The organism is Diaminobutyricimonas sp. LJ205 (genome assembly GCF_009755725.1).
In the GTDB taxonomy this organism is placed as follows: domain Bacteria; phylum Actinomycetota; class Actinomycetes; order Actinomycetales; family Microbacteriaceae; genus Ruicaihuangia.
Map to the genome: position 1 here is coordinate 1,428,614 of NZ_CP046619.1, position 57,671 is coordinate 1,486,284.

50 protein-coding genes and 2 pseudogenes (2 of these 52 running past the window's edge) are annotated in these 57,671 nt (G+C 66.4%); 35 read left to right on the plus strand and 17 right to left on the minus strand.

Annotated features, from left to right (window positions below):
• The 12 genes from uvrB to GO591_RS06855 all read left to right on the plus strand — a co-directional run.
• A protein-coding gene (gene uvrB, locus GO591_RS06800; RefSeq protein ID WP_157156125.1) for an excinuclease ABC subunit UvrB crosses the window boundary here: on the plus strand, nucleotides 1-1,859 show its 3' portion. The gene continues 208 nt to the left of window position 1, outside the view; the window shows 1,859 of its 2,067 coding nt (coding positions 209-2,067); its start codon lies beyond the left edge, outside the window; its stop codon occupies nucleotides 1,857-1,859.
• Nucleotides 1,860-1,952: 93 nt separating this feature from the next.
• Nucleotides 1,953-2,684, plus strand: coding sequence for a hemerythrin domain-containing protein (locus GO591_RS06805; protein WP_157156126.1), 732 nt, complete (start codon nucleotides 1,953-1,955; stop codon nucleotides 2,682-2,684).
• A gap of 28 nt (nucleotides 2,685-2,712) precedes the next feature.
• The gene (gene uvrA, locus GO591_RS06810; RefSeq protein ID WP_157156127.1) at nucleotides 2,713-5,604 is read left to right on the plus strand and encodes an excinuclease ABC subunit UvrA; all 2,892 of its coding nucleotides are present in this window, start codon (nucleotides 2,713-2,715) and stop codon (nucleotides 5,602-5,604) included.
• Nucleotides 5,605-5,617: 13 nt separating this feature from the next.
• The gene (gene uvrC / locus GO591_RS06815) at nucleotides 5,618-7,492 is read left to right on the plus strand and encodes an excinuclease ABC subunit UvrC (RefSeq protein ID WP_157156128.1); all 1,875 of its coding nucleotides are present in this window, start codon (nucleotides 5,618-5,620) and stop codon (nucleotides 7,490-7,492) included.
• Between the two features lie 54 nt (nucleotides 7,493-7,546).
• Nucleotides 7,547-8,422 carry an RNase adapter RapZ gene (rapZ, locus tag GO591_RS06820; protein ID WP_157156129.1) on the plus strand — a complete coding sequence of 292 codons (876 nt, stop codon included), beginning with the start codon at nucleotides 7,547-7,549 and terminating at the stop codon, nucleotides 8,420-8,422.
• A gap of 42 nt (nucleotides 8,423-8,464) precedes the next feature.
• Nucleotides 8,465-9,442 (plus strand): DNA-binding protein WhiA, encoded by a 978-nt coding sequence (whiA, locus tag GO591_RS06825; protein ID WP_157156130.1) that lies wholly within the window; start codon nucleotides 8,465-8,467, stop codon nucleotides 9,440-9,442.
• A gap of 104 nt (nucleotides 9,443-9,546) precedes the next feature.
• Complete coding sequence (locus tag GO591_RS06830) at nucleotides 9,547-10,173, plus strand: superoxide dismutase (RefSeq protein ID WP_157156131.1); 627 nt, start codon at nucleotides 9,547-9,549, stop codon at nucleotides 10,171-10,173.
• Between the two features lie 96 nt (nucleotides 10,174-10,269).
• A complete protein-coding gene (gap, locus tag GO591_RS06835; protein WP_157156132.1) occupies nucleotides 10,270-11,274 on the plus strand; it encodes a type I glyceraldehyde-3-phosphate dehydrogenase in 1,005 nt (334 codons plus the stop codon).
• Between the two features lie 12 nt (nucleotides 11,275-11,286).
• Nucleotides 11,287-12,501 (plus strand): phosphoglycerate kinase, encoded by a 1,215-nt coding sequence (locus GO591_RS06840; protein ID WP_157156133.1) that lies wholly within the window; start codon nucleotides 11,287-11,289, stop codon nucleotides 12,499-12,501.
• Nucleotides 12,492-13,298: a triose-phosphate isomerase gene (gene tpiA / locus GO591_RS06845; protein WP_157156134.1), complete on the plus strand. Its 807-nt coding sequence runs from the start codon at nucleotides 12,492-12,494 to the stop codon at nucleotides 13,296-13,298. The genes GO591_RS06840 and tpiA overlap by 10 nt, the downstream gene beginning before the upstream one ends.
• Nucleotides 13,299-13,330: 32 nt before the next feature.
• On the plus strand, nucleotides 13,331-13,582 hold the full coding sequence (secG, locus tag GO591_RS06850) for a preprotein translocase subunit SecG (RefSeq protein WP_157156135.1): 252 nt from the start codon (nucleotides 13,331-13,333) through the stop codon (nucleotides 13,580-13,582).
• Between the two features lie 8 nt (nucleotides 13,583-13,590).
• Nucleotides 13,591-13,953, plus strand: a complete 363-nt coding sequence (locus tag GO591_RS06855; protein ID WP_157156136.1) for an RNA polymerase-binding protein RbpA — start codon at nucleotides 13,591-13,593, stop codon at nucleotides 13,951-13,953.
• 87 nt (nucleotides 13,954-14,040) lie between these two features.
• Here the strand turns inward: GO591_RS06855 and pgl are convergent, their stop codons facing one another.
• The 6 genes from pgl to tkt are packed head-to-tail and all read right to left on the minus strand — an operon-like array spanning nucleotide 14,041 to nucleotide 22,177.
• Nucleotides 14,041-14,829, minus strand: a complete 789-nt coding sequence (pgl, locus tag GO591_RS06860; protein WP_157156137.1) for a 6-phosphogluconolactonase — start codon at nucleotides 14,827-14,829, stop codon at nucleotides 14,041-14,043.
• A 4-nt stretch (nucleotides 14,830-14,833) separates the two neighbouring features.
• Nucleotides 14,834-15,790 (minus strand): glucose-6-phosphate dehydrogenase assembly protein OpcA, encoded by a 957-nt coding sequence (locus tag GO591_RS06865; RefSeq protein ID WP_157156138.1) that lies wholly within the window; start codon nucleotides 15,788-15,790, stop codon nucleotides 14,834-14,836.
• Nucleotides 15,787-17,328 (minus strand): glucose-6-phosphate dehydrogenase, encoded by a 1,542-nt coding sequence (zwf, locus tag GO591_RS06870; RefSeq protein WP_157156139.1) that lies wholly within the window; start codon nucleotides 17,326-17,328, stop codon nucleotides 15,787-15,789. Before zwf ends, GO591_RS06865 begins: the two co-directional genes overlap by 4 nt.
• 27 nt (nucleotides 17,329-17,355) lie before the next feature.
• Nucleotides 17,356-18,948 carry a glucose-6-phosphate isomerase gene (locus GO591_RS06875; RefSeq protein WP_157156140.1) on the minus strand — a complete coding sequence of 531 codons (1,593 nt, stop codon included), beginning with the start codon at nucleotides 18,946-18,948 and terminating at the stop codon, nucleotides 17,356-17,358.
• Nucleotides 18,945-20,057: a transaldolase gene (gene tal, locus GO591_RS06880; RefSeq protein WP_157156141.1), complete on the minus strand. Its 1,113-nt coding sequence runs from the start codon at nucleotides 20,055-20,057 to the stop codon at nucleotides 18,945-18,947. Before tal ends, GO591_RS06875 begins: the two co-directional genes overlap by 4 nt.
• A 26-nt stretch (nucleotides 20,058-20,083) precedes the next feature.
• Nucleotides 20,084-22,177 (minus strand): transketolase, encoded by a 2,094-nt coding sequence (gene tkt / locus GO591_RS06885; RefSeq protein WP_157156142.1) that lies wholly within the window; start codon nucleotides 22,175-22,177, stop codon nucleotides 20,084-20,086.
• Between the two features lie 259 nt (nucleotides 22,178-22,436).
• Here tkt and GO591_RS06890 point away from each other — a divergent pair, with 259 nt between their 5' ends.
• Nucleotides 22,437-23,357, plus strand: coding sequence for a heme o synthase (locus GO591_RS06890; protein WP_157156143.1), 921 nt, complete (start codon nucleotides 22,437-22,439; stop codon nucleotides 23,355-23,357).
• A 148-nt stretch (nucleotides 23,358-23,505) separates the two neighbouring features.
• Here GO591_RS06890 and GO591_RS06895 read toward each other — a convergent pair whose 3' ends face one another.
• Complete coding sequence (locus GO591_RS06895) at nucleotides 23,506-24,435, minus strand: COX15/CtaA family protein (RefSeq protein ID WP_157157812.1); 930 nt, start codon at nucleotides 24,433-24,435, stop codon at nucleotides 23,506-23,508.
• 229 nt (nucleotides 24,436-24,664) lie between these two features.
• Between GO591_RS06895 and sufB the strand changes: the two are divergent.
• The 6 genes and pseudogenes from sufB to GO591_RS06925 all read left to right on the plus strand — a co-directional run bounded on the left by sufB (nucleotide 24,665) and on the right by GO591_RS06925 (nucleotide 30,439).
• Nucleotides 24,665-26,084 (plus strand): annotated as a pseudogene (gene sufB, locus GO591_RS06900) (Fe-S cluster assembly protein SufB).
• A pseudogene (gene sufD / locus GO591_RS06905) lies at nucleotides 26,085-27,268 on the plus strand (Fe-S cluster assembly protein SufD).
• Nucleotides 27,268-27,600: a non-heme iron oxygenase ferredoxin subunit gene (locus GO591_RS06910; protein WP_157156144.1), complete on the plus strand. Its 333-nt coding sequence runs from the start codon at nucleotides 27,268-27,270 to the stop codon at nucleotides 27,598-27,600. Before sufD ends, GO591_RS06910 begins: the two are co-directional and overlap by 1 nt.
• Before the next feature lie 14 nt (nucleotides 27,601-27,614).
• Entirely contained in the window at nucleotides 27,615-28,379 is a 765-nt protein-coding gene (gene sufC / locus GO591_RS06915) for a Fe-S cluster assembly ATPase SufC (protein ID WP_157156145.1), read from the plus strand.
• A gap of 4 nt (nucleotides 28,380-28,383) precedes the next feature.
• Nucleotides 28,384-28,713 (plus strand): metal-sulfur cluster assembly factor, encoded by a 330-nt coding sequence (locus GO591_RS06920; RefSeq protein WP_157156146.1) that lies wholly within the window; start codon nucleotides 28,384-28,386, stop codon nucleotides 28,711-28,713.
• A 127-nt stretch (nucleotides 28,714-28,840) separates the two neighbouring features.
• Nucleotides 28,841-30,439 (plus strand): ABC-F family ATP-binding cassette domain-containing protein, encoded by a 1,599-nt coding sequence (locus GO591_RS06925; protein ID WP_157156147.1) that lies wholly within the window; start codon nucleotides 28,841-28,843, stop codon nucleotides 30,437-30,439.
• Between the two features lie 156 nt (nucleotides 30,440-30,595).
• On the opposite strand, the gene GO591_RS06930 is transcribed toward GO591_RS06925, so the two are convergent.
• Genes GO591_RS06930 through GO591_RS06940 form a run of 3 tightly spaced genes read right to left on the minus strand, consistent with a single transcriptional unit; the run spans nucleotide 30,596 to nucleotide 31,961 of the window.
• Nucleotides 30,596-31,441, minus strand: coding sequence for an SURF1 family cytochrome oxidase biogenesis protein (locus tag GO591_RS06930; RefSeq protein ID WP_157156148.1), 846 nt, complete (start codon nucleotides 31,439-31,441; stop codon nucleotides 30,596-30,598).
• Nucleotides 31,438-31,686, minus strand: coding sequence for a hypothetical protein (locus GO591_RS06935; RefSeq protein ID WP_232466303.1), 249 nt, complete (start codon nucleotides 31,684-31,686; stop codon nucleotides 31,438-31,440). The genes GO591_RS06930 and GO591_RS06935 overlap by 4 nt, the downstream gene beginning before the upstream one ends.
• Nucleotides 31,683-31,961 (minus strand): DUF3099 domain-containing protein, encoded by a 279-nt coding sequence (locus GO591_RS06940; protein ID WP_157156149.1) that lies wholly within the window; start codon nucleotides 31,959-31,961, stop codon nucleotides 31,683-31,685. The genes GO591_RS06935 and GO591_RS06940 overlap by 4 nt, the downstream gene beginning before the upstream one ends.
• A 51-nt stretch (nucleotides 31,962-32,012) precedes the next feature.
• Between GO591_RS06940 and fabG the strand changes: the two genes are divergently transcribed.
• Complete coding sequence (gene fabG, locus GO591_RS06945) at nucleotides 32,013-32,723, plus strand: 3-oxoacyl-ACP reductase FabG (protein ID WP_157156150.1); 711 nt, start codon at nucleotides 32,013-32,015, stop codon at nucleotides 32,721-32,723.
• A gap of 41 nt (nucleotides 32,724-32,764) precedes the next feature.
• On the opposite strand, the gene serB is transcribed toward fabG, so the two are convergent.
• Nucleotides 32,765-33,403, minus strand: a complete 639-nt coding sequence (serB, locus tag GO591_RS06950; protein ID WP_157156151.1) for a phosphoserine phosphatase SerB — start codon at nucleotides 33,401-33,403, stop codon at nucleotides 32,765-32,767.
• Between the two features lie 35 nt (nucleotides 33,404-33,438).
• Nucleotides 33,439-34,674 carry a glucose-1-phosphate adenylyltransferase gene (glgC, locus tag GO591_RS06955; RefSeq protein WP_157156152.1) on the minus strand — a complete coding sequence of 412 codons (1,236 nt, stop codon included), beginning with the start codon at nucleotides 34,672-34,674 and terminating at the stop codon, nucleotides 33,439-33,441.
• 46 nt (nucleotides 34,675-34,720) lie between these two features.
• Here glgC and glgA point away from each other — a divergent pair, with 46 nt between their 5' ends.
• The 5 genes from glgA (at nucleotide 34,721) to GO591_RS06980 (ending at nucleotide 39,472) form a co-directional block, all read left to right on the plus strand.
• The gene (gene glgA, locus GO591_RS06960) at nucleotides 34,721-35,905 is read left to right on the plus strand and encodes a glycogen synthase (protein ID WP_157156153.1); all 1,185 of its coding nucleotides are present in this window, start codon (nucleotides 34,721-34,723) and stop codon (nucleotides 35,903-35,905) included.
• Nucleotides 35,906-35,998: 93 nt separating this feature from the next.
• Nucleotides 35,999-36,781 carry an ABC transporter ATP-binding protein gene (locus tag GO591_RS06965; protein WP_157156154.1) on the plus strand — a complete coding sequence of 261 codons (783 nt, stop codon included), beginning with the start codon at nucleotides 35,999-36,001 and terminating at the stop codon, nucleotides 36,779-36,781.
• An 89-nt stretch (nucleotides 36,782-36,870) separates the two neighbouring features.
• Nucleotides 36,871-37,119, plus strand: a complete 249-nt coding sequence (locus GO591_RS06970; RefSeq protein WP_157156155.1) for a type B 50S ribosomal protein L31 — start codon at nucleotides 36,871-36,873, stop codon at nucleotides 37,117-37,119.
• A 133-nt stretch (nucleotides 37,120-37,252) separates the two neighbouring features.
• Nucleotides 37,253-37,651: a hypothetical protein gene (locus tag GO591_RS06975; protein ID WP_157156156.1), complete on the plus strand. Its 399-nt coding sequence runs from the start codon at nucleotides 37,253-37,255 to the stop codon at nucleotides 37,649-37,651.
• Between the two features lie 615 nt (nucleotides 37,652-38,266).
• Nucleotides 38,267-39,472, plus strand: a complete 1,206-nt coding sequence (locus GO591_RS06980; RefSeq protein ID WP_157156157.1) for an MFS transporter — start codon at nucleotides 38,267-38,269, stop codon at nucleotides 39,470-39,472.
• Here GO591_RS06980 and GO591_RS06985 read toward each other — a convergent pair.
• Both GO591_RS06985 and GO591_RS06990 read right to left on the minus strand, forming a co-directional pair.
• Complete coding sequence (locus tag GO591_RS06985) at nucleotides 39,469-42,261, minus strand: FAD-binding and (Fe-S)-binding domain-containing protein (protein ID WP_157156158.1); 2,793 nt, start codon at nucleotides 42,259-42,261, stop codon at nucleotides 39,469-39,471. The genes GO591_RS06980 and GO591_RS06985 overlap by 4 nt on opposite strands.
• On the minus strand, nucleotides 42,258-43,163 hold the full coding sequence (locus tag GO591_RS06990; protein ID WP_232466305.1) for a MurR/RpiR family transcriptional regulator: 906 nt from the start codon (nucleotides 43,161-43,163) through the stop codon (nucleotides 42,258-42,260). The genes GO591_RS06985 and GO591_RS06990 overlap by 4 nt, the downstream gene beginning before the upstream one ends.
• A 198-nt stretch (nucleotides 43,164-43,361) precedes the next feature.
• Between GO591_RS06990 and GO591_RS06995 the strand changes: the two genes are divergently transcribed.
• From GO591_RS06995 to GO591_RS07030, 8 genes are all read left to right on the plus strand, one after another.
• Nucleotides 43,362-44,918 (plus strand): ABC transporter substrate-binding protein, encoded by a 1,557-nt coding sequence (locus GO591_RS06995; RefSeq protein ID WP_157156160.1) that lies wholly within the window; start codon nucleotides 43,362-43,364, stop codon nucleotides 44,916-44,918.
• 63 nt (nucleotides 44,919-44,981) lie between these two features.
• Nucleotides 44,982-45,953 (plus strand): ABC transporter permease, encoded by a 972-nt coding sequence (locus GO591_RS07000; protein ID WP_157156161.1) that lies wholly within the window; start codon nucleotides 44,982-44,984, stop codon nucleotides 45,951-45,953.
• Nucleotides 45,950-46,837 carry an ABC transporter permease gene (locus GO591_RS07005; RefSeq protein ID WP_157156162.1) on the plus strand — a complete coding sequence of 296 codons (888 nt, stop codon included), beginning with the start codon at nucleotides 45,950-45,952 and terminating at the stop codon, nucleotides 46,835-46,837. The genes GO591_RS07000 and GO591_RS07005 overlap by 4 nt, the downstream gene beginning before the upstream one ends.
• Nucleotides 46,834-47,760 carry an N-acetylmuramic acid 6-phosphate etherase gene (murQ, locus tag GO591_RS07010; RefSeq protein ID WP_157156163.1) on the plus strand — a complete coding sequence of 309 codons (927 nt, stop codon included), beginning with the start codon at nucleotides 46,834-46,836 and terminating at the stop codon, nucleotides 47,758-47,760. Before GO591_RS07005 ends, murQ begins: the two co-directional genes overlap by 4 nt.
• Nucleotides 47,757-48,917 carry an anhydro-N-acetylmuramic acid kinase gene (locus GO591_RS07015; protein WP_157156164.1) on the plus strand — a complete coding sequence of 387 codons (1,161 nt, stop codon included), beginning with the start codon at nucleotides 47,757-47,759 and terminating at the stop codon, nucleotides 48,915-48,917. The genes murQ and GO591_RS07015 overlap by 4 nt, the downstream gene beginning before the upstream one ends.
• Nucleotides 48,914-50,017, plus strand: a complete 1,104-nt coding sequence (locus GO591_RS07020; protein WP_157156165.1) for a dipeptide epimerase — start codon at nucleotides 48,914-48,916, stop codon at nucleotides 50,015-50,017. Before GO591_RS07015 ends, GO591_RS07020 begins: the two co-directional genes overlap by 4 nt.
• Complete coding sequence (locus GO591_RS07025) at nucleotides 50,010-51,152, plus strand: serine hydrolase domain-containing protein (RefSeq protein WP_157156166.1); 1,143 nt, start codon at nucleotides 50,010-50,012, stop codon at nucleotides 51,150-51,152. Before GO591_RS07020 ends, GO591_RS07025 begins: the two co-directional genes overlap by 8 nt.
• The gene (locus GO591_RS07030) at nucleotides 51,149-52,864 is read left to right on the plus strand and encodes an ABC transporter ATP-binding protein (RefSeq protein ID WP_198295581.1); all 1,716 of its coding nucleotides are present in this window, start codon (nucleotides 51,149-51,151) and stop codon (nucleotides 52,862-52,864) included. The genes GO591_RS07025 and GO591_RS07030 overlap by 4 nt, the downstream gene beginning before the upstream one ends.
• Nucleotides 52,865-52,868: 4 nt before the next feature.
• On the opposite strand, the gene GO591_RS07035 is transcribed toward GO591_RS07030, so the two are convergent.
• Both GO591_RS07035 and treS read right to left on the minus strand, forming a co-directional pair.
• Entirely contained in the window at nucleotides 52,869-53,558 is a 690-nt protein-coding gene (locus GO591_RS07035; RefSeq protein ID WP_157156167.1) for a 3'-5' exonuclease, read from the minus strand.
• Between the two features lie 9 nt (nucleotides 53,559-53,567).
• Entirely contained in the window at nucleotides 53,568-55,292 is a 1,725-nt protein-coding gene (gene treS / locus GO591_RS07040) for a maltose alpha-D-glucosyltransferase (protein ID WP_157156168.1), read from the minus strand.
• 61 nt (nucleotides 55,293-55,353) lie between these two features.
• Here treS and GO591_RS07045 point away from each other — a divergent pair, with 61 nt between their 5' ends.
• On the plus strand, nucleotides 55,354-56,253 hold the full coding sequence (locus GO591_RS07045) for an alpha/beta fold hydrolase (protein WP_157156169.1): 900 nt from the start codon (nucleotides 55,354-55,356) through the stop codon (nucleotides 56,251-56,253).
• Nucleotides 56,250-57,311 carry a glycosyltransferase family 4 protein gene (locus GO591_RS07050; RefSeq protein WP_157156170.1) on the plus strand — a complete coding sequence of 354 codons (1,062 nt, stop codon included), beginning with the start codon at nucleotides 56,250-56,252 and terminating at the stop codon, nucleotides 57,309-57,311. Before GO591_RS07045 ends, GO591_RS07050 begins: the two co-directional genes overlap by 4 nt.
• Nucleotides 57,312-57,487: 176 nt before the next feature.
• On the opposite strand, the gene GO591_RS07055 is transcribed toward GO591_RS07050, so the two are convergent.
• Nucleotides 57,488-57,671, minus strand: partial view of a Sir2 family NAD-dependent protein deacetylase gene (locus GO591_RS07055; RefSeq protein ID WP_370455342.1) — the final stretch only. The gene runs 653 nt beyond the window's last position; the window shows 184 of its 837 coding nt (coding positions 654-837); its start codon lies beyond the right edge, outside the window — the gene reads right to left on this strand; its stop codon occupies nucleotides 57,488-57,490.

Below are 57,671 nucleotides of genomic sequence, written 5' to 3' on the forward strand. Positions count from 1 at the left end.
ACAACAAGACTCTCGCCGCGCAGCTCGCCAACGAGTTCCGCGAGTTGATGCCGAACAACGCGGTCGAATACTTCGTCAGTTACTACGACTACTACCAGCCTGAGGCGTACGTCCCGCAGACCGACACCTTCATCGAGAAGGACAGTTCGGTGAACGCCGAGGTCGAACGGTTGCGTCACTCGACCACGAACTCGTTGCTCAGCAGACGCGACGTGATCGTGGTCTCCACGGTGTCGTGCATTTACGGTCTTGGCGCCGCCGAAGAGTACCTCGAGGCGATGGTGGCTTTGCAGGTCGGTCAGATGGTGCCCCGCGATCGGCTCATCCGTGACTTCGTGGCCATGCAGTACCAACGCAACGACGTCGACTTCTCCCGCGGCAAGTTCCGCGTGCGCGGCGACACCATCGAGATCATCCCGATGTACGAGGAACACGCGATCCGGATCGAAATGTTCGGAGACGAGATTGAGGCGCTCTACGAACTGCACCCGCTGACCGGTGACGTCATCCGTCGGATGGACGCCGTCTCGGTGTTTCCCGCGACCCACTATGCCGCGAGCGAAACCTCGATCAAACGCGCTATGGGCACCATCAAGGTCGAACTCGCGGAGCGGCTCGCCGAACTGGAACGGCAGGGCAAGCTGCTCGAGGCGCAGCGGCTGCGGATGCGCACCACCTTCGATCTCGAGATGTTGGAGCAGATCGGTTTCTGCAACGGCATCGAGAACTACTCACGCCACATCGACGGGCGCGCCCCGGGGGAGGCGCCGCACTGCCTGCTCGACTACTTCCCGGACGACTTCCTGGTCGTGATCGATGAGTCGCACGTGACCGTCCCGCAGATCGGTGCGATGTACGAGGGGGATGCCTCCCGGAAACGCACCCTAGTCGAGCACGGCTTCCGGCTGCCCAGCGCGATGGACAACCGGCCGCTGAAGTGGGAGGAGTTCCTCGACCGCGTCGGCCAGAAGGTGTACCTGTCGGCCACCCCGGGCAAGTACGAACTCGGCATCACCGACAGCATCGTCGAGCAGATCATCCGCCCGACCGGCCTGGTCGATCCCGAGATCGTGGTGAAGCCCTCGAAGGGGCAGATCGACGACCTGCTCGAAGAGATCCGGCTCCGGGTCGAGCGCGACGAACGCGTGCTGGTGACCACTCTCACCAAGAAGATGGCCGAGGAACTCACCGACTTCCTCGGCGAACACGGCGTCCGGGTGCGCTACCTGCACTCCGATGTCGACACCTTGCGCCGGGTGGAACTGCTGACCGAATTGCGGCAGGGGGTTTACGACGTGCTCGTCGGCATCAACCTGCTGCGTGAGGGTCTCGACCTGCCCGAAGTGTCGCTGGTGGCCATTTTGGACGCGGACAAGGAAGGCTTCCTGCGCAGCTCGACCTCGCTCATTCAGACCATCGGCCGAGCCGCGCGTAACGTCTCCGGCCAGGTGCACATGTACGCCGACGTGCTCACCGACTCGATGAAGCAGGCGATCGAGGAAACCACCCGTCGCCGCGAGCGGCAGGTCGAATACAACACCATCAACGGCATCGATCCGCAGCCCCTGCGCAAGCGGATCGCCGACATCACCGATGTGCTCGCCCGCGAAGAGGCCGACACCGCTGAGCTGCTCGCCGCCCGCGGTGGGCGCAAGCGGTCGCCGACGCCCGCCCTCAGCAAGGGCGGGTACGCAGAGTCCGGTTCCGCCCAACTGGAAAGCATCATCGCCGACCTCAACGACCAGATGCTGGCCGCTGCTGGCGAGCTCAAGTTCGAGCTGGCCGCCCGGTTGCGGGACGAACTTTCCGACCTGAAGAAGGATCTGCGCCAGATGCAGGAGGCCGGCCACGCGCGCTGAGGCGGCAGCGCTGCCTAGCGCCGGGCAGGGGTCTATCCCGCGACCGTGAGCGGCGAGTAGCATTCGGTGCACTTCCCGAACGGAGACGTGCGCATGGCTGCGACCCGACTGCCAAGTACCGGTAACGACGAGTTCCCCGACGGCGGTGAACCCGGCTGCAACACCGATGACCTCCGGATCGTCCACAGCCTGTTGCGCGAGCTGTATACCGAAGGCCCGCAACTGGTCCGTGCCGTCCCAGACGGCAACCTCGAACGCACGCGCTTCGTCGCCGACCACGTCGCCGACATCTCCAACGGACTGCACCTGCACCACGTCGGCGAGGACAAGGTGCTCTGGCGGCGCCTGGAGACCCGGGCACCGTCCTGCGCGGTGCACGTCGCCCAGATGCGAGAGCAGCATGCTGCGGTCGCCGACCTGCTCGAACGGCTGAACGAACAGCTGCCGCGCTGGCGGGCCAGCGGCTCGGCGGAGGATGCCGAACGGGTGGCGGACGCACTCGACGACGTCCGCACGGCGCTGCTGCCGCACCTCGGATTGGAGGAGGAGAAGATCGCCCCGGTGGCGGCAACCGCGCTGTCGCAACAGGAATGGAACCAGATGGCTGAGCACGGCATGGCCGCGCTCCCGAAGAACCGGCTGCTGCTGCAGCTCGGCGCCATCCTGAACAGTTTCCCGCCGGAAGAACGCGAACGCTGGTTCAAGGAAAGCGTGCCAACCCCGGCCAGGATGCTTTATCGATTGCTCGGCAGACGGCAGTATGACCGCTACCAGGAGGAGTTGCACCGCGATGTCGCCGGAGGCGGGACGTCGCGGTCAGATTAATGTCAGTGGCGACCCATACCATTGACTGGTGTCGATTTCGCCTGTCCAGAGTTTGTCCAAACTGAGCGTCCGCGGTGCGCGGGTGCACAACCTGCGCAACGTCGACCTTGAGATTCCGCGGGACTCGCTCGTCGTTTTCACCGGGCTGTCCGGGTCGGGTAAATCGTCGCTCGCGTTCGACACCATCTTCGCGGAGGGCCAGCGCCGCTACGTCGAGTCGCTGTCGGCGTATGCGCGCCAGTTCCTCGGCCAGGTCGACCGGCCCGACGTCGACTTCATCGAGGGCCTCAGTCCCGCGGTGTCCATCGACCAGAAGTCGACCAACCGCAACCCACGGTCGACGGTCGGCACCATCACCGAGATCTACGACTACATGCGTCTGCTGTGGGCGCGGATCGGTGTCCCGCACTGCCCTGACTGCGGCGCGAAGATCGCCCGGCAGAGCGTGCAGCAGATCGCCGACCAGCTGATGACCCTGGAGAAGGGCACCCGCTTCCAGGTGCTCAGCCCGGTGGTCGTGCAGAAGAAGGGCGAGTTCGTCGACCTGTTCAAGGAACTCTCCTCGAGCGGCTACTCGCGCGCCCTGGTCGACGGCGAACAGATCCAGCTCGCCGAGCCGCCGAAGCTGAAGAAGCAGCTCAAGCACGACATCGCCGTGGTCATCGACCGACTGGTAGCCGCACCCGACATGCTGTCGCGGCTCACGGACTCGCTCGAGACCGCTCTCGGCCTCACCGACGGCGTCGTCAGCATCAACTACGTCGACGAAGCGGGCGACGGCGCCTGGCAGTCGTTCAGCGAGAAGCTGTCCTGCCCGAACGGCCACCCGGTGCAGCTCACCGAGATCGAACCGCGGACATTCTCGTTCAACGCCCCGTTCGGCGCCTGCCCGGAGTGCTCCGGACTCGGCACCCGGATGTCGGTCGACTCCGACCTGCTCGTCGGAGACCCCTCCCTGAGTCTCGCCGAAGGCGTCATCCTGCCCTGGGCGCAACAGGGCAAGGGCATGTACAACTACTTCCAGAAGCTGCTCGAGGCGCTCTCGGCCGACCTGGACTTCTCGCTGGATGCCCCATGGAAGAGCCTGTCGAAGGATGTGCGGGAAGCCATCCTCGGCGGCAACGACTTCACCGTGAAGGTGCGCTGGAAGAACCGCTACGGCCGCGAGATCAAGTACACCACCGGCTTCGAGGGAGTCATCCCGTACATCGAGCGCAAGTTCGCCGAGGCCGAGACCGACGTGCAGCGCGCCCGCTTCGCCAGCTACCTGCGCGAGGTTCCCTGCATGGTCTGCGATGGCAAGCGGCTGAAGCCCGAAGTGCTCGCAGTGCTCGTCGACGAGCACAGCATCTCTGATGCCGCGTCGCTCAGCCTGGTCGATGCCTACGACATGATGCAGCGGATGGAGCTCACCGAGCGCGAGGCGAAGATCGCCGCGCAGGTGCTGCGGGAGATCCGCGTCCGGCTGGAGTTCCTGATCGAGGTGGGCCTCGGTTACCTCGACCTGGCCCGTGCGGCGGCCACCCTGTCCGGCGGTGAGGCGCAGCGCATCCGGCTGGCCACGCAGATCGGTTCCGGCCTGACCGGCGTGCTCTACGTGCTGGATGAGCCGTCGATCGGCCTGCACCAGCGCGACAACCGCCGCCTGATCGAGACCCTGGTCAAGCTCAAGAACCTCGGGAACACGCTGATCGTCGTCGAGCACGACGAGGACACCATCCGCACCGCCGACTGGATCGTCGACATCGGGCCTGGCGCTGGCGAGCACGGCGGCATGGTCGTGCACTCCGGTGACTACGAGACCCTGCTCGCGAATGAGTACTCGGTCACCGGCGACTACCTGAGCGGCCGCCGCGAGATCGAGACGCCCAGCACCCGCCGACCGATCGACCCGAAGCGCAAGCTCACCGTCACCGGCGCCCGCGAGAACAACCTGAAGAACGTCAGCGTCGACTTCCCGCTCGGCGTGTTCGTCGCGGTCACCGGGGTCAGCGGCTCGGGCAAGTCGTCGCTGGTGAACGACATCCTGTACAAGGTTCTCGCGAACGAACTCAACGGCGCCCGGCAGATCCCCGGCAAGCACACCCGGGTGACCGGACTGGACACCCTCGACAAGGTCGTGCACGTCGACCAGGCTCCGATCGGCCGCACCCCGCGGTCGAACCCAGCGACCTACACGGGCGTGTTCGACCGGATCCGCAACCTGTTCGCCGAGACCATCGAAGCGAAAGCCCGCGGCTACCTGCCCGGCCGGTTCAGCTTCAACGTCAAGGGCGGCCGTTGCGAGAACTGCAGCGGCGACGGCACCATCAAGATCGAGATGAACTTTTTGCCCGACGTCTACGTCGCGTGCGAGATCTGCGCGGGAGCCCGGTACAACCGCGACACCCTGTCGGTGCACTACAAGGGCAAGAACATCGCCGAGGTGCTCGACATGCCGATCAGCGAGGCGGCCGAGTTCTTCGAGCCGATCAAGATGATCCACCGCTACCTGCAGACCCTCGTGGATGTCGGCCTCGGCTACGTGCGGCTCGGCCAGAGCGCGACCACCCTGTCCGGCGGTGAGGCCCAGCGGGTCAAGCTCGCCACCGAACTGCAGAAGCGCCACAACGGCCGCACCGTCTACGTGCTTGACGAGCCGACCACTGGCCTGCACTTCGAGGATGTCCGCAAGCTGCTGCTGGTGCTGAACAGCCTCGTCGAGAAGGGCAACACGGTGATCGTGATCGAGCACAACCTCGACGTGATCAAGTCCGCCGACTGGGTGATCGACCTCGGCCCCGAGGGCGGCGCCGGCGGTGGCCAGGTCATCGCGACCGGCACACCCGAGAAGGTGGCCAGGTCCCGGTCCAGCCACACCGGACTGTATCTGCGCGAACTGCTGGCGGCGAACGCCGATCGGCAGAGCGTCGCGGGATAGTATTCCGCGAAGAATGGCAACCGTAAGTTACCGCCCGAAGGCGGGGGAGATCCCGACCGCGCCGGGGGTGTACCGCTTCCGTGACGCGAACCGTCGGGTGCTCTACGTCGGCAAGGCGAAGAACCTGCGGGCGCGCCTGTCGAACTACTTCGCGCCGCTGCCGACCCTGCACGAGCGGACCCGCCGGATGGTCACGACCGCGGCATCCGTCGAATGGACCGTCGTCGGCTCGGACATCGAAGCGCTGCAACTCGAATACACCTGGATCAAGGAATTCGAACCGCCGTTCAACATCAAGTTCCGGGACGACAAGACCTACCCGTACCTGGCGCTGACCATGGCCGACGAGGCCCCCCGGGTGATCGTCACCCGCAACCACAAGATCAAGGGGGCCCGCTACTTCGGCCCCTACCCCAAGGTCTGGGCGGTGCGCGAGACCATCGACCAGATGATCAAGGCGTTCCCAATCCGCACCTGCTCCGACTCCAGTTACAAGCGGGCGATGCAATCCGGCCGGCCCTGCTTTCCGGGGCAGATCGGCCGCTGCGGCGGACCCTGCTCCGGCAAGGTGACGATCGAGGAGCACCGCAAGATCGTCGACGAGTTCGCCGCGTTCATGGCCAGCCACGACCGCAGCGTGATCAACGGCTTCACCAAGGCGATGAGGATCGCGTCCGAGCAGCAGGACTACGAGCAGGCCGCGAAGCTCCGAGATCGCGTCCTCGCCCTGGAAGCGGTGCTGGAGAAGAGCGCCGTGGTGCTGCCCGAGAACGTCGACTGCGACCTGTTCGGCATGGAGCACGACGAACTCGCGGCGGCCGTGCAGCAATTCGTGGTCCGTCGCGGCCGGATCCGCGGTGTGCGCAGCTGGGTCGTCGACAAGGAGATCGATGTCGAGCTTGGCGAGCTGATCGACTCCGTGCTGCAGAGCGCCTACGGCGAGGACCGGCCGCCGCGCGAGGTGATCGTGCCCGAACTGCCCGAGGACACCAGCGAACTCGAACTCTGGCTGGCCGAGAAGCGCGGCACCGGCAAGGTGCACCTCAAGCGGGCGCTGCGCGGCGACAAGGCCGCCCTGATGCAGACCGCGACGCTGAACGCCAAGCACGCCCTGAACCTGTACAAGACCCGCCGCTCGGGCGACTTCGTTGCCCGCTCGCAGGCGCTCGCTGACATCCAGGACGCCCTGGGCCTCGCCGATGCGCCACTGCGGATGGAGTGCTACGACGTTTCCCACCTGTCCGGGACCAATATCGTCGCGTCGATGGTGGTCTTCGAAGACGGGCTGCCGCGCAAGAACCAGTACCGCCGATTCAGCATCCCCGAGTACGCCGACGACACCGAGGCGCTGTACCAGGTGCTGCGTCGGCGGCTCGCCTACCTCGAGGGCGATGAGGCGGAAGCCGAGGGGGAGGGTGAAACGGATGCCGCGCTCGGCGCCGCTCCGAAGAAATTCTCCTACCGGCCGAACCTGCTTGTCGTCGACGGTGGTGTCCCGCAGGTGCAAGCCGCCGCCCGCGCCCTCGCCGATTCGGGTGTGCAGGGCATCGAGATCTGCGGCATCGCGAAGCGGCTCGAAGAGATCTGGCTGCCCGATGGTGACTTCCCTGTCATCCTGCCGCGCAACAGCGAGGCGCTGTTCATGTTCCAGCGTCTGCGTGACGAGGCACACCGCTTCGCCATCACCTACCAGCGTCAGAAGCGCAGCCGCGACATCAATTCGGTGCTGTCCACCGTGCCCGGCCTGGGACCATCCCGGGTGAAGCAACTGCTCAAGCACTTCGGCTCGGTGAGCCGGCTGCGCGAGGCGGACGCCGAGGCGATCGCCGAGGTCAAGGGGATCGGTCCGTCGCTTGCGGCGAGCATTGTGACCACTCTGCGGGGCTAACCCGCCCTCGCCGGGCCGATAGGCTTGGGGGACGATCGGCAAGAACGAGGGAACATGACCGGCACGGGCGACCAGCAGGAGCTGCTGATCGTGACCGGCATGTCCGGAGCAGGACGATCGACGGTCGCCAACTCGCTCGAAGACCTCGGCTGGTACGTCGTTGACAACCTGCCGCCGATGATGCTGAAGCCCCTCACCGAGCTCGGTGAGAAGGCCAGCCGCGCGTTCCCGCGGATCGCCGCTGTCGTCGACGTGCGTGGTGGCCGACTGTTCAGCGACCTGCTCCACGCGGTGCGCAGCATGCGCGAATCCGCGAACGTGCGGATGGTGTTCCTCGAAGCCACCGACGCCGTGCTGGTGCGCCGATTCGAGCAGGTGCGCAGGCCGCACCCCTTGCAGGGCGACGGCACCCTGCTGGACGGCATCGCGGCCGAACGCGAGCTGCTGATCGAACTGCGCGCCAACAGCGACATCATCATCGACACTTCCGACCTGAACGTGCACCAGCTGGCAAGCGTCGTCCAGGAGAAGTTCGCGGCCGAGGAAACTCCCGGCGTGAGCGTCACCGTGCTCAGCTTCGGATTCAAGTACGGACTGCCGGCCGACGCCGACCTGGTCGCCGACGCACGCTTCCTGCCGAACCCGTTCTGGGTGCCCGAATTAAGGCCTCTGACCGGCCAATCTTCCGATGTCGCCGAGTACGTACTCGGACAGGACGGCGCAGAGGAATTCATCGCCCGCTACGCCTCAGCCCTCGAGCCGGTCCTCGCCGGCTACCAGCGCGAGAACAAGAGACACGCTACGATCGCCATTGGGTGCACGGGAGGTAAGCACCGCTCCGTGGCCATCGCCGAGGAACTGGCGACCGTGCTCCGCGGGCTCCCGGGTGTCGCCGTCAGTGTCAAGCACCGCGACCTCGGACGCGAGTAGTCCCGAAAGACTTACGAACCCGAACAAAGCAAAGGAATACCAGTGGCTCTAACCGCCGACGTTAAAGACGAACTCATCAAGGTCGAGGCGGGCAAGACCACGGTTCGGGCGGCGGAACTGGCGACTATCCTTCGGTTTTCCGGGGGGTTGCATGTGATCTCCGCCCGCATCGCGGTCGAATCCGAGCTCGACAGCGCACCGCTCGCGCGTCGGGTCCGCAAAGACCTGGCCGAGCTGTACGGGGTGCGCAGCGAACTGTCGGTGATCGCCGCATCCGGCCTCCGCCGCACCAGCAACTACCTGGTCCGGGTGCTCGACGGGGGAGAGACGCTCGCCAGGCAGACCGGGCTGCTGGATGCCCGTCGCCGGCCCATCCGCGGGCTGCCGAACAAGCTCACCACCGGTGGCCCCGAGGTTCTTGCGGCCATCTGGCGAGGCGCGTTCCTCGCGGGCGGCACGCTCACCGACCCGGGCCGTTCGGCCGCGTTGGAGATCACCTGTCCCGGCAGTGAGGCTGCGATGGCGCTGGTTGGCGCGGCCGGCCGGCTGAACGTCTCAGCCAAGGCGCGCGAGGTGCGCGGCGTGCACCGCGTCGTCGTGCGTGACGGCGAGGCCATCGGCACCATGCTCCGACTGATCGGCGCCAGCGCGAGCGTTGCCTCGTGGGAAGAGATGCGGCAGCGGCGCGAGGTCCGGGCAACCGCGAACCGTCTGGTCAACTTCGACGACGCGAACCTGCGCCGCTCCGCCCAGGCTGCCGTGGCCGCCTGCGCGCGCGTGGAGCGGGCGATGGAGATCCTCGGCGAGGACATCCCGGACCACCTGCGCTACGCGGGAGAGCTGCGGCTCAGGCACCGGGATGCCAGCCTCGATGAGCTCGGCCACAACGCGGAACCGCCGATGACGAAGGACGCGGTTGCCGGACGCATCCGCCGTCTGCTCGCGATGGCCGACAAGCGCGCGGCTGAAACCGGCGTTCCCGGCACCGACGCGGGCCTGCCCGGAGAACTTGAGAGCTGACTGGGAACATTCTGAACGCGCTGGGGTTGTCCTAAGTAGACTGAATCAGTCGCCCGGCGCAAGCTCCGATTGCGGCCGGGTCAAACCTCGCTAGGAGAAAACCAATGGCTGAATACACCCTGCCGGAGCTTGCCTACGATTACTCGGCTCTCGAGCCGAGCATCAGCGGCACCATCATGGAGTTGCACCACTCGAAGCACCACGCGACCTACGTCGCCGGCGCCAACACCGCTCTCGAGAAGCTTGCAGAAGCTCGTGACAAGAACGACTTCACGAACGTCAACAAGCTCGAGAAGGACCTCGCGTTCAACCTCGGTGGTCACGTGAACCACTCGATTTTCTGGACCAACATGTCCCCGAACGGTGGCGACAAGCCGACCGGCGAGCTGGCCTCGGCGATCGACGACCAGTTCGGCAGCTTCGATAAGTTCCAGGGCCACTTCACGGCGACCGCACTCGGTGTGCAGGGCTCCGGCTGGGCTGTCCTCGCGTGGGACGCCATCGGCCAGCGTCTGGTCGTTCTGCAGTTCTTCGACCAGCAGGCCAACTTCCCGGCCGGCACCATCCCGCTGCTGATGCTGGACGTCTGGGAGCACGCCTATTACCTCGACTACAAGAACGTCCGCGCCGACTACGTGAAGGCGTTCTGGAACATCGTCGACTGGGCGAACGTCCAGCAGCGCTTCAGCACGGCTCGTGAGAAGACGAACGGCCTGCTGATACTCTCGTAACGGCATCGCGGCTGGGCCGCGCATGCGACCCAGCCGCTCCGCTATTAGTTGCCCAACCACCCCTGCGCCTCGGCGCTTGAAGCAACAGGAGAATCAATGTCCGTCAAGATCGGCATTAACGGATTCGGCCGGATCGGCCGAAACTACTTCCGTGCCGCCCTGGCCAAGGGAAGCGACCTCGAGATCGTCGCCGTCAACGACCTCACCGACAACAAGGCGCTCGCTCACCTGCTCAAGTACGACTCCATCACCGGACGTCTCGACGCCACCGTCGAGCGAGAGGGTGACCAGATCATCGTCAACGGCAAGGCCATCAAGGTCCTCGAAGAGCGCGACCCTGCCGCTCTCGCCTGGGGCGACCTCGGTGTCGACATCGTCGTGGAGTCCACCGGCCGGTTCACCAAGGCCGACGACGCCCGCAAGCACATCCAGGCCGGCGCCAAGAAGGTCCTGATCTCGGCTCCCGCCACCGGCGAGGACGCCACCTTCGTGATGGGCGTGAACCACGAGTCGTACGACCCGGCCAGCCACCACATCATCTCCAACGCGTCCTGCACGACCAACTGCCTCGCGCCGCTAGCCAAGGTCTTCAACGACAACTTCGGTATCGAACGTGGCCTGATGACCACCGTGCACGCGTACACCGCAGACCAGAACCTGCAGGACGGCCCGCACAAGGACCTGCGCCGCGCACGCGCCGCCGCGATGAACATCGTCCCGACCTCCACCGGCGCAGCCAAGGCGATCGGCCTGGTCATGCCCGAGCTGGTCGGCAAGCTCGACGGCTTCGCGCTGCGCGTTCCGGTTCCCACCGGTTCGATCACCGACCTCACCGTGACCGCCTCGCGCCCGGTGACCGCCGACGAGATCAAGGCCGCCTACAAGGAAGCCGCCGAAGGCAAGTTGAAGGGTATCCTCAAGTACACCGAAGACGAGATCGTCTCCAGCGACATCGTCTCCGACCCGCACTCGTCGATCTTCGACTCCGGCCTGCTCCGCGTGATCGGAGACCAGGTCAAGCTGTCGAGCTGGTACGACAACGAGTGGGGATACTCCAACCGTCTCGTCGACCTGACCGAGTACGTCGCCGACCGTCTGTAAGGAAACCGCTCCGTGGCATTGCGCACGATCGAGAGCCTCGGCTCTTTGACCGGGAAGACCGTCCTGCTGCGATGCGACTTGAACGTTCCGCTGAACGACGGGGTCATCACCGATGACGGACGCATTCGTGCGTCCGTCCCCACGGTGACTGACCTCGTCCAGGCGGGCGCCAACGTCGTCATCGTCTCTCACCTCGGCCGCCCGGATGGTGCGCCCGACCCGAAGTACAGCCTCGCCCCGGTCGCGCAGCGACTCGGCGAGCTGCTGGACAGCCCGGTCGCCTTCGCCACTGATACTGTCGGCGCCGCTGCTCGCGCCGTGGTCGACGGCTTGACCGGCGGCCAGGTCGCCCTGCTGGAGAACCTGCGGTTCAATCCGGGGGAGACCAGCAAAGACGATGCGGAACGCCGCGCCTTCGCCGAACAACTCGCCGCATTCGGTGACGCGTTCGTCTCGGACGGCTTCGGTGTCGTCCACCGCAAGCAGGCGAGCGTCTACGAACTGGCGTCCCTGCTGCCGAGCGCTGCCGGGCGACTGATCGCATCGGAGCTCGAAGTGCTGGACCGGCTCACCGAGAACCCGGAACGGCCGTACGCGGTCGTCCTCGGCGGCTCCAAGGTGAGCGACAAGCTCGGCGTCATCGGGCACCTGCTGCCGCGGGTCGACTCGCTGCTGATCGGCGGCGGGATGCTCTTCACCTTCCTCGCCGCGCTCGGCCACAAGGTCGCCTCGAGCCTGCTCGAAGCCGACCAGATCGACACCGTCAAGGGATACATGGCCGAGGCCGAACGCCGCGGCGTCCAGCTCGTGCTGCCCACCGATGTCGTCGTGGCCTCGAAGTTCGGCGAGGACGCGGAGCACGTGATCGCCGCCGCGGATGCCATCGAGGACACTCCGTTCGGTTCCTCCGGTCTCGGGCTCGACATCGGCCCCGAGACATCCGCCCGCTTCGCCGACGTGATCCGTTCGTCGAAGACCGTGTTCTGGAACGGCCCGATGGGCGTTTTCGAACTCTCGCCGTTCGCGGCCGGTACCAAGACCATCGCCGCCGCGCTCACCGAGGTCGATGGTCTCGGTGTGGTTGGCGGGGGAGACTCCGCCGCCGCGGTGCGCGCACTCGGCTTCGCGGATGACCAGTTCGGTCACATCTCGACTGGCGGCGGTGCCAGCCTCGAGTTCCTTGAAGGTAAGAAACTTCCCGGACTGGAGGTCCTCGGATGGCAGTGAACAGCCGTGTCCCGCTCATCGCGGGCAACTGGAAAATGAATCTCGACCACCTGCAAGCGATCGCATTCGTGCAGAAGCTCGCCTGGAGTCTCAAGGACGCCCGTCACGACTTCGGCGCTGTCGAGGTCGCGGTGTTCCCGCCGTTCACCGACCTGCGCAGCGTGCAGACTCTGATCTCGGCCGACAAGCTCAAGCTGGGCTTCGGTGCGCAGGATGTCAGCCAGCACGACTCCGGCGCCTACACCGGTGAGGTGGCAGCATCCTTCCTCAAGGCGTTGCAGGCCGACTACGTGATCATCGGACACTCCGAGCGGCGCCAGTACCACGCCGAGACCGACGAGGTCGTGGCAGCGAAGACCGCCGCAGCGTTGAAGAACGGCGTCACCCCGGTGATCTGCGTCGGCGAGACCGCCGAAGACCTGGAACAGCACGGCCCGAGCGCGGTCCCGGTCGCCCAGTTGCGCGGCGCGCTCGCGCAGGCTGGAAAGGCGACCGACATCGTCGTCGCCTACGAGCCGGTCTGGGCGATCGGCTCCGGCCAGGCAGCCACGCCGGAGCAGGCCCAGCAGGTCTGCCAGGCGCTGCGTGCGGTCGTAGCGGAGGTGCTCGGTGACGAGGTTGCCGAGGCTACCCGCATCCTGTACGGCGGCTCCGTCAAGGCGTCCAACATCGCCGGTTTCATGCGGCAGCCGGACGTCGATGGTGCTCTCGTCGGCGGTGCGAGCCTGGATGTTACGGAGTTCACGAGTATCGTTCGTTTCAAGCAGCACGTCGGGCTGTACGCCCGCTTATACTAGTTGGCGGTTCACAACCGTCTGAAAGGCAACCCGTGGAAATTCTTCAGGTCGTGCTGCAGGTCATCCTGGGCATTACAAGCCTCCTGCTCACCCTGCTGATCCTGCTGCACCGCGGCCGTGGTGGAGGCCTGTCCGACATGTTCGGCGGAGGCGTCACCTCGAACCTCGGTGCGTCCGGGGTTGCGGAACGAAATCTGAACCGCATCACCGTCATCTTGGCGCTGGTCTGGCTGACGTCCATCGTCGTGCTGGGACTCATCACCAAGTTCGACACCGGAATTTAGGGGAAGTCATGGCGTCTGGAGGAAGTGCCATTCGTGGCTCGCGCGTTGGTGCGGGCCCGATGGGGGAGCAGGATCACGGGTTCCACGCGGAGCGTGTTGCCGTGTCGTACTGGGATGAGGCCGGCAACGAGACCGTCCGCTACTTCGCGGCGAACCTGCCAGCCGAAGAGATCCCCGAAGTCATCGACAGCCCGTCGACGGGTCTGCCAGCCGGGCGCGACAAGGACAACCCGCCCAAAGTTGCCAAGCTCGAGCCGTACAAGACGCACCTCGCCTATGTGAAGGAGCGTCGCTCGGAGGAAGAGGCCGAGTCCCTCCTCGAGGAAGCCTTGCAGCAGCTGCGCACGCGTCGCGGCACCGTCGCCAGCTGACACTGTCATAACGAAGGGCGGGCACATCGTGAGGATGTGCCCGCCCTTCGTGGTTGCAGCGTGTGGTCAGCTGTCCGCGGCGGTGGTCTACTCGTCCGCGGCGGTCCAGTAACGGTTAGCCGCGACCAGGTCGTCGGGCACCTCGGCGGTGGCCTCCCGATCGACGAAGAAGACGGTGCGCTTGCGACCCTGCACCCCGGCCGCGGGAACATCGGTGGTGTTCGCGCCAGCCATTGTCAGCGCGAGCGCTGACGCCTTGTCTGCTCCGGCGAGCACCAGCCAGATCCGCTCCGAGGCGTTGATCACCGGCAGGGTCAGGCTGAGCCGCTCCGGCGGGGGCTTCGGCGAGTTCCGCACGGCGATGACCGAGCGCTCGGTTTCGCGGACGCCCTGGAGCCCCGGGAACAGCGACGCCACGTGCCCGTCCGGACCGACACCGAGGAAGGTGACCGCCATCCGTGGGTAGTCACCCTCGGATGCCGCTGCCTTCAGCTCCGCGGCATACGCGTCAGCCGCCGCATCGAGGTCGGCGAACTCGTCGGGGGAGCCGAAGGTGTGCACCTTCGACTCATCGACCGCCACGTGCGACAGCAGGGCATCAAAGGCCTGCTGGTCGTTCCGGTCGGCGTGACCTCGCGGTACCCAGCGCTCGTCGCCCCACCAGAAGTGCAGGCGCGACCAATCCACGGTGTCCCGGGCGGGCGAGGAGTTGATGGCGGCGAGCACTCCGATGCCCATCGAGCCGCCGGTCAGGGCGATGTGCGCCTCGGGTTCGGTCTCGAGCACGTCGATCATCTTGGTGATGAAACGTGCCGCAGCCGACCCTGCCAGGGATACCTTGTCCGGGTGCACCAGCACCCGCCGCTCATTCGTCACTGGACTACTTGCCTCTGCCTGTCTGCGCCGGTGTCGCCACTTGATGGGCGACCAGGGCCATTCCCTGCCGGATCACTCGTCCAAACAAATCATCCGGATCCAATCGGCGCAACTCTTCGGCGAGGCAGTCGCGCAGGCTGCGTCGCGGCAGGGAGATGTCCTGGCTCGGCTGACCGGGCTGGGTGAGGGTCGCGATGTTGGGAATCGGGCGCTCGAGGGCGATGGTCCCGGAGGCGCGGTGCAGTTTCACGCCGTGGATGCCGGACGGGGATTCGTCGCTGGTCATCTCCAGTCGCACCGGCGCGTCCAGTTGCATGGTCAGCCACGCCGCGAGCAGCATGGTCGACGGCGAGTCATACGATCCGGAGACATCGACCGCGGTGATCGGCTCGTACGGCGGCTGGTCCAGTACCGCAGCGAGCTGGGCACGCCACAGGGTGAGTCGCGTCCAGGCGAAGTCGGTGTCACCCGGGGCGTACGAGAGCGAGCGGAGCGAGATTGCCGCGCCGGGGTCGACGACGGCCGCGGCATCCGTGATCCGGCGCTGCGCGATCCGGCCGAGCGGAGACGCGCTCGGGTTCGCCGGGGCGTCGTGCGGCCACCAGGCCACGACCGGCGCGTCCGGCAGGAGCAGCGCCATGACCAGGCCCTCCTCGTCGCCGGCGATCTCGCCATAGGCGCGCAGCACGATGACCTCGCTGGCGCCGGCGTCGCCGCCGACGCGGATCTCGGCATCCAGCCGGGTCTGCCGTGAGCGGTCCGTCGAGATCACGATCACCCGCATCGGGTGCTCGCGGGAGGCGTCGTTCGCGGCCTCGATCGCCTCTTCCTCCTCGCCGACCGGCACGGAGATGACGAGGGTCAGTACCCGGCCGAGGGCGACGACGCCGCCCTCCTCGCGGATGCTGACGAGCCGTTTCGAGACGGCACTGGTGGTGGTGTCGGGCAGTTCGACGATCATGGACGCCTCCAGGTGCGGCCATCACGGGCCATCAATTCATCGGCGGAGCCGGGGCCCCAGGAGCCGGGCTTGTACTGTTCCGGCTGACCCTGAGTGGCCCAGAACTCCTCGATCGGGTCGAGGATCTTCCAGCTCAGTTCAACCTCTTCGTGACGCGGGAACAACGGCGGTTCGCCGAGCAGCACGTCGAGGATCAGCCGTTCGTACGCTTCCGGGCTGGCCTCGGTGAAGGCGTGACCGTAGCCGAAGTCCATGGTGACGTCGCGGATCTGCATCTTGCCTCCGGGCACCTTGGAACCGAACCGGATGGTGACGCCCTCGTCCGGCTGTACGCGGATGACGATCGCGTTCTCGCCGAGCTCGGAGGTCTGGCTCTCTTCGAACAGGTACTGCGGGGCACGCTTGAAGACCACCGCGATCTCGGTCACCCGTCGGCCAAGGCGCTTGCCTGCGCGCAGGTAGAACGGCACACCGGCCCAGCGGCGGGTGCCGATGTCCAGGCGCATCGCCGCGTAGGTCTCGGTCGTGGACTGCGGGTTCATGCCCTCCTCAGCGAGGAAGCCGAGCACCTTCTCGCCACCCTGCCAACCGCCGGCGTACTGGCCGCGGGCGGTGGAGGCGGCGAGGTTCTCGGGCAACCGCACCGCGGCGAGCACCTTCTCCTTCTCTGCCCGCAGATCGCTGGCGTCGAACGAGTTGGGCTCCTCCATGGCGGTGAGCGCGAGCAGCTGCAGCAGGTGGTTCTGGATGACGTCGCGGGCCGCGCCGATGCCGTCGTAGTAGCCCGCGCGGCCACCGACGCCGATGTCCTCGGCCATGGTGATCTGCACGTGGTCGACGTAGTTGGCGTTCCAGATCGGTTCCCAGAGCTGGTTCGCGAAGCGCAGCGCCAGGATGTTCTGCACCGTCTCCTTGCCCAGATAGTGGTCGATGCGGAACACCGACTCGGCCGGGAACACCGACTCGACGACGTCATTCAGCTGCCGGGCGGTGCGCAGGTCGCTGCCGAACGGCTTCTCAATGACCACTCGTCGCCAGGACTCCCCGTGCGGCTCGGCGAGCCCGGCATTGCGGAGCTGCTCGGTGACCAGCGGGAACGCCTTCGGCGGAATGGAGAGGTAGAACGCATGGTTGCCCATGGTCCCGCGGTTCTCGTCCAGTTCCTCGAGCGTCTCCTTGAGCCGTGCGAACGCGTCCGGGTCGTCGAACTCGCCCTGCACGAAACGGATCCCCTGGCTAAGCTGCCGCCACACGTCCTCGTCGAAGGGGGTACGCGCGTACTGGGCTACAGCATCGTGCACCTCCTTCTCGAAGTCCTGGGTCTCCCAATCCCGCCGGGCGAACCCGACGAGGGCGAACCCGGCGGGCAGCAACCCGCGGTTGGCGAGGTCGTACACCGCTGGCATCAGCTTCTTGCGGGACAGGTCACCGGTCACTCCGAAGATGATCAGTGCACTGGGTCCCGCGATGCGGTTCAGCCGGCGGTCGGTGGGCAGGCGCAGCGGGTTCTGCCCGGGCGCGATCTGCACGGGAGGCATAAAGCTCCTTGTTGCGTTACGGAAAACTCAGCCGAGCGCGCGCGTAAGCGTCGCGACTGCTGCGGCCGGGTCGGCGAGGGTGAGCGAGAGCACAGGACGGCCGTGCTCAGCGAGAACGGTGGCGTCTCCGTTTGCCTGCGCCTGGATCAGCTCACCGAAGGTGAACGGACGACCCGGGATGGCGACATCCGAAGTCGTGGTCTCCAACAGTTGCAGGAAAACGCCGACCGCCGGGCCACCCTTGTGGAACTGACCGGTGGAGTGCAGGAAGCGCGGGCCCCAGCCGAAGGTGACCGGGCGACCGGTCTTCTCGGCGAACAGGTTGCGCAGCTTCTCGAGATCCGGATGCGTGACACGGTCGACGTACGCCTGGATCGAGAGGTAACCGGTCTCGCCGATCTGCGCCAGCAGGGCGCCGATCGCGGCCTCGAGCGTCGCGGTGCCTTCGGCGATCCTGCCGCGCACCTCGATGCCGCCGGCGTTGAACGCCGGTTCGGTCGGTTCGGGGCGCGCGTCGAGCATGCCACGGGCGGCGACCTTGGCGGACTCCACATCGGGCTGGTCGAACGGGTTGATGCCGAGGATGCGTCCGGCCACGGCCGTCGCGTACTCCCAGGTCAACAGCTGCGCACCGAGCGTGCCGGTGATCTCGATCTCGCCGTTCGCGACATTCTGAGTGTCGTGCCAGTCGCCGACCAGCCGAACCACCTGCAGGTCGGGCAGGTCGAGAGCCAGCTCAGGCGCGCTCGTCGGCAGCACGACCGGCAGCAGGCCGCGGCCCATCTTGCCGGTCGACTCGGCGATGAGCTGCTCAGCCCAGTCCGCGAAGCCGACGATGTGGGTGCCGTCGGCGACGATCCCGAGCTTGTCCTTGAGCGGACGGGTGCCAGCGATCGCGGCGCCGAGCACCAGCCCGGGGTTGGATGCCTCGTCCTGGGCCAGCTCGAGCGAGACCGCTTCGGCCTCGTCGAGCAGGCGGGCGATGTCGACCCCGGCAAGCCCGGACGGGACCAGCCCGAACGCGGTCAGCGCCGAATACCGGCCGCCGACGTTCGGGTCCGCGTTGAACACGCGGTAGCCCGCCTCACGAGCCGAGACGTCGAGCGGGGAACCGGGGTCGGTGACGACGATGATCCGGTCGATCGGGTCGATGCCCGCCTCACGGAACGCTTCCTCGTACACGCGCTTCTGGCTGTCGGTCTCGACGGTGCCGCCCGACTTGGACGAGATCACCACCGCGGTGGTGGTGAGCCGGTCCTCGAGGGCGGCGCGCACCTGGCCGGGGGCGGTGGAGTCGAGCACGGTGAGCTCGGCACCCTCGGTGCGGGTGATCACCTCGGGAGCCAGCGACGAACCGCCCATGCCACCGAGCACGATGTGGTCGATGCCGGATGCCCGGAGCTTGTGCCGCAGCGCGATGATGTCATCCACCAGCGGCCGCGAGACGACGATCGACTCGGTCCAGCCGAGCCGTTTCGCGGCTTCTTCCTCGGCTTCGGGACCCCACAGGGTCTCGTCGAGGTTGGTGAGCCGGCTCGCAACCAGGTCGTTGACCAGTTGCGGAACGACCCGGTCGACCGCCGCCTGTGCGGCGCCGCTCAGCCCGATCTTGATGCTCACTTGGCACCTTCGAGTGCGGCGGTGATGGTCTCGAGCAGTTCGTCCCACGAGACCTTGAACTTCTCGACACCCTCCTTCTCCAGCAACGCGGTGACGTCGTCGTAGGAGACGCCGACCGCGGCGACCTTGTCCATGACCTGGTTCGCCTCGGCGTAGGAACCGGTGACCGCGTCGCCTTCGATCACACCGTGGTCGTAGGTGGCCTCGAGGGTCTTCTCCGGCATGGTGTTCACGGTCTCGCGCACGGCGAGCTCGGTGACGTACATGGTGTCGGGCAGGTTCGGGTCCTTGACGCCGGTGGAGGCCCACAGCGGGCGCTGCTTGTTGGCGCCGGCATCCAGCAGCATCTTGGCGCGCTCGGTGGCGAAGGCCTGCTCGTAGACCTCGTAGGCCAGACGGGCGTTCGCGACGCCGGCCTTGCCCTTGAGCGCCTTGGCCTCGTCGGTGCCGATCGCCTCGAGGCGCTTGTCGATCTCGGTGTCGACACGCGACACGAAGAAGGAGGCGACCGAGTGGATCGTGGAGAGGTCGTGGCCGTTTGCCTTGGCCTGCTCGAGTCCGGTGAGGTAGGCGTTGATGACCTCGCGGTAGCGCTGCAGGCTGAAGATCAGGGTCACGTTGACGCTGATGCCCTCGGCGATCGTCGCGGTGATGGCCTCCAAGCCCTCAACCGTGGCGGGGATCTTGATCATTACGTTCGGACGGTCGACCTTTGCCCACAGGGTCTTCGCCTCGGCGATGGTGCCCGCGGCGTCGTGCGCGACTGCCGGCTCCACCTCAATGGAGACACGGCCGTCGAAGCCGCCGGAGGCGTCGTAAACCGGGCGCATGATGTCGCACGCGGTGGCCACGTCGTGGGTGGTGATCTCGAACACCGCGTCGGTGACGGATGCGCCGGACTTGGCGAGCACGGCGACCTGATCGTCGTAGGTCTGGCCGTTCTTCAACGCGGCGGCGAAGATCGTCGGGTTGGTGGTGACACCAACCACGTTGCGGTCTTCGATGAGCTGAGCCAGGCCACCCGAGACGATGCGGTCGCGGGAGAGGTCGTCAAGCCAAATGCTGACGCCAAGGTCGGAAAGCTGGGCGGTAGGAGTGTTGTTCGTCATTTCTCTTCTTCCTCGTTGCCGGGCGCCTAGAGGGCTGCCAGCGTTTCCTTGGCGGCCGAGACGACAGCCTCGGTGGTGATGCCGAACTTGCTGAACAGGGTCTTGTAGTCGGCGGAAGCACCGAAGTGCTCAATCGACACGCTACGCCCGGCGTCGCCGACGTACCGCTGCCAGGTCAGATCGAGACCGGCCTCGACCGAGACGCGAGCGGTGACCGACTTCGGCAGGACCGACTCCTTGTATTCGGGGGTCTGCTCCTCGAACCACTCGACGGAGGGCATCGACACGACGCGCGCGTTCACGCCATCGGCCTTGAGTGCCTCGCGGGCGTTGACCGCGAGCTGCACCTCGGAGCCGGTGGCGATCAGGATCACGTCCGGGGTGCCGTTCGGCGCCTCAGCCAGCACGTAGCCGCCCTTGGCGACGTTCTTCGCCGAGGCGAACACGTCACCGGATGCGTCGCCGTCGCCGCGCTCGAACACCGGGATGTTCTGACGGGTCAGGGCGATGCCAGCGGGGCCTTCACGACGCTCGAGGATCGTCTTCCAAGCCCAGGCCACCTCGTTGGCGTCGCCGGGGCGGACGATGTCCAGACCGGGGATGGCGCGCAGGGTGGCGAGCTGCTCGATCGGCTGGTGGGTCGGGCCGTCCTCGCCGAGCGCGACGGAGTCGTGCGTCCAGACGAAGATCGACGGCGACTTCATGAGCGCGGCCAGACGCACCGCGGGGCGCATGTAGTCGCTGAAGATCAGGAAGGTGCCGCCGAACGCGCGCGTCTTGCCGTGCAGGACGATGCCGTTCAGGATGGCGCCCATCGCGTGCTCGCGGATGCCGAAGTGCAGCACGCGGCCGTACTTGTCGCCCTTCCACGCGGCGGTGGAGTACTGCTCGGGCACGAACGACTTCGCACCTTCGATAGTGGTGTTGTTCGACTCGGCGAGATCGGCGGAGCCGCCCCACAGTTCGGGGATGACCGGGCCGAGTGCGTTGAGTACCTTGCCGGATGCGGCGCGGGTGGAGACATCCTTACCCGCTTCGAACACGGGCAGTGCCGCCTCGACGCCTTCGGGCAGTTCGCCGGTCTCGAGCCGGTCGAGCAGCTGCTTCCGCTCCGGGTTGGCGGCGGCCCAGGCGTCGAAGCCCTTCTGCCACTCGGCGCGCTTCTCGGCGCCGCGCTCGACGGCCTTGCGGGTGTGCGCGATGACCTCATCGGAGACGACGAAGTTCTTCGCGGGGTCGAAGCCGAGCACCTCCTTGACGGCGGCGAGCTCGTCGGCGCCCAGGGCGGATCCGTGGATCTTGCCGGTGTTCTGCTTCTTCGGGCTGGGCCAGCCGATGATGGTCTTCAGGATGATCAGGCTCGGCTTCGTGGTCTCGGCCTTGGCCGCCTCGATCGCGTCGTGGAGGGCGTGGATGTCCTCGACGTACTCGCCGGTCTTCTTCCAGTCGACGACCTGGACCTGCCAACCGTAGGAGTCGTAGCGCTTGGCGACGTCCTCGGTGAAGGCGATGTTGGTGTCATCCTCGATCGAGATCTGGTTGGAGTCGTAGATCGCGATCAGGTTGCCGAGGTGCTGGTGGCCGGCGAGCGAACCGGCTTCGCTGGTGACGCCCTCCTGCAGGTCGCCGTCACCGGCGATGACGTAGATGTGGTGGTCGAACGGGCTGGTGCCCTCGGCGGCCTCCGGGTCGAGCAGTCCGCGCTCGTAGCGGGCGGCGTAGGCGAAGCCGACGGCCGACGCGAGGCCCTGTCCGAGCGGGCCGGTGGTGATCTCGACACCGTCGGTGTGGCCGTACTCGGGGTGACCGGGAGTCTTCGAACCCCAGGTGCGCAGGTGCTTGAGGTCGTCGAGCTCGAGTCCATACCCACCGAGGTAGAGCTGCACATACTGCGTGAGCGAGCTGTGGCCGGCGGACAGGATGAACCGGTCGCGTCCCAGCCAGTGCTGGTCGGCCGGGTCGTGGCGCATGACCTTCTGGAAGAGCAGGTACGCAGCGGGAGCGAGGCTCATGGCCGTTCCCGGGTGCCCGTTTCCGACCTTTTCAACGGCGTCTGCCGCGAGGAGTCGTGCGGTGTCTACTGCCTTGCTGTCAATGGAATCCCATTGGAATGCTGCCACTTGACTGTGACCCTTTCGTTGCGGCGTGGGGGGAACACGCTCGGGAATTACCGCCTGCCGCAGGCATCGTTGGCTGGGAGACGGCCGTCCCGATCAAGAACTCGGGAGCTTGCGCCATCTCCGGCAAGCACCCCCAAGTATAGGGAACCGGCTGCTGATGACGACGAATGAGGTTCTGAGCGGCGCTGAGCGGCACGGCGGCTCGTGATGACTGATCGACTAGACTTGCGACTTGATTCTTAGGCACTTACGAGGAGCGATGAACGTAGCCGTAGCCCACCCTGTCGACGATCGTCGTATCGGATTCCGGCGCACCCTCAAGGCCTATATCTCCCTGACCAAGCCGCGTGTCACCGAGTTGCTGCTGGTGACGACGGCTCCGGTGATGATCCTGGCCCAGGGCGGCATCCCGAACCTGTGGTTGCTGGTCGCCACCCTCATCGGTGGTTCGATGAGCGCCGGTGCAGCGAGCGCGTTCAACTGTTACATCGACCGCGATATCGACCGGCTGATGCACCGCACCGAGAATCGTCCGCTGGTGACGGGGGAGATCTCCGACCGGTCGGCGCTGATCTTCGCCTGGGTGCTCACCGTGGTCTCGACCGTGTGGCTGCTGGTGTTCACCAACTGGCTGGCCGCGAGCCTGTCGGTCGCCGCGATCTTCTTCTACGTGGTGGTCTACACGCTGATTCTCAAGCGCCGCACCGAGCAGAACATCGTCTGGGGCGGAATTGCCGGATGTTTCCCGGTGATGATCGGCTGGGCCGCCGTCACCGAGTCGGTCAGCTGGGAAGCGCTCATCCTGTTCATGGTGGTGTTCCTGTGGACACCGCCGCACTACTGGCCGCTGTCGATGAAGTACCGCGACGACTACGAGAACGCCGGCGTGCCGATGCTCGCCGTCGTGCGCGGTCGCGCCGAGGTCGGCCTGCAGACGATCCTGTACGCGTGGGCCACGGTGGTCTGCTCGCTGCTGCTGATCCCGGTCGCGCCGATGGGGCTCGTGTACTCGGGCGTGGCGCTGATCTCGGGCGGCTGGTTCATCTACGAGACCCACCGCCTGTACGGGCAGGCAATCCGGGGCGAGAAGATGCAGCCGATGCTGGTCTTCCGCGCGAGCATCACCTACCTGACGCTGCTGTTCCTGGCGGTCGCGGTCGACCCGCTGCTGCCGTTCTAGACCCAGCACTCCGCCCCCCACTTCGGAGTGCAGTAGTGCCAATTTGCTGTGTCACTTCAGAGTGACATTGCAAAAACGGAGGGTCGTCGTCCTGGATGCCAAATCCCGCCTTGCTGGTCGAGTCGGGACGGGCCGGCAACCTGAGTAGTTACGCGACCGGACGCTTCTGCGCGAGCAGCACCACGGTCATCACGGCTGCGAGCAGGGCAGCGAGCACCATGTGCACGCCCACTGCGAGTTCGGGCAGGCCATTGCGGGCCTGGTAGATGCCGACGGCGACCTGCACCAGTTCGACCACGAGCAGCCCGATCGTCCACGACCGAAGCCGCGGCATCCGCCATGCCCCGATTATCAGCACGATCGTGAGCGCGAACAGCGCGTAGGCCGGCCATGCGTGGATGTGCTGCAGAAGCTCGGCGTTGAACCCGTTGCGCCCCGCCGCGGCGTCGCCCGAGTGCGGACCCGCGCCGGTCGTCAGCACGCCGAACGCGATGGTCACCGCAAGCAGCAGCGTCGAAACGTGCGAAACAATCGCATACCAGCGCGGCACTATCCGCTCGCGACGGCCAGCGGGGGAGTACACCCGATAGACCAGAGCCGCAGCCACGCAGACCAGGCCGAGCGACACGACGTAGTGGAAGCCGACGATCACCGGGTTCAGCCCGGTCCAGACGGTCACGCCGCCGACGATCGCCTGCGCGAGGATGCCGCCGAGCAGCACGATCGCGAGGCTGAACAGATCACGACGCTCAGCCCGGATGCGCCAGAGCAGCACGAGCATGATCACGGCGACGATACTGAGCACCCCGGTCATGGTGCGGTTGCCGAACTCGATGACGCCGTGAATGCCCATCTCCGCCGTCGGGATCAGGGAATCCGGCGTGCAGGTCGGCCACGTCGGGCAGCCGAGCCCGGAGCCGGTGAGGCGAACCGCGCCACCGGTGCCGATGATCGCCAGCTCGGTGAAGAACGACAACCAGGCGAAGACTTTGATCCGCCGATCGATCGCCTCAGGCAGCCAGGTGTAGAAGCGATTCCGGCGAACCGGGGCAGCAGTGGGGGAGCTCGTCAAGGGGATTCTCGTCCTTCGTTACTTTTCAGGTGACTCCCTGTAGAATTGACAGGTTCTACGAACAGCCATGCCGGGAAGTCAGTGTTGACGACGGGGTCACCGCTCCCCGTGTCCTGGATCAGTCTAAGCAGCCACTAATTGTGCGTTCGCGTTGATCCGCTTCCCGCTGTGCTGAAGCCGTAAGGAATGCTGAACCAGCCACACTGGTTAGGTCCAGTAGGAAATGAGGTAGCCCATGTCAGACGTCCTGATCGACCGACCCGAGCTTGAAGGCCTTGGCCAGTACGAGTTCGGCTGGTCCGACCCCGACGCCGCGGGCGCATCCGCGCGGCGTGGCCTCTCAGAAGAGGTGGTCACCGATATCTCTCGTCTCAAGGACGAGCCCGAGTGGATGCTCAAGAACCGACTCAAGGCACTCAAGCTGTTCGGCATGAAGCCCATGCCGAACTGGGGTGCTGACCTCTCGGGCATTGACTTCGACAACATCAAGTACTTCGTGCGCTCCACCGAACGTCAGGCAGCCACTTGGGAAGAGCTGCCCGAAGACATCAAGAACACCTACGAGAAGCTCGGCATCCCCGAGGCTGAGCGTCAGCGCCTGGTCGCCGGCGTCGCCGCGCAGTACGAGTCCGAGGTCGTCTACCACCAGATCAACGAAGAGCTCGAAGCTCAGGGCGTGATCTTCATGGACACCGACACGGCGCTGCGTGAGCACCCCGAGTTCTTCGAGGAGTACTTCGGCACCGTCATCCCGTCCGGCGACAACAAGTTCGCCGCACTGAACTCGTCCGTCTGGTCAGGCGGGTCCTTCGTCTACGTGCCGCCGGGCGTGCACGTCTCGATCCCGCTGCAGGCTTACTTCCGGATCAACACCGAGAACATGGGCCAGTTCGAGCGCACGCTGATCATTGCCGACGAGGGCAGCTACGTGCACTACATCGAGGGCTGCACCGCCCCGATCTACAAGTCCGACTCGCTGCACTCGGCCGTGGTCGAGATCATCGTGAAGAAGAACGCTCGCGTTCGCTACACGACGATCCAGAACTGGTCGAACAACGTCTACAACCTGGTCACCAAGCGTGCGATCGCCCACGAGGGTGCCACCATGGAGTGGATCGACGGCAACATCGGTTCCAAGGTGACCATGAAGTACCCGTCGATCTACCTGATGGGTGAGCACGCCAAGGGTGAGACCCTGTCGGTCGCCTTCGCCGGCCCCGGTCAGCATCAGGATGCCGGCGCCAAGATGATCCACATGGCACCGCACACCACGTCATCGATCGTCTCCAAGTCGATCGCCCGTGGCGGTGGTCGCGCCGGCTACCGCGGCGAAGTGCGGGTGGATGCGAACGCGCATCACTCCGCGAACACGGTTCGCTGTGACGCGCTGCTGGTGGATACCATCTCGCGCTCCGACACCTACCCGGCTATCGACATCCGCGTCGACGATGTGCAGCTCGGCCACGAGGCGACCGTGTCGCGCGTGAGCGAGGAACAGCTGTTCTACCTGCAGTCCCCGCGGCATGCCCGAAGACGAAGCCATGGCCATGATCGTGCGCGGGTTCATCGAGCCCATCGCGCGCGAACTGCCCATGGAATACGCGCTTGAACTCAACAAGCTCATCGAGATGAGCATGGAAGGATCCGTCGGCTAAATGTCGGAAGCTAGCACGCTCACTCCTGAACAGCACGGACTGAAAGAACACAGCCACAGCTTTGCGGATGTCCCGGTCCAGACTCGTTCGGAGCGGTTCTCCTCTGTCAACCATGCCGACTTCCCGGCCGTCACCGGCCGCGAGGCGGAATGGAAGCTCACCCCGGTGGACCTCGTCCGTCCGCTGATCGACGACCAGCTCGACGGCAGCCCCTACCAGGTGGAACACCCCGAGACATCCGGTGTGTCACCGTCGAATGGATCGACCGCACCGACGCGCGCATCGGCCTGGCCGGCGCCGCCGAGGAACGCGCCGCCGCAAACGCGTGGTCCTCGTTCGAGAAGTCGCTCGCGATCACCGTTACCTCGGAGGAGGGCGCCACCGTCACCCTCAAGCGCTCCGCACTCGGCGACACCCTGCGCGCTGCGCACACCGTGATCACCGCGAAGGCGAACAGCACCGGCACGGTCGTTCTGCTGTCGACCGGCGACGCCCGCCTGTCCGAGAACGTCGAGGTGGTCGTCGAGGATGGCGCCCGCCTCACCGTCGTCTCGGTGCAGGAGTGGGATGACAACGCCCTGCACCTGGCCAGCCACTTCGCGCGCATCGGCCGCGACGGCACACTCAAGCACATCGTCGTCTCGCTCGGCGGCAAGGTGGTTCGGGTCAACCCGTCCGCGCACCTTGCGGAGCAGGGAGCCGACGGCGAGCTCTTCGGCGTGTACTTCGCCGACGCCGGCCAGCACCTCGAGCAGCGCGTCTACGTCAACCACGACGCACCGAACACGCGCAGCCGGGTCAACTACAAGGGCGCACTGAACGGTGAAGGCGCCCGTACCGTCTGGGTCGGTGACGTGCTCATCGGCCGCGACGCCCCCGGCACCGACAGCTACGAGCAGAACCGCAACCTCGTGCTCAGCGACGGCACCCGCGCCGACTCGATCCCGAACCTTGAGATCGAGACCGGCGACATCGCCGGCGCCGGCCACGCCAGCGCGACCGGTCGTTTCGACGACGAGCACCTGTTCTACCTGCGCGCCCGCGGCATCACCGAGGACGAAGCGCGACGGTTGGTCGTGCTCGGCTTCCTCTCCGAGATCGTGCAGAAGATCGGCGAACCCACGCTCGAGGCTCGCCTGCAGACGGCACTGGAGGCGGAACTCGCCCGGGTAGGGGCTGAGTAATGGCAGCATCCCGAGCCTGCTCCGTCGAGGAGATCGCCGTCGGCGCTGCCAAACGCGTCGTCATCGACGGCGTGCCGATCGCGGTGGTCAAGGACTCCGCGGGCGACATCCACGCCATCGGCGACACCTGCACCCACGGTGACATCTCGCTGTCGGAGGGCTTCGTCGAGGACGACACCCTCGAATGCTGGGCCCACGGCTCCCGCTTCTCGCTGACCACCGGTCGGCCGCTCACCCTTCCGGCCTTCGAGCCGGTCCCGGTCTACGTCGTGACCGTCACGGACGGCGACGTCTACATCGATCCCAGCGACACGGTCGCTGCCGACGCATAGGAATCAACGAAAACATGTCTGTACTTGAAATCAAGGGCCTCCAGGTCACCATCGACTCCGACCAGGGCACCAAGGAGATCCTGAAGGGCGTCGACCTCACCATCCGTGAGGGCGAGATCCACGCGATCATGGGCCCCAACGGGTCCGGCAAGTCGACGCTCGCCTACACGATCGCCGGACACCCGCGCTACAACGTCACCGGCGGAACCATCACGCTTGATGGCAAGGACGTGCTCGCGATGAGCATCGACGAGCGCGCCCGCGCCGGCCTTTTCCTGGCCATGCAGTACCCGGTGGAGATCCCCGGCGTCACGGTCGACAACTTCCTGCGCACCGCGAAGACCGCGCTCGACGGCGAAGCCCCGGCGCTGCGCCCGTGGCTGAAGGAAGTCCGTACGTCGATGGGCAACCTGCGGATGGACTCCGCGTTCGCGGCCCGCAACGTCAACGAGGGCTTCTCGGGCGGCGAGAAGAAGCGCCACGAGATCCTGCAGCTCGAGCTGCTAAAGCCGAAGTTCGCGGTGCTCGACGAGACCGATTCCGGCCTCGACGTCGATGCGCTGAAGGTCGTCTCCGAGGGTGTCAACCGCGCCATGGAGAACACCGGCCTCGGCATCATGCTGATCACCCACTACACGCGAATCCTGCGCTACATCAAGCCGGACTTCGTGCACGTGTTCGTCGACGGCAAGGTCGCTGAGGAAGGTGGCCCCGAGCTGGCCGAGCGCCTCGAGAACGAGGGCTACGATCGCTACCTCAACGCGTCGAGCGTAGGCTAACCATATGGCTACGGCACTGGCACCGGCGCTCTTCGACCAGGTCGAAGAGGCGCTGAAAGACGTAATGGATCCCGAACTCGGGGTGAACGTCGTCGACCTCGGCCTGATCTATGACCTGACCTGGGACGACGAGAACGACGCCCTGATCATCAGCATGACGCTCACCTCGGCTGGCTGCCCGCTCACCGACGTGCTCGAGGAGCAGACGGGGCAGTCGCTGGACGGCATCGTCGAGCGATTCCGCATCAACTGGGTGTGGATGCCGCCGTGGGGTCCGGAACGGATTACCGACGATGGCCGCGACATGATGCGAGCCCTCGGCTTCAGTATCTGACTGGGCCCGTCACCCCGCGTCCCGCCGATGGATGGACGCGGGGTGTTCTATGAGCCGAACTGAACTGTTCGGCTGATTCCGAAGCAACCGCACGCCCGCGCGTGCGAACAAGAAATGGACGCCGACTGTGCTGAATGTTCACGACCTCGAGATTCGGGTGGGCGCGCGCCTGCTCATGGAGGGTGTGAGCTTCCGCGTCGACAAGGGCGACAAGGTCGGCCTGGTCGGGCGCAACGGCGCCGGCAAGACCACGCTGACGAAGACCCTGGCGGGGGAGACCCAGCCGAGCGGTGGCAGCATCAGCCGCAACGGCGAGGTCGGCTACCTGCCGCAGGATCCGCGTTCGGGTGACCCCGAGGAACTGGCGCGTACGCGCATCCTCGACGCGCGCGGATTGGGCAGCCTGGTGCTCGGCATGCGGCAGGCCACCGAGGACATGGCATCGACGGATGCCGCGATCGCCGACGCCGCGATGAAGAAGTACGGGCGCCTGACCGATCGTTTCGATGCGCTGGGCGGGTATGCCGCGGAGGCCGAAGCGGCCTCGATCGCGTCGAACCTGAACCTGCCCGACCGGATCTTGGACCAGCCGCTGAAGACGCTGTCCGGTGGCCAGCGGCGCCGCATCGAACTCGCGCGCATCCTGTTCTCGGACGCGCAGACGCTGATCCTCGACGAGCCGACCAACCACCTCGACGCTGACTCGGTGGTCTGGTTGCGGGAGTTCCTGAAGAACTACTCCGGCGGCTTCATCGTGATCAGCCACGACATCGAACTGGTCGGCGAAACCGTCAACAAGGTCTTCTACCTGGACGCCAACCGTCAGGTGATCGATATCTACAACATGGGCTGGAAGCACTACCTGCGCCAGCGCGAGTCCGACGAGGAGCGCCGCAAGAAGGAGCGCGCCAACGCCGAGAAGAAGGCGACGACGCTGCAGCTGCAGGCCGCGCGGTTCGGCGCCAAGGCGTCCAAGGCCGCCGCAGCGCACCAGATGGTGGCGCGTGCCGAGAAGCTGCTCGCCGGTCTCGACGAGGTGCGTGCGGTCGATCGGGTCGCCAAGTTGCGCTTCCCCGACCCGGCGCCGTGCGGTCGCACCCCGCTGATGGCGTCGAACCTGAGCAAGAGCTACGGGTCGCTGGAGATCTTCACCGCCGTCGACCTCGCGATCGACCGTGGTTCCAAGGTCGTCGTCCTCGGCTTGAACGGTGCGGGCAAGACGACGCTGCTCCGGATGCTTGCCGGCGTGGACAAGCCCGACACCGGGCAGATCGAACCCGGTCACGGACTCCGCGTGGGCTACTACGCGCAGGAGCACGAGACCATCGACGTGAAGCGCTCGGTGCTCGAGAACATGGTGTCCTCCTCGCCACAGTTGACCGAGACCGAGGCCCGGCGGGTGCTCGGCTCGTTCCTGTTCACCGGTGACGACGCCACCAAGCCCGCAGGTGTGCTCTCCGGTGGCGAGAAGACCCGGCTCGCGTTGGCGATGATCGTGGTCTCCGGTGCGAACGTGCTGCTGCTCGACGAACCGACCAACAACCTCGACCCGGCCAGCCGCGAAGAGATTCTCGGCGCCCTGGCCAGCTATGCCGGCGCAGTGGTGCTGGTCAGCCACGACGCCGGAGCGGTCGAGGCACTCAACCCGGAGCGGGTGCTGATCCTGCCCGACGGCGTCGAGGACCACTGGAACAAGGACTACGCGGAGCTAATCGAGCTCGCGTAGGACTCGCGGGACCGTTCCCCACGCGGTGGTCGATGCGTTCGTGCCCGTCCGGAACGTCTGTGCCCGCTCGAACGGGCACGGATGTACCAAACCGGCACACACACACAGCGCACACTGCGGCTCGCGCGGAGCGGATGCACCCGCCGCGGTGGCCTGTCAGCGGGGAGTGCTGTCCAGCAGTTCGTCCTCGATGTCGCTGTCGGTGGGTTTGCGTGCGGCCCGCTTGCGTTCCCGCTCGGCCGCACGGCGCTTCTCGGCGGGGTCCTCGGCGTTCGCGATCCGATACTCGGTGCGCACTGCCCAGCCGAGACCGATGAACGCCATCAGCCCGAAGGCGATCCACTGCATTGCATAGGACAGGTGCGGGCCCTCGTCCTCGGGCGGCTTCGGCGCCGCGATCGGGCTTTCCGCTGGGGCGGGCGTCTCGCTGTCCAGTAATCCATACGCGTTGACGTAGGTCGGGGCATCCGTCAACTCGGCGATCGTCGGCAGGTGCACTGTCGCCACCTGGCCTTCCGGCGCGGACCGGTTCGGCAGAGTCGGCTCGCCAGCCTTCAGCCGCGCGACCACTGTGACCTCTCCGCTGGGCGGCGCAGGCACCACGTCGGGGTAGTCCTGATCCGACCCGGTGGGCACCCAGCCACGGTCGACGACGAACACGCTGCCGTCGTCGAGCAGCAGCGGAGTGAGCACGTCGAACCCGGGCTGCCCGTTCAGTGGACGGTTTCGCACCAGCACCTGGTCCTCGACCTCGTAGGTGCCGGTCATCTGCACTGGCGTCCACTTGTCGGCGTCGTCCCATTCGGTCCGGTCTGACAGCACCGCATCGAGCGCGACGGGCTGGGCATCCCAGTTCGCCGCGACCTTCGCGTTCTCGGCCTGGACTTCGTCCAGTCTCGCCCACTGCCACCGGCTGAGCGCGACGCAGGCGAGCGCGAAGAGGAGGGTGATTCCGAGATATCCGGCCCAGCGTCGATTCAGAACGAACCGCCAGCCGCTCACTCGGTGGCCTCTCGGTCCGGCAGCGAGCCGACGGTCACGCCGAGCGGCGTGATCGCGACCGGGAAGGCGCGCGCATCCAGGTAGTCGTACAGCCAGTCGCGATGCTCATCGCACGCGAGCCACACCTTGACGCGATCCTGGCTGTGGATGCGCGGATTGCGCCAGTTGATCGTCCACGTGGCATCGTTCTTGCAGCCGGCTCGTGAACAGATCTGAAGGGTGGGATTCCTCCCGGGGTCGATCAAGAATCCTCTTCCTTTCGGGGACTGGGCAACAGCGCACCCGGCCCCACAACGGCGGCCTGAGTGGCTTTCGCATGCACATTCGCCAGTACGACGGCGATGTACGGCAACACGACCGCACCGATCGCCGGCACCAGCAGCCACCAGCCCTGCACCCAGAAGCACGCGAAAATGCACACCAGTCTGATCCCCATGGTGATCGAATATTTCACCATGCGGGCACGCCGCTCCTGCTCTGGGGCAGGAGGCAGCGAAGTGATGGTTGCAGGATGCTTCATGGCTGTAGCCCCAGCCTACGCCGCCCAGCGCCCCCAGTAGGCTGGGGAATCATGACAACTTCCCGCACAGTTCTGGTCACTGGAGGAAACCGCGGTATCGGTTTCGCAATCGCCGAAGAGTTCATCGCCGCCGGACATCGAGTCGCGGTCACCGCTCGTTCCGGCGAAGGTCCTGAAGGAAGTGTCACGGTCCGTGCGGATGTCACGGATGCCGCATCCGTCGATGCGGCGTTCACCCAGATCGAAGCCGAGTTGGGCCCGGTCGAGGTCGTCGTCGCCAACGCGGGAATCACCCGCGACACGCTGCTGCTGCGGATGAGCGATGAGGATTTCACCGACGTCATCGACACCAACCTGAGCGGCGCCTTCCGGGTGGTCAAGCGCGCGTCGAAGGGGATGCTGAAGGCCAAGTTCGGTCGCGTCATCCTGGTCTCCAGCGTGGTCGGTTTGTACGGCTCCGCCGGTCAGATCAACTACGCCGCCTCCAAGAGCGGCCTGATCGGAATCGCCCGGTCGCTGACGCGCGAGCTCGGCAGCCGCGGCATCACCGCCAACGTCGTCGCCCCGGGGTTCATCGAAACCGAGATGACCGCGGTGCTGCCCGAAGACACCCAGGCCGAGTACAAGCGCAACATCCCGGCCGGTCGCTTCGCCACGCCGTCCGAGGTGGCCCGGGTGATCACCTGGCTCGCCGGCGATGACGCCGCCTACGTGTCGGGCGCGGTCATTCCAGTCGACGGCGGACTCGGGATGGGGCACTAGGCCCAGCCCAAGCGGCCCAGCCCACGGCCTACCGGGCGGAGTCAGCCGCGCAGGCCGAGCAGCGGCAGAAGCTGGGTGAGGTCGCGCGCATCCATGATCACGTGGGCCTCATCCCGAACCGGCGCCTTGGCGTCGAAACCGACCGCTAGTCCGGTGATTGCCATCATCCGCAGGTCGTTGGCACCGTCGCCGACAGCGACGGTCCGGCTGAGCGGGATGCCGAAATCCTCCGCCCATTCGCGAAGGGTTGAGGCCTTCGCCTCGGCGTCGATGATCGGACCGGACAGCCCTCCGGTGAGGACGCCGTCGGTGACCTCGAGCCGGTTGGCGCGCCAGTAGTTGAGGCCGAGCTGTTCGGCGATCGGGTCCACGATCTCGTGGAAGCCTCCCGAGACAACCCCGACCCGGCCGCCGGCGGCTTGCACGGCAGCGATCATCTCCGGCACCCCCGAGGTGACGGTGACGCGGTCACCCGCGGTCTGGAACACCGATTTCGGCAGCCCCTTGAGGGTCGACACCCGGGCGCGCAGGCTCGCCTCGAAGTCGAGTTCACCGTTCATGGCGCGTTCGGTGATCTGCGCGACTTCGGCGAGGGAGCCCGCCTCTTCGGCGAGCAACTCGATCACCTCGTTTTCGATGAGGGTGGAGTCGACATCGAGCACAACGAGGAATCGAGCCATGAACTTCGAGAGAACCTTCCGGGGATGCGTGCGGATTACTCGATCCGCGCACCCTTGCCAACGACGGTGATGCCGGAATCTGTGACGGTGAAGCCCCGGGAGCGATCGACGACGGAATCGACACCGATGGATGCACCGGGGGCGACGACGACGTCTTTGTCAAGGATAGCCCGGCGCACGATGGCGTCCGCGCCGATATAGGCCCGCTCGAAGAGCACCGAATCGGTGACCTTGGCACCGGATTCCAGGGTCACCCACGGCCCCATGACCGAGCGTTCGACGTGGGCACCGGAGATCACCGAACCCAGGGAAACCGCTGAGTCGATCATGGTTCCCACCGCATTGTTCGCGTCGCGCACGAACTTGGCCGGGGGCGAGTTCAACTGCTGGCTGAAGATCGGCCAGCGACTGTTGTAGAGGTTGAACACCGGCAGCGCGGAAATCAGGTCCTGGTGGGCTTCGAAGAACGAGTCGATGGTTCCGACATCCCGCCAGTAATAGCGGTCGCGATCCGTCGACCCGGGGACCTGATTGCGCTTGAAGTCGTACACGCCCGCTTCGCCCCGGGAGACGAAGTCCGGGACGATGTCGCCACCCATGTCGTGACTCGAGTCGGGCCGCGCGCCGTCGCGCGTCACCGCGTCCATCAGCACATCCGCGTTGAACACGTAGTTGCCCATCGACGCGAGCACCTCGTGTGGAGCGTCGGCCAGGCCCTGGGGGTGCTCGGGCTTCTCATGGAACGCCTTGATCCGGGTCGGGTCATCGGCGGTGGTCTCGATCACGCCGAACTGGTTCGCCAGGGAGATCGGCTGCCGGATCGCCGCCACGGTGACGCCGGCGCCGGATTCGATGTGCGCGTCGACCATCTGGCTGAAGTTCATGCGGTAGACGTGGTCGGCACCGACCACGACCACGATGTCCGGCTTCTCATCGCGCAGCAGGTTCAGGCTCTGCAGGATCGCGTCCGCCGAACCGCTGAACCAGCGCTTGCCGAGGCGTTGCTGGGCCGGGACGGATGCCACGTAAGCGTTCAGCATCCCGGTCAGCCGCCAGGTCTGCGAGATATGACGGTCGAGACTGTGTGACTTGTACTGGGTCAGCACGACGATCTGAGTGAGCCCCGAGTTGATCAGATTCGACAGTGCGAAATCGATCAAACGGTAGCCGCCGGCGAACGGCACAGCCGGTTTGGCCCGGTCCGCGGTCAGGGGCATCAGCCGCTTTCCTTCGCCACCTGCGAGCACGATACCGAAGACTTTTGGCGCCATTCACCCACAGTATTGCCGTCAGGCTCGATGTACTAGCGTTCCGGATATGCGAGTAGACGTGATCAGCCGTGAATATCCGCCGGAGGTCTACGGGGGAGCCGGGGTTCACGTCGCGGAACTCGTCCGTGCACTGCGGGCGACAACGGACGTTCAGGTGCGCTGCTTCGGGATGCCTCGGGACGAACCCGAGGTGCACAGCTACCTCGTGCCCTCGCAGCTGGCCTCCGCCAACCCGGCACTCGCGACCCTCGGGGTAGACCTGCAGATCGCCGGTGACGTCGCCGGGGCAGACATCGTGCACTCGCACACCTGGTACGCGAACGGCGCCGGTCATATGGCGAAGTTGCTGCACGACATCCCGCACATCGTGACCGCGCACAGCCTCGAGCCGCTGCGGCCGTGGAAGGCCGAGCAACTCGGCGGCGGCTACCGGGTGTCCAGCTGGATCGAGCGCACGGCGTTCGAGTCAGCGGATGCCGTGATCGCCGTGAGCGAGGGCATGCGCCGTGACATCCTGCGCAGCTACCCGAGCCTTGACGAGCAGCAGGTGCCGGTCGTGCACAACGGCATCGACCTGGATCGCTGGGTGCCGGTGACGGACCCCGAGCTGGTGCGCTCGCTCGGAGTTGACCCGGATCGCCCGTCGGTGGTCTTCGTCGGCCGGATCACCCGGCAGAAGGGGCTGCCGTACCTGCTCAAGGCGGCCGCCTACCTGCCCGCGGACGTGCAGCTTGTGCTCTGCGCCGGGGCGCCGGACACGCAGGACATCCTGGCCGAGGTGCACTCGGGGGTGGCGGCGCTGCAATTGCAGCGCTCCGGCGTGGTCTGGCTGGACCGGCTGCTGTCGCAGGCCGAGCTCAGCGCGCTGCTCAGCGCGGCCACCACGTTCGTCTGCCCGTCGGTGTACGAGCCGCTCGGCATCGTGAATCTCGAGGCGATGGCCTGCGGGGCACCCGTCGTGGGCACCGCAACCGGCGGCATCCCCGAGGTGGTCGAAGATGGCGTCACCGGTCGGTTGGTTCCGATCGCGCAGGTCGATGATGGCTCCGGGACGCCGATCGATCCGGAGCGGTTCATCGCCGATCTGGCCAACGCGCTCATTGAGGTGGTCTCCGACCCCGCGGCGGCAAGGAAGATGGGCGCCGCCGGACGCGCCCGCGTCGAGGCGGAGTTCGGCTGGGACCGCATCGCCGTGCGCACCCGGGAGATTTACGACAGCGTGCTCGGCTGAGTGAGCTGAGCCCAGCGGCGGGGGCTCGCCGGATGACCCGCGGGGTGGCCTGCGCCGGTTGTGCTTCCGTCAGCACCTAAACTTGGAGCCATCATGGCTAGCGTTCTGGAACTCACTGATGTCTCCGTCGTTCGGGATGGCAACACGATCCTCGACTCTCTGACCTGGCGAGTCGACGACGACCAGCGGTGGGTGATTCTCGGGCCGAACGGCGCCGGGAAGACCACGCTGCTGCAGGTCGCGTCGGCGTCGATGCATCCGTCCGCGGGGCACGCCACAGTGCTCGGCGAGACGCTCGGGTCGGTCGACGTGTTCGAACTGCGCCCGCGGATCGGTTTCGCCTCGACCGCGATGGCCCGGCGTATCCCGCAGGATGAAACGGTGCTGAACTCGGTGATGACCGCCGCGTACTCGGTGACCGGCCGCTGGCACGAGGAGTACGACGGCATCGACGAGCGGCGCGCGCGTCGGGTGCTCGCCGAATGGCAGCTCAGCGCATTCGAGAACCGCCGGTTCGGCGACCTCAGCGATGGCGAACAGAAGCGGGTGCAGATCGCCCGCGCGGTGATGACCGACCCGGAGATGCTGCTGCTCGATGAGCCGGCGGCCAGCCTGGACCTTGGTGCCCGCGAGGAGCTGCTGCAGCTGCTCGGCGGCTACGCGAGCGCACCAGAGGCTCCCGCGATCGTCATGGTCACCCACCACGTCGAGGAGATCCCGGCCGGCTTCACGCACGCGCTGCTGCTCTCCGAGGGCACGATCACCGCGCAGGGTCCGGTCGAAGAAGTGATCACCGCCGACCTGCTTGGCGAGACCTTCGGCCTCGACCTGGTCGTGAACCGCGAAGAAGGCCGATTCAGCGCCCGCGCGGCCTGACATCTGGTAACGTAGTCTGCTGGCCGGTGTGCGAGTAGACACGCGCCTCAGACTTTTCCTTTCGACAGCCGACATCCAAGGATCCACCAATGAAGACCGACATCCACCCGACCTACGCTCCGGTTGTGTTCCGCGACCTCGCTTCGGGCGCTACCTTCCTCACCCGTTCGACGGTGAGCAGCGACAAGACCATCGAGCTGGACGGCGCGACCTACCCGGTCATCGACGTGGAAATCTCCTCGGAGTCGCACCCGTTCTACACCGGTAAGCAGCGCATCATGGACTCGGCCGGTCGCGTCGAGAAGTTCAACCAGCGCTTCAAGAACTTCGGCAAGTAAGGCTTCTTGCCCAACGGCCCCGCACCTTGTGAGCGGGGCCGTTTTGTTTTGCCTGGGATCGCTCGGGCGCATACCTGACTTGGGTCCCACATTCTCGGCCGGGTCGGCGACGGAGCATCACTAGAGTCTGTGCATGACTGAGAAGGCACCGCGCGTTATCGCGGTACGGCAAGGGGTAGTGCAACCGACCGGATCCTGGCTGTACGTGTGGATCGACACCGCTAACTCGGCGGTCGCATACGTTGGTGCCACCGGGTTGGACCCTGAGCTGCGCGCCCACCTCCACCTCACAAGCGACAACCCCGACCATGGACGAATCAGGGCGACAGTTTCGAGGTACGCGGAACGTGATTTCGATGTGCTTGCCTTCGCTGTGCCGAGCGGCACTTCGCGGCCGGCGGCAAAGGACGCGCTCGTCGCAGAACTTGCCGCGCGGGGTTACGTCGATTCCTCCGTGGTTGCTGCCCCCATGGAGGCCGTCACGGCGCCGATTATCAGCACTATCGAGGACTCCCTCCGCGGGCTCCGGTGAACCACTCCGTTCGTGACGGTCGCGTGCAGACGAAGATGTCCGTAAGTTTTCTTGCACGAGACTCGCTCGGGAGGAATTCGCCCGCTCGGGAGGACGTTTCTGCGGAAATCGTCCTCCCGAGCCGCCGAACTCCGCCCATGGAGGAGCCCGCCATTACGGTAGGGGCGTGTTGACCGCTAGAGTCAAGCCGCATGACGCGGAGCGCGGCTCGCGATGGGTTGGGCGGCGACGCTGGGTGCTGGGCATCGCCGGAGTCGCCATCGCTACGATCTCAATCCTGAGTATCCGGTCGGGAGAGTGCTTCGACGCGGCTCCTGAGTCCGGTGCCGATAGCTACTGCATCTCGGGACCCGCGAGTGCGGCGTAATCGGTTCCGTCGCACTCGCGGCGATAAGCACGATCGCTATTGGCTACTGTGTCTACCGGCTCGTCCGCAGACGGCCCTAGCCGGCGGTGCAGAACGCGCCTGCTGGTTACGGCGTTGATGCTCCACGCGATCGCCCCCACCCACGTCAAAGTTTGACGAAGGATGTCCGGTTCCTGTACTAATTTGACAAACGAACTGCGAGGATGCGGGCTACTTCACTTCGCACTAACGGAGTGGGGGAGTCACGGATGCCGGTCAAGGACAGTCGCCGGGTATCACTGGTGCTCGCATTCGCGGGCATGGGTGTCACCGCCTCGGTCGTGCCTGCTGTCCTGCCATCACTGGCGGCCGACTCTGGACTGCCGCTTGCCGACTATCTCGATGTCGTGCCGGCGCTGTTCGGCGGACTCTTTCTCGGAGTTCTGCTGTCCACGCTGCTCGCCAGGTACTGGTCTGCGCATGTCATCCTCACGGCCGGTGCCCTGCTCCAGTTCGCCGGATTCGTGTCGATCGCACTCGTGGTCGCACCACCACAAGTCGTCGGTGCGAGCTTCGTCACCGGTGTCGGGTTCGGACTCGCGGAGGCGGCCGGAAGCGTCCTGGCCAAGGCTGTCGCGGCGACGCGCACGACATCACTGCTGGCCGCACTGACCGGAACGGTCGCCGCGGTAGCTGCCGTTTGCCCGCTCATCCTCGCGGTCATACTCGTCGACGGAAACGCGCGGCTGCTCGTCGCCGCCGCTGGCCTCATTCACCTCGCAAGCGCCGCGCTGGTCGCTGCCAATCGCAGAGCGTTCCGGACACCGGTCGCGGTAACGGCCGCGTCCGTCGGCGCCCTGCCGGAACGCTCGGGCCTGGTTCTCACGATCATCGGCGTCGGGTTCGCGCTCTTCCTGTACGTAGGCGTCGAAACCGTTTTCTCGGGCTGGTCAGCGGTACTTGCGACCGAGCTGTTGCGCCTCGAGCCGGCTACCGCCGCCCTCGGAACCTCCGCGTTCTGGGCATTGATGGCGGCAGGCCGGTTCGTTGCCTGGCTGGTCTTGAAAACGAAGCTGGCTCCGGTTGCGTACCTGCTGATCAACTGCGGGGTGGCGACGCTCGCGCTGGCGGCATCCGCGATTCTGGCGCCGGATGGCGGACTGTCGAGCGTCCTCGGGGTATGCGTCACCATCGTCTGCCTGGCGCCCTGCTATTCGCTCATCCTGGGCATTGGGCTGAGCCGGATGCAGTTGACGGATGCCGCCCGCACGACGGGTTTCATCGTGGCAGCTGGCGCCGCCGGCGGCAGCACCATTCCGCTGCTGCTGCTCACCGTGTCGCGCGAGCCGGCCGGTCAGTTGGTCATCGCGGCCACCGCAGGCCTGATGCTGCTGCTGTTCCTCGGGGCGCTGGCTGCGGCGATCCGACGGCCGCGCAGCCGAACCGAGCCGCAACCCGCCCAGACGCGGGCTTAGGCGAGCCTGGTCGCCTGCTCGACCAGCTCCAGCAGGTGCTGGTAAGGCTGGCCGGTGGCGCGGCTCATGCCGATCTCGCAGGTGCGGTTCGCCGAGGCGAACGCCTCGAACTTGCGCGACCCGATCTCCGCAGCTTCAGCTTCGGTTGCCGACGCGGTGAGCTCGGGGTGCAGCAGGCCACGGTCGCCTGCGAAGGCGCAGCAGTTCCAATCGATCGGCACGTGAACGTCGGGGGAGATCCGCTCCGCCAACGCGGTCATCATCGCGTTGGTGCCCAACTGTGTTGACGAGCAGGTGTGATGCAATGCGATCGAGTCCAACGGGCGGGTTACCGGCAACGACTCGATCACCCGATCGTGCACGAACTGGATTGAATCGACGAAGACCAGACGCGCGAAGTCGCCACCGGCCGCCGCGGCGTTCGCCCGCATGGTTTCCAGACCCTCGGTGCAGGAGGCCGCGTCGCACACGATGGGAAGCTCGCCACCGCGACTGGCTTCGAGCAAGGCGGCCAGCACAGTGTCGGTCATCCGGTTGTATCCGGCGGTGTAGCCCTTCGACTTCCACGGAGTGCCGCAGCAGAACTGGTCGATGCCCTCGGGGATGGCGACGCTCACTCCGGCCCGCTCACAGAGCTGCAGGAACGCATCTCCGACGCCGACGCCACCGTCTTCCGGACCGAACATCGTGCCGATGCAGGCGGGGAAGTAGACGGCCTCGGCATCCGGAGCGGCGAGCGGTCGCCGAACGGTGCCGCCGCGGGGGAGCCCGGCGTCATAGAGAGGCAGCGTGTCCGCGCCCAGCACCGCACGCCCCACCCGGGTGGCGGTTGTCGCCAGAGCCGCCGGAAAAGCGTCGGCCACGCTGAGGGCGACGCCACCGAGCTTGGTCACTGTGCCCCAGTTGCCCGCGGCAGTCGACCACGCCTTCTGCTCGAGTGTGCCGACGTTCTCGGCCCGCAACCGCCGCACCAGGTCGCCGGTATTGATGTTCACCGGACAGGCCACCTGGCACATGCCGTCAACGGCGCAGGTCTGAACCCCTTCGTAGTCGTAATCGCGGCGGAGTTCAGCCAGCAGTTTCTGGTCGCCGGCATCCTCGGCCGTCTGCATTTCACGCCGGATGACGATGCGCTGTCTTGGCGTCAGGGTGAGGTTTCGCGACGGACAGGCCGGCTCGCAATAGCCGCACTCCACGCAGCGGTCCACCTCTGCCTCGACGGTCGGCACCAGCTTCAGGTTTTCGAGGTAGGAGCCCGGCTCGTCGGAGAGCACGACCCCCGGGTTCAGGAGGTTGGTCGGATCGAAGAGCCGCTTCACTTCCTTCATCACCGAGTACAGTTCGTCACCGTACTGGCGCTGCACGAAGGGGGCCATGATCCGGCCGGTGCCGTGTTCGGCCTTGAGCGATCCACCCTGATCGAGGATCAGGTCGACCAGGTCGGCGGTGAACCGCTCGTACCGGCGCATCGACTCCGGGTCGTCGAACCGTTCGTTGAGCATGAAGTGGATGTTGCCGTCCTTGGCATGGCCGAAGATGACGCTCTCCTCGTAGCCGTGCCGATCGAACAGCTCGGTCAGTGTCTCGCAGGTGGCTGCCAGTCGCTCCACCGGGACGACGACGTCCTCCAGCAGCGCGGTCGTCCCGGACGGACGCGCCCCGGCGACCGCGGTGTACAGGCCCTTCCGCACGTGCCAGAGCGCCGCGCGGGCCTTCGCGTCGGTGGTCATGGTGACGGGGGAGACCACCTCGAGCGAGCCCAGCAGTGCCTCACCCTCGCGCTGCTGACGCAGCAGATCGTCCGCGCCCTCGGCGAGATATTCGATCAGCAGCGCGGCTTCGGTGGTGATGACACGGCCGGCCAGTTCCGGGATGCTGCCTGGCTGCGATTGCGCGACCCGCAGGGAGGTCGCGTCCATCAACTCGATCGTGCCGAACCCCTGTGCGACCAGGGCGGGCAGTGCGGCGACCGCCGCATTCAGATTCGGGAAGATGGCCAGTCCGGTGGCCGCCGCCGCCATCAGCGGCACGGTTTCGAAGGTCGCCTCCGCGACGAATCCCAGCGTCCCCTCACTGCCGACCAGCAGGTGGGCGAGGATGTCGATCGGAGCCTCGAAGTCCAGGAACGCATTGACGCCGTAACCCATGGTGTTCTTCATGGCGAACTGACGACCGATGGTCTCGACGGAGTCGGGATCAGCCAGGATGCGTGCCCGGAGAGCGGCCAACCCGGCATGCAACTCGGGTTCTTCGCGACGCAGCTGCTCGTCAGCGTCCCCGGCGCCCGAATCGATCGTCGTTCCGCTGGGCAGCACGGCCACCAGAGACTCCAGCGTTCGATAGCTGTTCTGCTCGATGCCGCAGGCCATACCGCTGGAGTTGTTCGCGATGATGCCGCCGACTGTGCAGGCGATCTCACTGGCGGGGTCGGGGCCAAGTTTTCGTCCGTGCCGCGCGAGCCGTGCGTTCACCTGACGGACGGTCGCGCCGGGCTGAACGCGCACCCGGGCTCCGTCATCGAGCACCTCGATCCGTCGGAAGTTCGTGCGGGTGTCGACGAGAATGCCGTCGGTGACGCCCTGTCCGCTCAGGCTCGTCCCGCCCGAGCGAAACGTGAGCGGCACGCCCCGCCGGTGACTTTCCCGAAACAGGGCGCTGACCTGGTCGGCCGTGGCTGGGGTTGCGACGGCATCCGGGACCAGCAGGTAGTGCGACGCGTCGTGTGCGTATGCGAGCCGATCGATGGAGCGTTCGCTCAGCTCAGGCAGAGCGGTCTGTGGCGCTGTCATCGCTGGTTGCCTTTCGGGCTCTTGCCGTGCACTGCCGAATAGGTCTTGCGCAGGGCAGCCATCGATTCCTCGAATGAGGCCTGAGCGACCGCGGTGAACAGGCAGTCGACGACCATGAGCTGCGCGATGCGGCTGCCCAATGCCCCTGCGCGGAACACCGTCTCTCGGGCCGCGGTCGTAAGCACCACGTCGGCGGCACGACCGAGCGGGGAGTCGCTGAAATTGGTCAGGGCGATCGTCGCCGCGCCGGCTTCGCGGGCGAGGTTCAGGAACTCGACCGCATCCGTCGTCGCTCCCGAGTGGGAAACGGCCAGCGCCACCGAGTGGTGATCGAGCGTGGCCGCCGAGGTCCAGGCGGAGTGCGGGTCCGACCAGTTCATTGCCGTGCGCCCGATTCGGGTGAGCTTCTGCTGCAGGTCAAGGCCGACCAGTCCGCTCGCGCCGACGCCGAATGTCACCACCCGACGCGCGCCATGCAGGAGTTCGACGGCGCGGCCGAGACTCTTGGTGTCGAGCATGGTCGCCGTGTCCGCGATCGACAGGGTCTCGTTGAGCGCAACCTTCGAGACGATGTCTTCAAGCGAGTCGTCGCGGTCGATGTCGCCCGACACGGTGAGCAGTTCCGGGTTCTCCACCCGCTCCCTGGTCACTTCGCGGGTCAGGTCGATGCGAAGGTCCTTGTAATGGGCGTAGCCGATTCGCTTATAGAACCGCACCACCGAGGTCGTCGAGGTCCCGCAGCGTTCGGCGATCTGAGCGATCGAGAGCCCTACCGCTTCGGCGGGGTTGTCCAGGAACAGCTGCGCGATCAGGCGCTCCGACGGTGGGGCAGACGGTGCGACCTGACGCATGCGCATCAGTACGGTGCGTGAGTCGGGTCGGTCGGCGAGTGTCTGAGTCACGGGGTGCCCTTTCCTGAGGACGGGTTTGCTCGGCTTCGCAGCGTTGCGGTCGAGTTTCATGACGAAACAAGGTGGAAACTAAATTACGGGTCCACATCTTGTAGTGTACTTTTATTCCAACCTGGATCACAGACGCTCCCCGTGCACAGTGCAGCAGCACTGAAACGCAATGGAGCAGCACACCTAGAGGAGAAACCCTTGGCATCTGGTTCTCGTTTTACCCGGGGAACAGTGACGACGCTGGGCATTGCCGCCGCCGTGTCGCTGATTCTCTCCGGCTGTTCATCCGCCGGCTCCACTCCGCCCGACAGCGACTCCGGCGCAGCCGGCGGCTCGCTGGTCATCGGCGTGACGACCGATCCCGACACGCTCTTCCCGTGGAAGGCCACCCAGTTCCAGGCAGTCAACGTGCTGCAGAACCTGTACGGCACGCTGACCGAGTTCGACGAGGAGCTCAACGTCGTTCCCGGCCTTGCCGAGTCGTGGGATGCCTCGGAAGACGGCCTGACTGTCACGCTGAAGCTTCGCGAAGGGGTCACCTTCAGTGACGGCAGTACCTTCGGCTCGGAGGACGTGAAGGCCTCACTGGAGAAGATCCAGGACGAAGCGACCGCTGCGGTCTCGCGTACCTCGCTCGCATCGGTGACGGCCATCGAGGCACCGGACGAGAGCACCGTTGTGCTCACGCTGTCCGCGCCCGACGCGGCACTGCCGGCCAACCTCGCGGTCATCAACATGGCGATGCTGTCGTCGGAGGACACGGAAGAGGCGCTCAACACCGCCCCGAACGGCACCGGTCCGTTCACCTTCGACTCCCGGGTCGCCAACCAGTCGGTGACGCTGACGAAGAACGCCGAGTACTGGGGCGAGGAGGCTCTGCTCGACAGTGTCGAGTTCCGCGTCATCCCCGATGAGTCCTCGATCGTTTCGGCCATGCAGTCCGGAAACGTGCACATGGCGTTCTTCGATGACCCGCTGGTCGCCCAGACCGCCGAGGGCGGCAACATCTCGATCGCCGAAACGCCTCAGCTCGGCTACCACGCCCTGCAGCTCAACGCGACGCGTGGTGACCTGGCCGATGTGAACGTGCGACTCGCAATCCAGTGCGCCATCGACCGTCAGGAAGTCCTCGACACCGCCGCCCTTGGCGAAGGTGAAGTGACCGGTCCGATCACCTCTCCGGCATACAAGTCCGACCCGTCGTCGCGTCCGTGCGCGGAGCGCGACCTCGACAAGGCGCAGTCCTACCTCGAGAAGGCCGGCAAGGCGGATGGCCTGACGATCAAGACCATCGTCTCGCAGGGCGGTTACGCCACGTCGGTGAACGAGGCGCAGAACCTCAAGTCGCAGCTCGCTGAGGCCGGCATCACGCTCGAGCTCGAGACCCTCGAGTCCGGCGCGTACGTCGACCGCTGGGTCGCCGGTGACTTCGACGCTGCGGTGGCGCTCAACGGCGGCCGTCCCGACCCGGATGGCATGTACGGCCGTTACTTCACCAGCACCGGCAACCTGAACAAGGTCGCCGGGTACAACTCGCCCGAGCTGGACGCCCTGTTCGCCGAGGGCAAGTCGAGCTCGGACCCGAAGGAGCGCGCCGCGGTCTACGAGAAGATCTCCGACCACCTGGAGGAAAACGCGGCGTGGATCTGGCTGTTCACCAGCTACAGCTACACCGCATCGGCTGACACGGTGAAGGGTTTCGTTCCGATGTCGAACGGCTCCCTCCAGTACCTGCGAACCACCAGCGTCAACTAACGACAGGCCAGGTATCGGCGCGACCATGCGCCGATACCTGGCCCTGATCGGGAACCTCAGGACATGCTCCGAACTCTCATTCACAACAGCGTCTTACGCCGCATCGCGGCGGCCGCGCTGACCCTCGTCGGCGTCGCGATCTTCGTGTTCATCATGCTGCGCGCGATTCCGGGCAACCAGATCACGGCCGGGCTGGGCACCGAAGCGGCAGCGCTGACCCCCGCCCAGCGGCTCGCGCTCGAGCAGTACTACGGACTCGACCAGCCCCTGTTCGTGCAGTTCTTCTCCTGGCTGGGCAACCTCTTAACCGGAAACCTCGGTTTCTCGTCTCGCGCCCAGGAGAGCGTGCTCGAGTTGACCCTGCAGTCGCTTCCGGTCACCTTCGAACTGGCCCTGCTGTCAATCGTGCTGGCGATCGCCATCGGCATCCCGCTGGGCATGCTGTCGGCCTCCAAGCCGGACTCCCCACGAGACGCGTTCGGCCAGGTGGTCGGCCTCGCCGGATTGTCGATCCCCGCCTTCCTCCTGGCGACGACGCTGATGTCGGTCCTCGCGTCGTCATTCGGTTACAACCCGAACGGGCAGACCTTTGCCCCCCTGTTCGAGAACCCGCTGCTAAACCTGCAACAGATGCTGCTGCCCGCGCTCGTGCTCGGCTTCGGTATCGCCGCCCCGATCATGCGGACGACCAGAACCGCGGTGCTCGAGATCCGTGCGAACGACTTCATCCGAACAGCCAGGGCAAAGGGTGTCCCGGAGCGCCGGCTGAAGGTCAAGCACGTACTCGGCAACGCGCTCGTGCCGATCGTGACCATGACCGGTCTGCAGTTCGGCTACCTGCTCGGTGGCGCCGTGGTGGTTGAACAGGTCTTCTCGATCCCCGGCATTGGACGTCAGGTGCTCCTCGGCATCCAGCAGAAGGAATACGCCCTCGTGCAGAGCACCGTGCTGGTGATCGCGCTCACGTTCGTGATCGTGAACCTGCTCACCGACCTGGCCTACCGCCTTATCGACCCCAGGGTGCGTGCAGAATGAGCGAACTCGAATCCACCCTCCAGCCCGCAGCGCCGGCCGCGGTGGCCGCTCGCCGGCTGCGCAGTGCTCTGAAGAGCCCCAGCGGTCTTGTCGGCGTACTGCTCATCGGGATGCTGGCCATCCTGAGCCTGATGTCGGCGTTCGGTCTGCTGCCGTACGACCCGATCGCCCAGGACCCGCCGTCGCGGTTGCTCCCGCCCTCTGCCGAGCACCTGTTCGGCACCGACCAGTTCGGTCGCGACGTCTTCTCCCGAGTGGCCGCCGGTGTCGCCAACTCGGCAGTGATCGCCCTCGTGGCGGTGGCCTTCGCCTCTGTCGTCGGAACCATGCTCGGCCTGATTGCCGGGTTCTTCCGCGGCATCCCTGACAACGCCATCGGCGGTGTCACGAACGTGCTGTTCGCCTTCCCGCCGCTGCTGCTCGCGTTGTCGCTCGCCTCCGTGTTCGATCGCAACTGGTTCACCATCGCGGTTGCAATCGCGGTCGTCTACGTGCCGATCTTCATCCGGGTCACGCGCGGACCGGTGCTCTCGCTGCGGGAGATCGAGTACGTGAAGGCGGCGACCAGCACCGGACTCAGCCGGCCGCTGGTGATGTTGCGGCACGTGCTGCCCAACATCACCTCGATCATCATTGTCCAGGTCACCCTGTCGCTGTCCTGGGCGGTGCTCACCGAGGCGTCGCTGAGCTTCCTCGGCCTGGGCGCACCACCGCCCACGCCATCACTCGGGTCGATGATCTTCGAGGCAAGGACCCTCGTGTCCATTGCCCCGTGGACGATGATCGCCCCCGGAATTGTCGTCGTACTCCTCGTCGTCGGACTGAACCTGCTCGGTGACGGACTCCGCGACTACCTTGATCCACGAAACAGAGGCAAGCGTTGAGCCCACAAGGCCCCCTAGAGACCCAAACCGACGAACTCATCACCGAGGGGACCGATCCGCGGTTCGCCACAATCGACCAGCTGCCGATCCGCGACCTGGTCGACCTGATGAACGAAGCGGACGCCACCGTGCCCGCCGCCGTCGGACGCGCCCGCCCGGCCATCGCCGCGGCGATCGAGGCGACCGCTGAGCGGATGAAGGCAGGCGGACGACTGATCTACGTCGGCGCCGGAACGCCGGGCAGAATCGGCGTCCTGGATGCCTCGGAATGCCCGCCCACCTTCAGCACGCCGCCGGGCCAGGTTTTCGCGATCATTGCCGGCGGGGCCACCGCCATCGTCTCGCCGACCGAGGGCGCCGAGGACGACGCACCCGCGGGCGCCCAGGCAATGGACACCGCAGGAATCGGCGCGCTGGACACCGTCATCGGCATCGCCTCGAGCGGCCGAACCCCGTATGTCGTCGCGGCCGTGACCCGCGCTCGCGAGCTGGGCGCCCTGACCGTCGGTCTCTCATGCAACCCCGGCACCGCGCTCAGCGCGAGCGCGGAGCATCCGATCGAAATCCTGGTCGGGCCCGAGGTGATCAGCGGATCGACGCGTCTGAAGGCCGGAACCGCGCAGAAGCTCGTGCTCAACATGTTCTCGACCATCGTGATGGTGCAACTGGGCAAGACCTACGGCAATCTAATGGTCGATGTGAAGGCATCCAACTCGAAGCTGCGCAAGCGGGCGCTGCGGATCGTGCGCACGGTCACCGAGGCTCCGGATGCCGACGCGATCGCCGCGCTCGAAGCCAGCGGCTACAACGTCAAGCAGAGCATCCTGATGATCCGATTGGGAATCGACGCGGACACCGCCGCGCTTCGCCTTGAAGACGCGGATGGCCGGTTGCGCGTCGCCCTCGGGGAGGAGACCCGATGAAGGTCCTGGGCATGATCTCTGGCACCTCGCACGACGGGATCGATGCAGCCGTGGTCGACTTCAGCTTCGACGACGGAGAGCTGACCGGAACGCTGCTGCACCGCAGCAGCACCCCGTACTCGGCCGCCTTGCGTACCCGGCTGGTGGAGGCGCTGCCGCCCGCCCAGACGACGCTTGCCGAGGTCTGCGAACTGGACACCCTGATCGGGCAGGCCTTCGCCGACGCTGCCTTGGCCGCACTGGCCGACCAGCCGGCCGACCTGATCGTCTCGCACGGCCAAACGGTGTTCCACTGGGTCGACGGCGGTCATGCCCTCGGCACCCTGCAGATCGGCCAGCCCGCCTGGATCGCCGAGCAGACCGGAGTGCCGGTCGTCTCCGACGTGCGCATCCGGGACATCACGGCCGGCGGCCACGGGGCGCCGCTCGTCTCGTATATGGACACCCTGCTGCTCGCGGGACAGTCGCGCACCTCGGCCGCACTGAACCTCGGCGGCATCTCGAACATGACGGTGCTGCCGGTTGGAACAGAACCGTATGCGTACGACATCGGGCCGGCCAACACCCTGGTCGACGCCGTGGTCTCGAGCACCGGGGCGCATCCGGATGGCTTCGATGAGGACGGCCGCATCGCGGCCGCCGGCACCGTCGACCGCGAGCTGCTGGCTGCGCTGCTGGATGACGCCTACTACCGGCTTCCGGCTCCGAAGAGCACGGGCAAGGAGTATTTCAACGGCAGCTACGTGACCGCCGCGGTTGAGCGTGCAGCGCGGGCGTTCTCCACCGAGGACCTGGTGGCGACCCTCACCGAACTCACCGTGCAGACGGTCGCCCGCGACGCACGCAGCGCGGGGATCGAGCTGCTGGTGGTGTCGGGAGGCGGATGCCGGAACCCGCTGATGTTCGACGGGATCGCGCGCGCCCTGCCCGGCACTCGGGTGGTGCGCTCGGATGACTTCGGGGCGCCAGCGGATGACAAGGAGGCGATCGCATTCGCCCTGATCGGCTGGTGCACCGCACACGGTCTGGTCGGCACCATCCCGGCAGGAACCGGTGCCCGTGAGGGGCGGATCCTCGGCACCATCACGCCCGGAGCCGGCCCGTTGGTGCTGCCTGCCCCGCTGCAGCAGCCGCTGGTGTCGCTGCAGTTGGTATGACCACGATCGAGCGCCTCCGCGTGCACCGGGTCACCATCCCGTTGCTCCGGTCCTTCGTGACCGCAGTGCGCGGCACCGACGGCGTCGATGCCCTGCTGGTCGAGGCGATCGACAGCGACGGCCGCAGTGGCTGGGGTGAGGCGCCGACCAGTTGGCGAGTGACCGGGGAGAGCCCCGCAAGCGTGCGCGCCGCGGTGCTCGGTCCGCTGTCAGAGGTGGTCGCCGGACGCCGAGTGAGTGACTTGGACGTATTGGGCAACGAACTGGCGACCGCCGTCGTGCAGAATTCGGCTGCCCGGTCGGCCGTGGACTGCGCCGTGCACGATCTGGCGGCGCAAGGGCAGTTGAAGAGCCTGCGGGCGTTCCTGGGCGGCGACGACCGGCCGGTGCTCACCGACATGACCCTGTCGATCGCCCCGCTCGACGACCTCGTCAGGACCGCCCTCGAGCACGTGGACAGTGGTTTCACCACCTTGAAGGTGAAGGTCGGCTCGCGCGCTGACACGGCCGACGCCGTGGTGCGGATCCGCGAAGCCGTGGGATCGGCGATCGGTCTGCGCGTGGACGCCAACCAGGCCTGGACCGCCGACGAAGCCGTGCGCATGATCCGGCACTGGGAAGACCACGGCGTCGGCCTCGAGTTCGTTGAGCAGCCCGTCGCCGCGCGCGACGTGGACGCCTTGGCTGCGGTCACCCAGAGCGTTGCCACCCCGATCCTCGCGGATGAATCGGTATGGACAACGCACGATCTGGGGCAGGTCATCGATCGGCGTGCCGCCGATCTAGTGAACATCAAGCTGGCCAAGGCCGGCGGTTTGACCGAGGCCCGGCGGCTCGTCGCAGCGGCCGCGGCGAACGACATCGGCGTGATTGTCGGCTGCATGATGGAAAGCCACGTGGGCATCGCGGCTGCCGAAGCGCTTGCGGCCACCCTCGGAGCCCGGGACGCGCACCGCGCGCAGGACCTGGATGCCGGACTGTGGATGTCGTCGTCGCCAGTGAACGGCGGCATCGACTACGCCGGCGAACGCCTGCTCAGCCGGGCAACGGCCGGGCTCGGGATCGACGGTTTGGCCGCGGGGGTCAGCGCGCATGACTGAGCCGCTCGCCGCGCTGGCCGAACGGCTGGTGCATCCGGCGCATAGGGAGACCGCCGCCCCCGCCGCGGCGCCCGGAGTGGTGCTTGCCCTGCACGCGCCGGGCATCGCCGAGGTGTTCGCGGCGGGATCGCGGACGGACCCGGATGCTGAGATTCAGTTGCCGATGACCGTGGACACCCACCACGACCTGGCCTCGGTGACCAAGGTCGTCGCCACCACGACGGCACTGCTGCGACTGGTGTCCGCCGGAACCATGAGCCTCGACGCCGAGGTTCGGAGTTTTCTGCCCGGGTTCCACGGCGGCCAGAAGGACGAGGTCACCGTCCGAGATCTCCTGCTTCACCGCGGGGGACTGCAGGAGTGGCATCCGCTGTACGTCGCGGCCGGCGCCAATGACGCCGACGCGGCCGCCCGGCTGGCTGAATCCCTGCCCCTGCGGTACGCCCGCAACCACGGCAGGCACTACTCGGACCTCGGCTTCATGCTGCTCGGACGGATCGTCGCGAACGTGGCCGCGGCACCACTGCCGGAGGCCGTCGGCAGCCTGGTGACCCATCCGCTCGGCATGCGCTCCACGCGATTCGCGCACCCGACCGGTGAGCCGGTGGCCACCAGTTCGCGTGGCGATCAGATCGAGATGACGATGATCGACTCTGGCGAGCCATACCCGGTTCCGTATCGCAGCAGCGACTTCCAGCGCTGGCGTGAGACAGCCATCACCGGACAGGTCAACGACGGAAACGCGTTCCACGCCTTCGCCGGCATCTCCGGGCACGCGGGGCTCTTCTCCACGGTCGCCGACCTGATCGGGTTCGGAACGGCACTGGCGAACTACGAGCAGCACGAGGATCTCTGGCGCGCGGACACCGTGCGCGAGTTCTTCGCTGGGGGCCCGGACAGTGCGCAGGCGCTCGGTTTCCGGCGTTACTCGATAATGCTCGACGGTCGAGCGGTGGATATGCTCGGCCATCCCGGTTTTACGGGCTGCGCGGTGGCCTTCGCTCCGGGACGGTCCATCGCGGTCGCCGTCGCCAGCAACCGGCTGCTGGGGCGCGGTGCGCCGACTCCAACGGAACAGCTGCTTCAGCAAGCGCTGGACGCGTCCAGTGCCACCATCAGGGAGCGTGCGCGATGACGCACAGCTCCTCCCAGACACCAACCACCACCAGCCACGAGGTAACCATGGAAAACCACGCGCCAGTCCTGTCCATTCGCGACCTCTCCATCAGCTTCCGAACCGGTGGCCGCCAGGTCGAGGCGGTCAGGAACGTCTCGATCGACGTATTCGCCGGCGAGACGGTTGCGGTGGTCGGGGAGTCCGGGTCGGGAAAATCGACCACTGCTGCGGCGATCAACCGGCTGCTGCCCGAGAACGGCATGATCACGAACGGCGCCGTGGAGTTCAACGGCACCGACATCGCTCGGCTCAGCGAACGCGAGATGCGGGCCATCCGGGGAGCCGGCATCGGCCTGGTGCCGCAGGACCCCATGTCGAACCTCAACCCGCTGGTGCGCGTCGGTGACCAGGTTGCCGAGGCGCTGCAGGTGCACGGCATCGCCAGCGGGAACGCGGCCCGAGCCAAGGTCGTCGAGCTGCTGGAAATGGTCGGGATCCCGGACCCCGAGCGTCGGATCAACCAGTACCCGCACGAGTTCTCCGGAGGGATGCGGCAGCGAGTGCTGATCGCGATGGGCCTGGCCTGCCGGCCACAGCTGCTGATCGCCGATGAACCCACCTCGGCGCTGGATGTCACCGTGCAGCGGAAGATCCTGGACCAGCTGGAACTGCTGACGACTGAGATGGGCACTTCGGTGTTCCTGATCACTCACGACCTCGGTCTCGCGGCCGAACGGGCCGACCGCATCATCGTGATGTACCGCGGCGAGATCGTCGAGTCCGGCGCGGCCTCAGAGATTCTCGGCAACCCGCAGCATGAGTACACCAGGCAACTGCTGGCTGCGGCGCCGAGCCTCACCTCGGTCAGCATGGTCGAAAGCACGTCCGCCGCGTTCAGCGCCGCGCTGCCTGACGCGCCCGCGATGGACAGCCTGGTCGTCGTCGAGGACCTGTCGAAGACCTTCTCGATCAGGGGCAGGGGTGGAGCGGCGACCAGCTTCACAGCGGTCGATGGAGTGAGCTTCAGCATTCCCCGGGGCCGCACGGTGTCCATCGTCGGTGAATCCGGTTCCGGCAAGTCGACCACGGCGAACCTCATCCTCGGACTCGAGGCGCCGACATCCGGTCGCATCAGCTTCGACGGCAGCGACAAGGCGAAGCTCAGCCGCAAGGAGCAGTTCGCCTTCCACCGGCGGGTGCAGCCGGTCTTCCAGAACCCCTACGCCTCGCTGGATCCGCGCTACACGGTCGAACGTTCAATCGAGGAACCGCTCCGGGTGCACAAGATCGGCACCGCGGCGACGCGCCGCCAGGCGGTGGCCGAGCTGCTCGACCGGGTCGCCTTGCCTGGCTCGATGGCCGACCGGCTGCCGCACGAACTCTCCGGCGGACAGCGGCAGCGCGTCGCGATCGCCCGTGCGCTGGCGCTGTCACCCGAGCTGGTGGTGCTCGACGAGGCGGTGTCGGCGCTGGATGTGCTGGTGCAGGCGCAGATCCTGGAGCTGTTGGCCGACCTGCAGCGTGAACTCGGCCTGTGCTACCTGTTCATCAGCCACGACCTCGCGGTGGTGCGGATGATCTCGCACGAGGTTCACGTGATGAAGCAGGGTCGCATCGTCGAGAGCGGCACGCCAGAACAGATCTTCGCGAACCCGCAGGCTGAGTACACCAAGGAGCTTCTGGACGCGATCCCGGGCACGCGGCTGGCGGGAATCCGAGCCGCGAACTAGCGGTTCAGCGCAGCGGCCAGGCCCCGCTCGTGGTGAAGTCGGGGTCCTTCGTGCGCCGCATGAAGTCCTGGAAGCTGGCAGCGCTTTCCGCGCTCCAGCCGATCTGGGCCTGGTGCAGTTCCGCGACATCCGTCGGCAGCTTGTCACCGTGCAGCCGGGCGATCGCCTGCGCGAGCCGGCCCGCGGCGATCGCGTCGGCGCTGGCATCGTGCGCGTTCTCAAGGTCGACGCCGTAGACCAGGGATGCCGCGCTGAGCGTGCGCTTGCCCTTGCGGTACCGGTCGACCGCCTTGTCGATCACGAACGGGTCGACGATCGGCGCCGGGTCCTCAAGCGGAGTCAGGCCGTACCGGAGTGCCTCATGATGCAGCAGCGACAGGTCGTAGGAGGCGTTGTACACCGTCAGCGCGAGGCCGCGTGCGAACAGGGCCCGCAGGGTGGCGATGATCTCCTCCACCACGACGGCGGCCGGACGCCCGAACTGGCGAGCCCGCTCGGTGCTGATGCCATGCACCGCGCTGGCCTGCTCCGGGATCTCGATGCCCGGGTCGGCCAGCCACTGCCACTGCTCGAGCACCGTGCCGGCGCTGTCGATGATGCCGACGTGAGCGGAGACGATGCGCGCCGTTTCGACGTTCACCCCCGTGGTTTCCAGATCAAATACGCCAAGAGTGTCAAACCACGGATTGCTCATGCAGTGAAGCTACAGGCGACCACCGGCAAATCTGGGATCCCCCACGTGCAACCAGTAAAAACTCTGCGTGCCGAGGCTGAGTGTGAGCACCCCATCGTCGTCGATGGTGGGGAACTGGCTGCCGCCGAACAGGTCGAAGGTGTTCGCGCCGGCATAGTCGACCGCTTCGATCTGCACCGTGATCGGGTTGTGGGCGAAGCTGAACACGCAAAGGATCCGCTCCGGCGCGTCACCGAACTGGCTGCCTGAGCCCTCGTACTCGCGCACGAAGGCGAGCACCGATTCGTGGTTGGTGCGCAGCACATTGATGCTGCCGAGGCCGAAGGTGGGGTGCGCCTTACGCACGTGGATCACGTTCCGAATCCAGTGCAGCAGCGACCGGGACTGCGCCAGCTGCGACTCGACGTTGATGTGGCCGTAGTTGTAGACGAGCGACTGAACGACCGGCAGATATACCTTGCCCGGGTCGGCGGTCGAGAAACCGGCGTTGCGGTCGGGCGTCCACTGCATCGGGGTGCGCGACGAGTCACGGTCAGGCAGCCAGATGTTGTCGCCCATGCCGATCTCGTCGCCGTAGTAGAGAAACGGGCTGCCCGGCAGCGAGAACAGCAGCGCATGGGCAAGCTCCAGCTCGGCCCGGGAGTTGTCCAGAAGGGGAGCGAGACGGCGACGGATGCCGACATTGACACGCATCCGCGGGTCGTAGGCGTACCAGCCATACATCGCCTGCCGGTACTCCTCGCTGACCATCTCCAGGGTGAGCTCGTCGTGGTTGCGCAGGAACACACCCCACGCCGACCCTTCGGGCACCTCGGTGGTCTCCGACAGCACCCGCACCAACTCGTCGGCTTTCTGCGAGCGCAGCGAGTAGAAGATGCGCGGCATCACCGGGAAGTCGAAGGCCATGTGGCACTCCGGCTCCTCCTCGGTGCCGAAGAACGCCGAGACCTCGCGCGGCCACTGGTTCGCCTCGGCGATCATGATCCGGCCCGGGTATTCCCGGTCGATCATTGCCCGCAACGACTTGAGGAACTCGTGCGTGGGCGGCTCGCTCTCGCCGTTGCCCTCCTCGGACTCGTACAGGTACGGCACAGCATCCAGCCGAAAGCCGTCGACGCCCATGTCCATCCAGTGGCGCACCACGTCGAAGATGGCCTCGTGCACGGCCGGGTTGTCGAAATTCAGGTCGGGCTGGTGCGAGAAGAACCGGTGGAAGTAGAACTGGCGACGCTCCGAGTCGAAGGCCCAGTTCGAGTCCTCGTAGTCGGTGAAGATGATCCGCACGTTCTCGTACTTCTCGTCGGTGTCACTCCAGACGTAGAAGTCGCCGTATGGTCCGTCCGGGTCGCTGCGCGACTGCTGGAACCACTCGTGCTGGTCCGACGTGTGGTTGAGCACGAGGTCGATGATCACGCGCATGTTCCGCTCGTGCGCCTTGGTGACCAGGTCGCGGAACTCGTCCTGCGTGCCGAACTCGGGCAGGATCGCCTTGTAATCGGCGACGTCATAGCCACCGTCACGCAGCGGCGACTGGAAGATCGGCGGAATCCACAGCGCATCGACGCCCAGCCACTGCAGGTAATCCAGCTTGGAGATCAGGCCGCTCAGGTCGCCGGTTCCGTCGCCGTTGCTATCGACGAAGGACCTGACCATCACCTGGTAGAACACCGCCCTTCGGTGCCACTGCGGGTCGAGAGCTAGGCCGGGCAGGGTGATTGGTGCGGTGAAAGTCACCGTTCGAGTCTATGGTCGGCCACGGAGGCCGTGAAGGGGAGGAAGTCTAGACTTAGGCGCAATGTCCGCAGCATCCCCATACGCCGAACGGCTCGACGCCATCCCCACAACGGAGCGTTCCGTGCCGGTACTCGGCAGCATCACGCGGTATTGGGAGTACGGGCCAACCGATGCCGCCACCACGGTCGTCGTCGTGCACGGCTTCCGTGGCGACCACCATGGGCTCGAACCGGTCATCGCGCACCTGTGCAACGGCACTGTGCGGGTGATCTCGCCTGACCTGCCCGGCTTCGGCCAGTCCGAGCCGCTGAACATGCGGCACGACATTCCCGGTTACGGGCGCTGGCTGCGCGCGTTCGTCGCGACCCTGGGCCTTGCCGACGCTGTGGTGCTCGGCCATTCGTTCGGTTCGATCGTTGTCGCCGGCGCCGCGGCGACCGGGCTCCCCGCCCCCCGCCTGATCCTGATCAATCCGATCGCCGCCCCCGCGCTGCAGGGACCAAGCGGCATCCTCACCCGGCTCGCCGTGTTCTATTACTGGGCGGCGGCGAGACTGCCCGAGCGGATCGGCTTCGCACTGCTGCGCAACAAGCTGATCGTGCGGGTGATGAGCATTGCCATGGCGAAGACCAGGCAGAAGAGCCTGCGCCGATTCATTCATGACCAGCACGACCGTTACTTCAGCGCGTTCAGCGACCGCCGAGTCGTGCTCGAAGCGTTCCAGGCGTCGGTGAGTTCGGATGCCAGCCATTTCGCCCCGCAGATCAGCGCACCCGTACTGCTGATCGCCGCGGACGAGGACCAGATCACGCCGGTCGCCGCCCAGCACCGCCTGCAGACGCTGTTCGATCGGGCCGAGTTGGTCGTCATCCCCAAGGTTGGGCACCTCATCCACTACGAAACGCCGCAGCCGGCTGCCGACGCGATCCGCGCCTTCCTCGCCGAGACGGCTCGCTCGTGAGGATCGTCATCGACTGCCGCTACATCCGCCTCGGCCAGCATGACGGGATCAGCCGGTACACCGCCGGCATCGTCACCGCGTTGCTCAAGCTGCACCCGGTGACCATGCTGATCAGCGACGAGCGCCAGCTGGAAATGCTGCCGGATGCCCCGTGGCACCGCGTCTCGGCGCCGACCAGCATCCACGAGCCGTTCCTCGCCCGGCAGGTGAACCCCCTGAAACCCGATGTGGTGTTCACACCGATGCAGACCATGGGGTCCTTCGGTCGCCAGTATCGGTTCGTGAACACCATCCACGATCTCATCTACTACTCGCATCCGACCCCGCCGCGGAACCTGCCCTGGCCGGTGCGGGTGCTCTGGCGGCTCTACCACCTCAGCTGGTGGCCGCAGCGGTTCCTACTGAACCGGGCGGACGCGGTGGTCACCGTCTCGCAGACCACCAAGGAGCTCATCCGACGACACCGCCTCACCAAGCGCGATGTCACCGTGGTCTACAACGCCGCCGACCCGGTGCCGGCGGTCCGCCGAGAGCAGCCCGCCGAGCGCGACCTCCTGTACATGGGCTCGTTCATGCCTTACAAGAACGTCGAGACGCTGGCTCTGGCGATGCAGCACCTGCCCGGCTACCGGCTGCACCTACTCAGTCGCGCCTCGGATGCCGACCGGGCCAGGCTCGGAGCTCTGGCCCCCGCGGGTTCGCTGGTCTTCCACGGCGGAGTCTCCGATGAGGAGTACCACGACCTGCTGCGCGGGGCGTTCGCGCTGGTGCACGCGTCCCGCGACGAAGGCTTCGGCATCCCGCTGGTCGAGGCGATGGCTCATGGCACCCCGATCGTGGTCAGCGACATCCCCATCTTCACCGAGATCGGGGGAGAGGCGGCCGGGTTCTTCCGGCCGGACAGCGCCGAGGATGCCGCGGCCGCGGTGCGTGCCTTGGAGGATTCCGCCGAGTGGAGCCGGCGCTCGGCACTGGCCCACGAGCAAGCCGGCCGGTTCGACTGGGACCGCTCGGCCGCAGTGCTGTACGACCTGCTGCGTCGGTTCGCCGGCTCGTAGCGGGCCCGTCGTCGCGGCGGAGCGGGCAGGGCGTCCCGCGTTTGTGCCTGGTCGGTACGTATGTGCCTGCTCGGACAGGCACCCATGTACCAAACAGGCACGGTCGCATGGTTTCGCCCTGCGACCGCGACCGCGACCGCAAGCGCGACCGGTTCGACCGACCGGGTTACTCCCGCCTAAACCAGCCGGTCGCGCAGCCGGGTCAGGATCTCGGTGGTGCCCGCATCGATCTTGAGCACCGATCGACCGTCGCCCTTGGTCGCCCCGCGGTTGATGATGACGATCGGCATGTGCCGTTTGCGCGCCTGCTCGAGCAGGCGGATGCCCGAGTTGACCACCAGCGAGGAACCGGCGATCACC

Coding starts and splice junctions, on each gene's coding strand:
- GO591_RS06805 (WP_157156126.1), top strand. CDS start 1,953: ATGGCTGCGACCCGACTGCCAAGTACCGGTAACGACGAGTTCCCCGAC.
- uvrC (WP_157156128.1), top strand. CDS start 5,618: ATGGCAACCGTAAGTTACCGCCCGAAGGCGGGGGAGATCCCGACCGCG.
- rapZ (WP_157156129.1), top strand. CDS start 7,547: ATGACCGGCACGGGCGACCAGCAGGAGCTGCTGATCGTGACCGGCATG.
- GO591_RS06830 (WP_157156131.1), top strand. CDS start 9,547: ATGGCTGAATACACCCTGCCGGAGCTTGCCTACGATTACTCGGCTCTC.
- gap (WP_157156132.1), top strand. CDS start 10,270: ATGTCCGTCAAGATCGGCATTAACGGATTCGGCCGGATCGGCCGAAAC.
- tpiA (WP_157156134.1), top strand. CDS start 12,492: ATGGCAGTGAACAGCCGTGTCCCGCTCATCGCGGGCAACTGGAAAATG.
- GO591_RS06855 (WP_157156136.1), top strand. CDS start 13,591: ATGGCGTCTGGAGGAAGTGCCATTCGTGGCTCGCGCGTTGGTGCGGGC.
- GO591_RS06865 (WP_157156138.1), bottom strand. CDS start 15,790: ATGATCGTCGAACTGCCCGACACCACCACCAGTGCCGTCTCGAAACGG.
- zwf (WP_157156139.1), bottom strand. CDS start 17,328: ATGCCTCCCGTGCAGATCGCGCCCGGGCAGAACCCGCTGCGCCTGCCC.
- tal (WP_157156141.1), bottom strand. CDS start 20,057: ATGACGAACAACACTCCTACCGCCCAGCTTTCCGACCTTGGCGTCAGC.
- GO591_RS06890 (WP_157156143.1), top strand. CDS start 22,437: ATGAACGTAGCCGTAGCCCACCCTGTCGACGATCGTCGTATCGGATTC.
- GO591_RS06910 (WP_157156144.1), top strand. CDS start 27,268: ATGGCAGCATCCCGAGCCTGCTCCGTCGAGGAGATCGCCGTCGGCGCT.
- sufC (WP_157156145.1), top strand. CDS start 27,615: ATGTCTGTACTTGAAATCAAGGGCCTCCAGGTCACCATCGACTCCGAC.
- GO591_RS06920 (WP_157156146.1), top strand. CDS start 28,384: ATGGCTACGGCACTGGCACCGGCGCTCTTCGACCAGGTCGAAGAGGCG.
- GO591_RS06940 (WP_157156149.1), bottom strand. CDS start 31,961: ATGAAGCATCCTGCAACCATCACTTCGCTGCCTCCTGCCCCAGAGCAG.
- fabG (WP_157156150.1), top strand. CDS start 32,013: ATGACAACTTCCCGCACAGTTCTGGTCACTGGAGGAAACCGCGGTATC.
- serB (WP_157156151.1), bottom strand. CDS start 33,403: ATGGCTCGATTCCTCGTTGTGCTCGATGTCGACTCCACCCTCATCGAA.
- glgC (WP_157156152.1), bottom strand. CDS start 34,674: ATGGCGCCAAAAGTCTTCGGTATCGTGCTCGCAGGTGGCGAAGGAAAG.
- glgA (WP_157156153.1), top strand. CDS start 34,721: ATGCGAGTAGACGTGATCAGCCGTGAATATCCGCCGGAGGTCTACGGG.
- GO591_RS06965 (WP_157156154.1), top strand. CDS start 35,999: ATGGCTAGCGTTCTGGAACTCACTGATGTCTCCGTCGTTCGGGATGGC.
- GO591_RS06970 (WP_157156155.1), top strand. CDS start 36,871: ATGAAGACCGACATCCACCCGACCTACGCTCCGGTTGTGTTCCGCGAC.
- GO591_RS06975 (WP_157156156.1), top strand. CDS start 37,253: ATGACTGAGAAGGCACCGCGCGTTATCGCGGTACGGCAAGGGGTAGTG.
- GO591_RS06980 (WP_157156157.1), top strand. CDS start 38,267: ATGCCGGTCAAGGACAGTCGCCGGGTATCACTGGTGCTCGCATTCGCG.
- GO591_RS06985 (WP_157156158.1), bottom strand. CDS start 42,261: ATGACAGCGCCACAGACCGCTCTGCCTGAGCTGAGCGAACGCTCCATC.
- GO591_RS07000 (WP_157156161.1), top strand. CDS start 44,982: ATGCTCCGAACTCTCATTCACAACAGCGTCTTACGCCGCATCGCGGCG.
- GO591_RS07005 (WP_157156162.1), top strand. CDS start 45,950: ATGAGCGAACTCGAATCCACCCTCCAGCCCGCAGCGCCGGCCGCGGTG.
- GO591_RS07015 (WP_157156164.1), top strand. CDS start 47,757: ATGAAGGTCCTGGGCATGATCTCTGGCACCTCGCACGACGGGATCGAT.
- GO591_RS07020 (WP_157156165.1), top strand. CDS start 48,914: ATGACCACGATCGAGCGCCTCCGCGTGCACCGGGTCACCATCCCGTTG.
- GO591_RS07025 (WP_157156166.1), top strand. CDS start 50,010: ATGACTGAGCCGCTCGCCGCGCTGGCCGAACGGCTGGTGCATCCGGCG.
- GO591_RS07030 (WP_198295581.1), top strand. CDS start 51,149: ATGACGCACAGCTCCTCCCAGACACCAACCACCACCAGCCACGAGGTA.
- GO591_RS07035 (WP_157156167.1), bottom strand. CDS start 53,558: ATGAGCAATCCGTGGTTTGACACTCTTGGCGTATTTGATCTGGAAACC.
- GO591_RS07045 (WP_157156169.1), top strand. CDS start 55,354: ATGTCCGCAGCATCCCCATACGCCGAACGGCTCGACGCCATCCCCACA.